Raw genomic sequence first — 57,671 nt, 5'->3', positions numbered from 1 at the left:
AAGAAGGTTCTGGTGAATAAGGATAGCGCGGTCAGTTTCGCCCTTGTTGCGGAAATGGGCACCGATGGAAAGGTGGAGCCCCACCGTATCCTTGTTGACGGCCAGGGACTGTACGAAGTTTTCTACCGCCTGGTCAGAATAGTTGGTAAACAGGAACTGGAGTCGCTCGCGAACCGAGGACTCATCGGATATGTCCCGTACCGTCCGGTCCTCAGAGCGAAAATAGCGACCCACAAACCAGCCGGCAGCAACGGCAGCTGTCAGCAGCAGCCATTGAAACACCATATCCATCAAATAGTCCGGTCTTCAGGGGTTCTGTTCTGCTCCAGGGCCTTTTCGGCCTTGTCGAGGCGCTTACGCAGCTGCCGGCGGGACACGGAAACACGCACCGTCGCCATCAGGGTCAGGACAACCCCCAGCAGTATGCCAAAGACGAAACCAAGGATCAGCCAGACCGCGACTCCACGGGGCTGGGTCTCGAAAAACAGGAAATTAAGCGATACAGCCATCTGATTGTTCATGGAAAATACTAGCACCAGAATGGCTACCAGTATGACAACCAGAAGGAGGATGATCTTCTGAAACCCTGCCATAGCACCCCTGCTCCAGGAATCGGGAATTCAATTTTCAATATTGCCCATTCTACCCGAAACTGTGTCCGGCCACCTGAGCGGAATCAATCACGAAGCAGTCAGTAGCCCTTCTTCATGCTGTCATTGACCTGTTCTCGCAACTCCTTGCCCGGCTTGAAGTGCGGCACATACTTGGCCGGCAGCTGCACGGCCTCCCCGGTCTTGGGGTTCCGCCCGGTACGGGCTGCCCGATAATGGAGAGAAAAACTGCCAAACCCCCGAATCTCGATTCTCTGGCCGTCAGCAAGTGACTGCGACATGTGTTCAATAACGGTTTTAACTGCCAGTTCCACGTCTTTCACAGACAGCTGAGTCTGCTTCGAAGCAATCAGTTCGACCAGTTCAGACTTTGTCATGAGGCCCATCCCTTTTCATTTTTATTACGAAGCCCTGGTCATCATTACGGGTTCGGCAGGCACAACCCTGTTGCCCGAACCATACAGATGCCGAAATTCGGCTTCACAAACCTCGTTCACGCCGGTTGATCAGGTTCCAGCTACCCCGGGCGGCGACTGATCCAGACAACGAGGACACTGCTAGTTTAGCCAAACCTGAAAAAAAGACAAAAAAAACGGGCCCTTAGGGCCCGTTTTTTTGCCTTCAAGAGGAATGAATCACTCTTTGTTAGCGTTCTGCTGCTGCATCTGCTCCTTGATGAGATCACCGATGGTGGTCGCACCAGAAGTTTCAGCGGTCTTGCTACGTACGCTTTCCAGCGCCTGCTTGTCGTCTTCAACGTCCTTGGACTTGACGGACAGGTTGATCACGCGGTTCTTGCGATCGATGCTGATGATCTTGGCTTCGACTTCTTCGCCTTCTTTCAGCGCGTTACGGGCGTCTTCCACCTTGTCACGGCTGATTTCAGAGGCCTTCAGAACGGCTTCAACTTCGTCGTTCAGGGCGATGGTCGCAGCCTTCGCGTCTACCGCAGAAACGGTACCCTTGACGATGGAGCCCTTGTCGTTCAGCTGCACAAATTCGGCGAACGGATCGCTTTCGAGCTGCTTGATACCCAGGGAGATACGCTCTCGCTCGGGATCAACAGACAGGATAACGGTCTCAACCTCGTCACCTTTCTTGTACTCGCGAACGGCTTCTTCGCCAGTTTCGTTCCAGCTGATGTCGGACAGGTGAACCAGGCCGTCGATGCCGCCGTCCAGGCCGATAAAGATACCGAAGTCAGTGATGGACTTGATCTTGCCGGATACCTTGTCGCCCTTGTTGAAGTTCGCGGAGAACTCTTCCCAGGGGTTAGGTACGCACTGCTTGATACCCAGGGAAATACGACGACGCTCTTCGTCGATATCCAGGATCATGACACCAACTTCGTCACCCACCTGAACAACCTTGGAGGGATGGATGTTCTTGTTGGTCCAGTCCATTTCGGACACGTGCACCAGACCTTCAACGCCCTCTTCCAGCTCGGCAAAGCAGCCGTAGTCGGTCAGGTTGGTTACACGGGCGGTGACCTTGACACCTTCCGGGTAACGGTCCTTGATGTTCACCCAGGGATCTTCGCCCAGCTGCTTCAGACCCAGGGAAACACGGTTGCGCTCACGGTCGAACTTGAGAACCTTGACGGTGATCTCGTCACCCACGTTCACGATTTCGCTCGGATGCTTGATGCGCTTCCAGGCCATATCTGTGATGTGCAGCAGGCCGTCTACGCCACCCAGGTCAACGAACGCGCCGTAGTCGGTCAGGTTCTTGACGATACCCTGCAGGGTCATACCCTCAGTCAGGGTTTCGAGCAGCGCTTCGCGCTCGGCACTGTTCTCAGCTTCCAGAACGGCGCGGCGGGATACCACCACATTGTTACGCTTCTGGTCCAGCTTGATAACCTTGAATTCCAGTTCCTTGTTCTCCAGGTGCGCGGTGTCGCGAACCGGACGAACATCTACCAGGGAGCCTGGCAGGAAGGCACGGATGCCAGACAGGTCGACGGTGAAACCACCCTTGACCTTGCCGTTGATCATGCCCTTGACAACTTCTTCGGCCTCGAAGGACTTTTCCAGAACCTTCCAGGCTTCGGCACGCTTGGCCTTTTCGCGGGACAGACGGGTTTCACCGAAACCGTCTTCAACCGCGTCGAGAGCTACATCGACAACGTCGCCGACTGCAATTTCCAACTCGCCTTTTTCGTTCAGGAACTGGGAGGCGGGGATAACGCCCTCGGACTTCAGTCCGGCGTTAACGGTGACCCAGTCGTTGTCGATATCCACCACGGTTCCCTGGACGATGGAACCCGGTTGCATGTCAATTTCTTTCAGGCTTTCTTCGAAAAGATCAGCAAAGCTCTCGCTCATTATGTGTCCTATGTGATCAACGCAAGTTTCATCCGTGCGGCCAGCAGCACGGTCTGTTAGCAATAATCCGGTCATGGCAAGGGGCTGGCTTTCACGCCATTGCCGGATCCTTTAACAACCACTATTTCCAGCGCAGAACTGCTCAAAAATACACCAGAAATAGCAAAAAGGTGCAATCAGGCCTGACCCAAAAGGGCCATAACCTTCGATAGCACTTCCTCTATACTTAAACCCGTAGAATCAATGACTTGCGCATCATCTGCAGGCTTAAGCGGGGCCGCCGAGCGATTCATATCACGCTCGTCGCGGGCCCGGATCTCGTCTAAAAGGTTCTGAATGTTAACATCCATGCCCGCCTCCTTCAACTGGAGGTAGCGTCTGCGGGCCCTTTCCTCAGCGCTTGCCGTGAGGAAAACCTTGACCGGCGCATCGGGGAAAACCACGGTGCCCATGTCCCTGCCATCCGCCACCAGGCCTGGCGCCTGGCGGAAATCCCGCTGGCGCTGCAGCAGTGCATCCCGCACCGCCTGGATCACTGCCACGCGGGAGGCGCCGTCACCTGTCTGTTCGGTGCGGATTTCCCGGGTAACATCATCGCCATCCAGGAACACCCTCACCGGCTCACCCTCCGGCGTCGGCTGGAACGAAACATCCAGGCCCGCGGCAACACCCACCAGCCCAACTTCGTCGGCCAGGTCCACGCCTTGCCGCCGGGCCGCCAGCGCAGTCAGGCGATAGAGCGCACCACTATCCAGCAGGTGCCAGCCGAGCCGGCGCGCCAACATCTGGGTCACGGTTCCTTTGCCAGAGCCACCAGGGCCGTCCACAGCGACCACCGGTACCGGGTTACCCGCCACCGAAGGCATCAGTTGACCTCCTCCGACTGGATGTGAATGCCCGTGCGGGTGGCCAGCTCCACAAAGCCCGGGAATGAGGTCGCCACGTTGGCACAGTCATTCACCACAATCTCGCCACTGGCACACAGGGATGCGACGGCAAAGGACATGGCAACCCGGTGATCACCGTGGCTGTCCACTTCGCCTCCGGCGATGGTCTGACCACCATCAATAATGATGCCATCCGGCGTTACCGTCGTTTCCACGCCCACACCCTCCAGGCCATCGGCCATGACCTGGATACGGTCACTTTCCTTGACCCGCAGTTCTTCGGCGCCCCGGAGCACAGTACGCCCCTCGGCACAGGCAGCCGCAATGAACAACACCGGGAACTCATCGATGGCCAGGGGAACCTGCTCCTCCGGGATGTCGATTCCCTGAAGATGGGCGCTCCGGACACGCAGGTCCGCCACGGGTTCGCCACCGATCTCCCTTTCGTTGGAAACTTCGATATCCGCACCCATCATTTTCAGGATAGTGATAATCCCGGTACGGGTGGGGTTCATACCCACATGGCGCAAGGTCAGGTCAGAGCCCGGGGCAATGCTGGCCGCCACCAGGAAAAAGGCGGCTGACGAAATGTCGGCAGGCACATCGATATGACCGCCGGTCAGCTTGCCGCCACCGATAATGCTGGCCGTAGCTCCATCCCGGTGCACGTGATAGCCGAAACCCTCGAGCATCCGCTCGGTATGGTCCCGGGTCGGCGCCGGCTCATGGACGGAGGTCATGCCTTCGGCATAGAGCCCGGCCAGCAGCAGACAGGATTTGACCTGGGCACTGGCGACGGGCATGTCGTAATGAATACCGGACAGCTTGCGCCCGCCACGGATCTTCAACGGTGGACGACCACCTTCAGCAGTGTCGATCACCGCGCCCATTGCCCGCAGCGGATCTGCCACCCGGTTCATGGGCCGCCGGGAGAGACTGTCATCACCAGTCATCTCGGAATCAAAGGGTTGCGCTGCCAGCAGGCCGGAGAACAGGCGCATGGCGGTACCGGAGTTGCCCAGGTAAATCGGACCGCGGGGGGCCTGCAAGCCCTGCATGCCAACCCCGTGAATACGAACATGGCCGTCGTCCGGGCCTTCGATGGTGACGCCCATATCCCGGAACGCCTGCAGGGTGGCGAGGCTATCCTCCCCCTCCAGGAAGCCGTCGACCTCGGTGACGCCCTCGGCCAGCGCGCCGAGCATAATCGATCGATGGGAGATGGATTTGTCGCCGGGTACCCGGATGTCGCCACTCACACTTCCGCCCGGCTGCAGCCGGAATCTCACGGGTTTCTGACTCATGTCTGTCACGTACGCCTGTCCTGATAACATCTTGGAAAAATGATTGCGTGCCGCACGGGCGCGGGTGAATACCCGCAATAACGCGGCGCCGTCCTGGTCTTCAATGGCCTGGCGCAAGCCGGCCAGGTCCTCGGTAAAATGATCAATCACCCGCAGTACCGCTTCCCGGTTCGACAGGAAAATGTCGTGCCACATGACCGGGTCACTGGCCGCAATCCGGGTGAAATCACGGAAGCCTCCCGCTGCGTAGCGGAAGATCTCCATATTCTGGTCTTCTCCGGCCAGGGTATCCACCAGGGAGAAGGCAATGAGATGGGGGAGATGACTGGTAGCCGCCAGCACTTCGTCATGCCGGTCCACGTCCATGGTCAGCACCGTGGCACCGCACGCGGCCCAGAGCGCAGTTAACCGCTCCAGGGCATGGACATCAACACCCTCCGGCGGCGTCAGGATAACCTTGTGACCCTCGAACAGATCCCCCCGGGCCGCCCTCACCCCGCTTTTCTCGGAGCCGGCGATCGGGTGACCGGGAATGACCCGGTGTCCCCAGGCGCCGAACACTTCACTCACGGCCTGTACAAAGCTGCCCTTGGTGCTCCCCACATCGGTCAGCACCGTCCCCGGCGCCAGCACAGGTTTCACCTCCTGCAGCACGGCCACCGTGGCCCTTACCGGTACCGCGATCACTACCAGGTCGGCACCGGCTACGATTTCGCTGGCAGTACCGTAACCATCAATGACACCAAGCTCCACTCCCAGGGCGAGCTCAGCCTCGCTGCGGTCCGCCGCCAGAACCTCTCCTACCCGGCCAGATCGCCTGGCGGCGAGGGCCAGGGATCCGCCGATCAGGCCAAGGCCGATCACCGCGACCCGGCGAAACAGCGGACGAGCGGTGTCCGGGGTCGCGGCCAACTCAGGATCCACGGCGCTCGAGCACCCGCTTCAGGGCCTCCAGGCAACGCTGGTTTTCGTCCGGCAGCCCAACGGACACCCTCAGATGGCGTGGCATGCCATAACCGGCCACAGGGCGAACGATCACACCCTGTTCCAGCAACCCCTGAAAAACGTCCTGGGCATTATCACCCACGTCGACCGCAACGAAATTACCAGCCGAAGGAATCCAGTCCAGCCCAAGATCCGCAAAGCCTGCTGTCAGTTGCTCGAGCCCCTTGCGATTAACATCCCGGGACCGGGCCAGGTATTCGAGGTCAGTCAACACTGCAGTGGCCGCTGCCTGGGCCACCGTATCCACGTTGAACGGTTGCCGTACACGGTTAAGGATGTCTGCGACGGAAGGGGATGACACCGCGTAGCCCACTCGCAGGGCCGCCAGGCCCCACGCCTTGGAGAAGGTCCGCGTGACAATCAGGTTGGGGTAATCCTGCAACAGGCCGATGCCGTCGACGTCGTCGTCGGTGCCGGCCAGGTACTCGCAATAGGCTTCATCCAGCACCACCAGGACCCGCTCGGGCACCCGGTCCAGGAAAGACCGGATGGCTTTTTCGCCCTCCACGGTGCCGGTAGGATTGTTGGGGTTGGCCACAAAGACCAGGCGTGTTTGATCGGTGATCGCCTCAGCCATGGCTGGCAGGTCATGCCCCCAGTTCTTCGCCGGCACTTCAACGCCCTTTGCGCCGATAGCCAGGGTAACCAGCGGATAGACAGCAAAGGCATGCTGGGCATAGACGATTTCATCACCCGGTCCGGCGAAACAGCGGGCAATCACTTCCAGCACGTCGTTGGATCCATTGCCGAGGGTGAGCTGGCTGGCGGCCACCTGAAGGTACCCGGACAGGGCCTGCTTCAGGGTAAAGGCATTGCCGTCCGGGTAACGGCACATCTCTTCCAGGGCTTCACGGGCGGCCTCCATGGCTATGGGGCTCGGGCCCAGCGGGTTCTCGTTACTGGCCAGCTTGACGATCTCATCCGGCTCCAGGCCGTATTCCCGCGCCAGCTCCTCAATAGGCTTGCCGGGCTGGTACGGGGTCAGGCTGCGTACCCCTTCAACCGCCAGTGACTGATAGTCGATAGACATGGTCCTAAATCCTCCGGGTTAATCGCTGCCAGTACAGACACGAAGGTGGTCTGGCACGTCAGAGCACAGCGGCCGGGTAGGACCCAAGGCGCTTGAGCTCAACGGCGTCTTCTTCGAGGTCTTCCAGCAGCTTGCTGGTAGTGGCGTCCTCCATATGGCCCTCGAAATCAATATAGAAGACATAGGCCCAGGTGCCGCTGGGGGAAGGCCGGGTTTCGATGCGTGTAAGGCTGATGCCCGCACGGTGGAACGGCTCCAGCAGCTGGTACAGTGCACCCGGACGGTTACGCATGGAGACCAGGATGGACGTCTTGTCCTGTCCACTGGACCCTACAGATTCACGGCCGACAATCAGGAACCGGGTGGTATTATCCGGCCGGTCCTCGATCTTGCCTGCCATGATTTCGAGGCCATAGAGTTCGGCCGCCATGTCACCGGCTATAGCCGCCGTGCCAGGCTCGCTGGCTGCCCGGCGGGCCGCTTCGGCGTTGCTGCTGACGGTGACACGCTCGACGCCATACTGGTGGGCATCGAGCCATTGCCGGCACTGGGCGAAGGACTGCTGGTGGGAGTAGATTCGGGTCAGTGGCTTGTCATCACTGTCCGGAGAGCGCATCAGGTGATGATGGATGCGCAATTGCACCTCACCGCAGATTTTCAGCGGTGACGAGATAAACATATCCAGGGTGTGATTGATCATACCCTCGGTGGAGTTTTCCACCGGCACCACGCCGTACTGGGCAGCACCGGACTCCACCTCCCGGAACACCGCATCAATGGCGGGCATGGGTACGGAGATGACCGAGTGACCGAAGTGCTTGAGCGCTGCAGCCTGGGTGAAGGTACCGGCCGGCCCCAGGAAGGCGATGCGCATGGGCTGCTCCAGCGCCAGGCAGGCCGACATGATTTCCCGGAACAGGCGGGCCATTTCTTCGTCCGCCAGCGGGCCGGGATTGGCCTCCTTGATACGGCGCAGCACCTGGGCCTCACGCTCCGGGCGGTAGAAGAACACGTCATCACCTGGATTGGCCGCCATTTTCACGTGGGCCACTTCCTGGGCACAGCTGGCACGGGCACTGATCAGGTCCATGATTTGCTGGTCCAGGCTGTCGATCTGGTCGCGCAACTCCCCCAGACGGGTCTGCTCGTCACTCATGGTCAGCCATGCTCCTTCGCAAATCCGGCCATATAGTCGATCAGGGCATCCACGCCGGCCTCGGGCATGGCGTTGTAAATGCTGGCCCGCATACCACCCACACTCCGGTGTCCTTTCAGATTCAGCAGGCCACGCTCGTCCGCACCCTTCAGGAACGCACTGTTGAGGGCGTCGTCCGCCAAGGTAAACGGTACATTCATCCAGGAACGGAAGCGGGGATCAATGGGGTTGGCGTAGAAGTCATTGTCATCAATGAAACCATACAGCTTGGTGGCCTTGCGGCGATTAATCTCTGCAATCGCCTCGACGCCACCCTGCTCCTGTAGCCACTTGAACACCAGCCCGGCCAGGTACCATGAATAGGTCGCCGGCGTGTTGTACATGGAACCGTTATCGGCAATGACCTGGTAATTCATCATGGTGGGGGTTTCCGCACGTGCCTTGCCCAGCAGGTCCTTGCGGATAATGAGCACCACAAGGCCGGACGGGCCGATATTCTTCTGGGCACCGGCATAGATCAGGCCAAACTTAGACACATCCAGCGGTCGGGACAGCATGGTGGAGGACATATCTGCCACCAGGGGAACATGACCGCTCTCGGGAATAAAGTCGTACTCAAGGCCACCGATGGTCTCGTTGGGCGTGTAATGCAGGTAGGCCGCATCGGACCGGGTGTTCCAGGTTTCCTGCAGGGGCACCGTGGTAAAACCACTATCCTCACTGGAAGCCGCCACGTTAATGTCTCCGTAACGGCTCGCCTCGGCAATGGCTTTCTTCGACCAGATACCGGTGTTTACATAGTCGGCACGGCCATTGTCCCCCAGCAGGTTCAGGGGAATGGTGGCGAACTGACTGGAAGCGCCACCCTGCATGAAGAGTACGGCGTAATCATCTGAAATTCCAGCAAGTTCCCTAAGATCCTGCTCGGCAGTTTCAGCGATTTCCACGAATTCGTCACTGCGGTGACTCATTTCCATCACGGACATCCCTGTGCCACGCCAGTCCAGCATTTCTTCACGGGCCTGGCGGAGTACGGGCTCCGGCAGTGTCGCCGGGCCGGCGCAAAAGTTGTACGCCCTACTCATCGGCTGACTCTCCACTGTTGTCGTCGCTGCCACTGTCCACTGCGGAATCCTCTCCGGCTTCCGCCTCTTCGTCTTCGTCTTCGTCGTCACTCTCGGCGATCCGCTCCACACCCACCAGGCGCTCGTCTTCCTGGCTGAGACGGATCAGCCGCACACCCTGGGTATTACGACTGAGTACAGACACCTCATCAGTCCGGGTACGCACCAGGGTGCCCTTGTCGGAGATGAGCATCATTTCATCACCGTCAAACAACTGCAGCGCGGTGACCAGGTTGCCGTTACGTTCCGAGCACTGCATGGCAATAACGCCCTGGCTGCCACGACTGTAGGTGGGGAACTCATCAATGGCGGTGCGCTTGCCGTAGCCATGCTCACTGGCGGTCAGAATGACTCCGCCCTCCTGCGGGATGATCAGCGACACTACGTGGTGGCCATCAGGCATCCGGATACCACGAACACCGCGGGCCGTCCGGCTCATCGGACGCACCTGGTCTTCCTGGAAGCGTACGGCCTTGCCAGCGGTGGAGAACAGCATGACTTCCGCATCGCCCTGGGTGATAGCGGCCCCGATAAGGGTGTCTCCTTCATCCAGGTTCAGGGCGATCAGGCCGTTGGACCTGGGTCGAGAGAAGTTCGGCAGTGGCGTCTTCTTGACCACGCCGTTGGAAGTGGCCATCAATACATAGTGGTCTTCCGGGTAATCCCGCACCGGCAGGAAGGTGGTGATACGCTCACCGTCGTCCAGCGGCAGGATGTTGACCATGGGCCGGCCGCGGGAGCCACGACTGCCCCGGGGAATCTCGAACACCCGCAACCAGTAAACCTTGCCACGGTTGGAGAAGCACAGAATGGTGTCGTGGGAGTTGGCCACCAGCAGTTTTTCAATGAAGTCCTCGTCCTTCATCGACGTCGCCGCCTTGCCACGGCCGCCCCGCCGCTGGGCCTGGTAGTCTTCCACCGCCTGGGTCTTGGCATAGCCACTGTGGGAGATGGTCACCACCAGGTCTTCTTCGTCAATCAGGTCTGCGACGGTCAGGTCACGGCGGGAGCTGACAATCTCGGTACGACGCTCATCACCGTACTCATCGACAATGGCTGCCAACTCGTCACGGATCACCTGCAGCAGGCGCTCCGGATTGCCCAGGATATCCAGCAGGTCAGCGATCTTCTCGACGATGTCCTTGTACTCATTCTGGAGTTTTTCGGTTTCCAGGCCGGTCAGACGATGCAGACGCAGGTCCAGGATCGCCTGGGCCTGTTCCGGGGACAGGTGATACAGGCCGTCCCGCAGGCCATAGATTTCCGGCAGGTCGTCTGGGCGACAGGCATCTTCACCGGCCCGCTCGAGCATGGCCAGCACATCACCCGGTGACCAGCCCTTGTCCATGAGCTTTTCCTTCGCTTCCGCTGCGGACGGGGAAGCCTTGATCAGCTCAATAATCTCGTCAATGTTGGCCAGGGCGACGGTAAGACCTTCGAGGATATGACCCCGCTCCCGGGCCTTGCGCAGCTCGTAGATGGTACGACGAGTGACCACTTCCCGGCGGTGACGCACGAAGGCATCCAGCATTTCCTTCAGGTTCAGCGTCTTGGGCTCGCCGTTGAGCAACGCCACCATGTTGATGCCAAATACGGTTTCCAGCTGCGTCTGGGCAAACAGGTTGTTGACGATCACATCCGGGTTCTCGCCCCGGCGCAACTCGATCACTACCCGTATACCTTCCTTGTTGGATTCGTCCCGAAGCTCGGTGATGCCTTCCAGGCGCTTTTCCTTCACCAGCTCGGCAATCTTCTCGATCAGGCGGGCCTTGTTCAGCTGATACGGCAGCTCAGTGATGATGATGGCATCGCGGCCGGTTTTCTTGTCGTGCTCGATCTCGTGGCGGGCACGAATGTAGATACGTCCGCGACCGGTACGGTAGGCCTCAACGATACCGGCCCGACCGTTGATGATGCCCTGGGTCGGAAAGTCCGGCCCGGGAATGATATCCATCAGCTCATCGATGGTGGTGTCCGGGTTGTCGATCAGGGCCAGGCAGCCGTTGACCACTTCGGTCAGGTTGTGGGGCGGGATGTTGGTCGCCATACCCACGGCGATACCGGAAGAGCCGTTGACCAGCAGGTTGGGTACACGGGTAGGCAGGACTTCCGGTATCCGTTCGGTGCCGTCGTAGTTATCAACGAAATCCACCGTTTCCTTGTCAAGATCCGCCAGCAAGGCATGGGCGATCTTTTCCATGCGGATTTCGGTATAACGCATGGCAGCAGCATTATCGCCGTCGATGGAACCAAAGTTGCCCTGCCCGTCCACCAGGGGATAACGCAATGAAAACGGCTGCGCCATCCTTACGATGGTGTCATAGACCGCAGAATCGCCATGGGGATGGTACTTACCGATAACGTCACCCACCACACGGGCGGACTTCTTGTACGGCTTGTTCCAGTCGTTGCCCAGTTCGGACATGGCGAAGAGAACGCGCCGGTGTACCGGCTTGAGGCCATCGCGGACATCGGGAAGCGCCCGGCCGATGATGACGCTCATGGCATAGTCCAGGTAGGACTGCTTGAGCTCGTCTTCGATATTGACCGGCAGGATCTCTTTGGCTAACTCACCCATCGAGAATGGTTCCTTTGAATTTGCTGGAAGTCGTTTTGGTGGTTATAAACAAGCTATCGATGTTACCACATTCGGGTAACCGGCTCAGTCAAAAACCACCGTCTTGTTTTCATAGGTGATGACCCGGTCTTCGACGTGGGCACGCAGTCCCCGGGCCAGCACATTCTTTTCCACATCCTTGCCCAGCCGGACCATATCCTCGATAGCATCGCTGTGACTGATGCGGATCACGTCCTGCTCAATGATCGGCCCCTCATCCAGGTCCTGGGTGACATAGTGGCAGGTGGCGCCGATCAGCTTGACCCCTCGGCTGTAGGCCTGGTGGTAGGGACGAGCACCCGCAAAGGACGGCAGGAACGAGTGGTGGATATTGATCACCTGGCCGGGATACTTTTCACACAGCGCGGCAGGCAGGATCTGCATGTACCGGGCCAGCACGATCACGTCCGCCTCATAGGCCTGGAACAGGCCATCAATCTCGGCGAAGGCCTCAGCCTTGTTCTCCTTGCTGACGGGGATACAGTGGTAGGGAATCTCGTGCCACTCCACCATGCGACGCAGGTCTTCATGGTTGGAGATAACTGCCGCGATATCCACGTTCAGCTCGCCACTGTGCCAGCGATGCAGCAGGTCGGCTACGCAGTGCGATTCCTTGCTGCACATGAGCACGACTTTCTTGGGTCGCGCAGAATCGGCGACGTGCCAGCTCATGTCGAATTCCCGGGCAATGGGCTCAAACGCAGCGCGGAACTGATCCAGCCCAAAGGGAATGGAGCTGGCCTTGATCTCGTGGCGCATGAAGAACCACCCGGCCTGGTTGTCCGAGTGGTGGCTGGCCTCGGTTATCCAGCCATTGTAGGTGGACAAGAAGTTACTGACTTTTGCAACAATGCCCACCCTGTCCGGGCAGGAAATCACCAGACGGTATGTGTGTTCCATGAACCTGTCCTGTAATGCGACTGGAAGATGCGCAGACGGGCTTTGCTTTCCGCTCAGCGCAAAAGAAAATGACCGGCTATCATAGCCTAATCCGTGGCCGGAACGAAGGTGATGGCCCCGTTTCCCCACAAATCCCTTAACGACACAAGGAGACCACCATGCCTACTGCCTCCTGGCACCTGCGCATTGTCGCACTGCTATGGCTTAGCCTCGTAGCAGGCGCGGCCAGCGCCCAGGCCATTCTTGAAGGCGAGCGCCACCATCCGGTGCCCGGAGCGTACGGCATGGTGGCCACCAGCCACCCCCATGCCACCGAGGTTGCGCTGGAGGTGCTGCGCAATGGCGGTAATGCGGTGGACGCCGCCGTGACGGCGGGCTTTGCCCTCGCCGTAACCCAGCCCCGGTCCGGCAATATAGGCGGCGGTGGCTTTATGCTCTATGCCCCGGGGGACGGCGGTCCGGTGCAGGCCATTGATTACCGCGAGACGGCACCGGCAGCTGCCACCGAAACCATGTATCAGAACGAGGATGGCGAGGTGGTGCCGGAGCGCAGTCGCTTCAGCCACCTGGCCTCCGGTGTGCCGGGTACGGTCGCCGGACTTGCGCTGGCGCTGGAACAATACGGCACCATTAGCCTGGCAGAGGCGCTGGCTCCGGCAGTCCGCCTGGCCCGGGACGGATTCGAAGTCCCCCACCGCTTCACCGAGGGCCTGGAGCAGGCCAGGGACCGACTGATCCGATGGCCAGCCACCCGGGAGGCCTTCTACGGCGACGATGGCAAGCCACCGGCGCCGGGGGAGCGTTTCCGCCAGCCCGACCTGGCCGCCACCCTGCAGCGTATCGCGGACCACGGCATCGGGGATTTCTACGAGGGTGAAACCGCCCGCCTGATCGTGGCCGAGATGCAGCGTGGCGGAGGCCTGATTACCCTGGAAGACCTGGCCGGCTACCAACCGGTCATTCGCGAGCCGGTCCGGGGCACCTATCGGGGGCACGAGATCTTTTCCATGTCTCCCCCCAGCTCCGGGGGCGCGCATATCGTGCAGATCCTCAACATCCTTGAGGACTATCCCGTGGGAAATTATGGCCACAACTCCGCCCGGACAATCCATCTGATGGCAGAGGCTATGAAGCGGGCCTACGCCGATCGCTCCGAGTACCTGGGGGATACGGACTATGTTGAGGTGCCGCTGGACGGCATCACCAGCAAGGACTACGCCGATTCACTGCGACAGGAAATCGACCCGGACCAGGCCACCCCCTCGAAGGATATCGGACCGGGGAACCCTGCACCCTACGAAAGCAACGAAACCACCCACTTCTCCATCGTGGACCGCTGGGGCAACGCTGTTTCAAACACTTACACCATAAACTTCAGCTATGGCTCAGGTATCACCGTGGCCGGCGCCGGCTTCCTGCTGAACAATGAGATGGACGACTTCAGTGCCAAGCCGGGCGTGGCCAACGCCTACGGACTGATCGGGGGCGAGGCCAACAAAATCGAGCCAGGCAAGCGCATGCTCAGCTCCATGTCTCCGACCATTGTCCGGCGGGACGGCGAGAACTTCCTGGTCACGGGAAGCCCGGGCGGCTCGCGGATTATCACTACCACCCTGCAGGTGCTCATGAACGTGATCGACCACGGCATGAATATCCAGTCTGCGGTGGAGGCGCCCCGGATCCACCACCAGTGGCTGCCGGATGAGATTCGCATTGAACAGGGGATCAGCCCGGACACCATCGACCTGCTTGAGTCCATGGGCCACACGGTAGAAACCCGGTCCGCCATGGGAGCTATCCAGAGCGTACTGATCGACGCTGACGGGCGCCGCTGGGGGGCTGCAGACCCCCGCCGCAGCACCTCGTCTGCCCGGGGTTACTGAGACAACTGCTCCAGTGCCGCCCGCACACCGGCCGGGATGGGCACCGGCCGGTCTGTGTCCCGGTTGACAAAGACGTGTACGAAGCGCCCGACGGCACAGGCCTGTTCTTCGCCTTCACGGAAAATGCCGATATTGTAGGTCACCGAGCTGTTACCCAGCTTCTCCACCCGCAGCCCGGCCTCAACCTTTTCCGGGTAGGCCACCGGGCTGAAGTAGTCACAGGACGAACTCACCACGTAGGCAATTTCCTGCCCCTGGTGGATATCCAGCCCGCCCTGCTCGATCAGGTAACGGTTCACGCAGGTATCAAACCAGGCGTAATAGGTCACGTTATTGACGTGGCCATAGAGGTCATTGTCCGCCCAGCGGGTGGTGATGGAATCAAAGGCCATGAAACGGCCCCGGTACCTGGCATCTTCAGTGGTCATGAAACGGCTTCCGAAAGGGTCACTGGTCCTGATGTAACACCACTCCCCCTGGCACGAGGGCGCAGCGGGGTGAATATACAATCAGCTGTATTGGCGCCATTTTAGCGGCATAGCAATGCCAATGAAAAACCATCATCCATGAAGCCACGCTCACACCCACTTCGCAGGCACCCTGACCGGAATCAATAGCACTGACAGCACTTTGTGCTAGCTTTAAAGAAAATTGCAAAGGCATTTACTCCGGAGAGTGCATATATGCTGAGCCATATGATTCTGAGCGTGGATTACTCCGACGGCTGGGAACAGGCCATCCTTCAGCTTCCCCCTCTACTGAAACGCCTGGGTATCAACAAGTTAACCCTGACTTATGTTATCGAACCCCATACCCGTAAACACATCGAAGACAGCGAAGGGGCCGTGGAAGGCAAGCTCAGGGACCTGGCGAAAAGATATGCGGGTGACTGGGGCGTGGAAACCGATGTCGCGGTGCGCCATGGCTTCATTGCGTCCTGCATCGCGGAACTGACGCGGTACTTGCAGGCAGACGGTGTTATCTGTTGCAGCACCCATCATTCTGCAGGCCGTGAACTGTTCATGGGCAATATCACCATGAACCTTGCCCGGATGGTCCGGCAACCTCTACTCGTCCTGCCAGTAGAGGGACAACCCTCGTCTGATCAGTCACCGATATTCCTGGCAACCGATGGCTCCGGAAATGCCGGGCGGGCCCTGGACCTGTTCCGGCAACTGGTTAACGACGGTCAGCAAGGCCGGGTGGTCTGGGTACGCCCCGAGGATGCGCCAGAGGAAGCGGACCAGGTCGATCAGCTGGTACACGACATTGCCAACAGCAAATCCTCCGTGCACGCCCGTATCCTCAATGGCCAGCCAGCACGGGAACTACTGGAGCTGATCAGAGACAGCCGTCCGGCCCTGACACTGATCGGCAAGCGGGGCACTACCCCGGTGGAACAGCTTCCCCTGGGGCATACATCCGAGTCCGTGGTCCGGGAGAGTCTCAGCCCTGTATTGCTGGTTCCATGAGCCCTATGCAGGCCGTTCGCCGGCCGGGGCGCCCGGATGATGGCTGCCGCGCAACGCCTATACCTGGTAGATACCGTCCGTACGGGCCGCCATAATGAAATCGTTACGGTGCAGGCCCTGGATCTTGTGGGTCCACCAGCGCACCGTAACCTTGCCAAACTCCAGCAGAATCGCCGGGTGGTGACCTTCGGCTTCGGCCAGCTCCGCCACCCGGTTGGTAAAGGCCTGACCCTGAACGAAGTTGCGGAAGGAGTACACACGCTGCAACTGTGCCACTTCCCCGTGATGCACTAACTCCCAGTCCGGCAACTGCATCAATAACGCCTCCTGCTCTTTTGCAGAAACCTGCGGGGCGTCAGCCCGGCAAGCTTCACAGTGCTGCTCAGCCAATCTGCCCATAAACCCTCCCTGAACTTCATTGGTATTGGTATCGGTCACTGATCGTTATACACACCCACAAGGCCGGTCAGCAAGAATCCACGATCAGTACATGCATGCTGCTTGAAAATCTACCTCGCCCATAATACTGTATATTTAAACAGTATCCGAATGAAAAGATGAGTGACCTGCTGAATTCCCTGTTCGACGACGCCCGCCTCTGGCGCGGGCACCGCCAGCTTGCAACAGAGCAAACCCCGGAGCATACCGGCTTTGCCGCCCTGGACCGAGAGCTCGGGGGCCTTGGCTGGCCCCGGGGCGCTCTCAGTGAATGCCTGCTGGACGGCCCTGGCATTGGTGAACTTCACCTGGTTTTACCCCTGCTGCAACGAGTGACGGCAAGGCGGCAATGCGTCTTCTGGGTAAACCCGCCGTTTACACCCTATGCCCCCGCCCTCGCCCGGGAGGAGGTCGACCTGGACCAGGTCGTGCTGGTAAAGACAGAACACCAGCAAGACCTGTTATGGACCCTGGAGAATTGCCTGCGCTCACCGGCCACAGGACTGGTTCTGGCCTGGCCAGAAACCCTGGCTGCCCGGGACATCCGACGCCTGCAACTGGCCGCCGAGGCCGGGCAAAGCACCTGCATACTGTTCCGCAACCGGCGGGAGGCCTGCCAGAGTTCACCGGCAGCACTCCGGCTGGAACTGGTTCCAGACGACCGCCTGGGCCTTCAGGTGAACATCCTCAAACGTCGCGGAGGCTGGCCCGGTCAGGGTTGCACAATCGCCATGGGCACCCGGATCAATCAGGAAATGACCGAAGCCCGTACTGTCATCCATGGCCCCTGGACCGGATAGACCATGCCCTGGCTTTACCTGCACTTTCACCACCTGCTGCTGAACCATGTTGCCCGTGCCATGGAGGCTGATGCCCCCCTGGCAGTTATTTGCCAGGGTTCACGGCGAGTATTGCAGGCCGGCCCCCGGGCCATAGAGCTTGGTGTCAGGCCCGGCACCGCCTTCAAGACCGCCCTAAACCTGGCGCCGGAGCTGGTCATGTTCCATGCCGACGACGACCGCCAGGCCCGCATCCTGGAACAACAGGCCCACTGGCTGTACCACCATATGGACCGGATCACCCTGTATCCGCCGGATGGCCTGCTGGCAGACGCAGGCAGTGTGAAGCGTCTGTATGGTGGCCTGCTGCCTCTCAGGAAAGCCTTGCAAGAGGCCCTGGCAGAGCGCCAGCTGGACGCCACCCTGTCCACCGGACCGACCCCGCTGGCAGCCCGCTTGCTGGCCCGGGCCGGCGTGGACTGTTTTACCGATAGCCATGAAGAGATGACCGCGCACCTGGCTACCCTGCCCCTGACCCACACAGAATTTGAAGGGCGCACCCTGCAACGACTCAATCGCCTGGGACTAACCAGGCTGGGCCAGTTGCAACAACTACCGCCGGCTGAACTCGCCCGTCGGCTGGCGCCGGAAACCCTGGCTCATATCCAGCGCATCCTCGGCCAGCGCCCTGACCCTCAAACCAGCTGGCAACCACCCCGCGACTTCCGGCAAAGGGCGGACTTCGGCCTGCCTGTGGAGAAAGCCCAGGGTTTGCTGTTTGCCCTGCAGCGTACCCTGGCAGAGCTGGAAAATGATCTGCAATGGCGCCAGCAGGGCGCGGACACCCTGTTACTCACACTGTATCACTACCGTCAGGAGCCCAGCCGCCTGCGTATACGGAGCACCGGCCCGGAACACCGGGCCGAGGCCTTTCTCAACCTGTTGCGGATTCGCCTGGAGCAATACCCCCTGCAGGCGCCGGTGGAAGCCCTGGAACTGCGGGTAACCCGCTTCCTGGACCGACATACAGCGTCATCCGCGGACCTGCTTGGTGAAACCCCGGACACAGGGGAAGCCTGGCACACCCTGGTCAGCCGGCTGCAGGCCCGGCTTGGCGAGCAGGCCCTGACACACCTGGCACCGGCAGCAGACCACCGGCCGGAAAGGGCCTGGAGCGCCCGCAGCCTGGCTCGCCGGGGCCGGGACCCCATACCGGAGCACCTTCCCCTGCGCCCCCTCTGGCTGCTACCCCATCCTGCCCCTTTGCAGGCGGCCCCGGAAGAGTGGCTGGGCGGGCCGGAGCGCATCAGTGGTGGCTGGTGGGACGGCGAGCGGGTTCTGAGGGACTACTACATCGCCCGGCTGCCGGAAGGTCAGCTGGCCTGGATCTACCGTGACAACCAGCAAGGCTGGTTTGTCCATGGCTGGTTTGGATAACGCGAAAGACCATGAGTTACGCCGAACTGTACTGTTTCAGCAACTTCACCTTCCTGACCGGTGCCTCCCACCCCCATGAACTGGCGGAACAGGCACTGGCAAACGGCTACCGTGCCCTGGCCATTACCGATGCCTGTTCCGTGGCCGGCATACCACGGGCCTGGCAGGCCCTCAAACACAGTGACGTTGCCCTGATCACCGGCAGCTACTTCGAACTGGAGCCTGACACCCCCGATCATCCCCCAACCCGGCTGATCCTCCTGGCCTGTACCCGCCAGGGATACGGACAGCTTTGCCAGCTGATCACCCTTGGTCGTCGCCGGGCTTCCAAGGGGCAGTACCAGTTGTTTACCGATGACCTGGACAGCCATCTCCTGACTGACTGCCTGTGCCTGTGGCTGGCCCCTACCGCACAGGAGGCCTCGTTTACCTGTGCCCTGAAAGCCGGTCAGGGGCTCCACAACCGGTTTCCCGACAGGTTCTGGCTGGCCGCCAGCCGCGCCCTGGCGTGCGGCGAAGAGCAACAACTACACCGCATTCGTGCCCTGTCCAGAGAGCTGGAGCGCCCGGTGGTCGCCACCGGCGAAGTGCATATGCATGACCGCCAGCGCCAACCCCTGCAAGACGTACTCACCGCCATTCGCCACAACACCAGCCTGGAACAGGCCGGCCACCGGCTGTTCCAGAATGGCGAGCGTTACCTGAGGCCCTTGCCGGTCCTTCACCGGCTTTTCCCTGAGGAGTGGATCAACGAAACCCTGGTAATTGCCGAGCAATGTACCTTTCGCCCCGGTGAACTGCGGTACGAATACCCCGGCGACCTGGTGCCACCAGAGCAAACTCCCGCCAGCTGGCTGGAAATCCTGACCCGGCAGGGCGAACAGCGCCGCTTTCCGGAAGGCACCCCGGCACACATACAGGCCCTGATTCGCAAGGAACTGGCCCTGATCCGTGAGATGGAATACGAGCACTATTTTCTCACCATCCACGACATCGTCAGCTTTGCCCGCCGCCAGGGCATCCTCTGCCAGGGCCGGGGCTCCGCCGCCAACTCGGCGGTGTGTTATTGCCTGGGCATTACCGAGGTAGACCCCCGCCAGATCGAGCTGCTGTTCGAACGGTTCATTTCCAAAGACCGGGACGAGCCACCGGACATCGACGTGGATTTTGAACACGAGCGCCGGGAAGAGGTTATCCAGTACATCTACCAGCGCTACGGCCGGGAACGGGCCGCACTGGCGGCCGCGGTCATCCGCTACCAACCCCGCAGCGCCATCCGGGACGTGGGCAAGGCCCTGGGCTTCGACCCGGCCCAGGTGGAACAATTGCTCAATGGCATCGACTGGCGGGACCGGGAAACCGACTGGCGAAGCCAGATCCTCGACAAGGGCCTGACCCGCCACAAGCGGGTTGCCAACCAGTTCTTTACCCTGGTGAATACCCTGTTGGGCTTTCCCCGCCACCTGTCGCAGCATGTGGGTGGTTTCGTCATCAGCTCCGGCCCCCTGTCGCAACTGGTACCCACTGAAAACGCCGCCATGGCCGGCCGCACCGTCATCCAGTGGGACAAGGATGACCTGGAAAGCCTGGGACTGATGAAAGTGGACGTGCTGGCCCTGGGCATGCTGACGGCCATCCGCAAATCCCTGACCCTGATCAGTGAAGCGAAGGGCGAGCCCTTTACCCTCCAGCACGTGCCCCGGGAAGACAAGGCCACCTATGACATGCTCACCACCGGCGACAGCATCGGTGTCTTCCAGGTGGAATCCCGGGCCCAGATCAACATGCTGCCCCGGCTGAGGCCGGAGAAGTTCTACGACCTGGTGATCGAAGTCGCCATTGTCCGCCCCGGCCCCATCCAGGGCGATATGGTCCATCCCTACCTGAAACGTAAACACGGTCTGGAGGCGGTCACCTACCCCAACGAGGAAGTCCGGGGGGTGCTGGAACGCACCCTGGGCGTGCCCATTTTCCAGGAACAGGTGATCAAGCTGGCCATGGTGGCCGCCGGTTTTACCGCCGGCGAAGCCGACCAGCTACGACGTGCCATGGCCGCGTGGAAGTCCCATGGTGACCTGACAGTATTCCGGGAAAAGCTGATCAGGGGCATGCGGGAACGGGGCCACAGCGAGGACTTTGCCGAACGCCTGTACCACCAGATCTGTGGCTTTGGCGGCTATGGTTTTCCCGAGTCCCACGCCGCCAGCTTTGCGTTGCTGGTCTATGTCTCGGCCTGGATCAAGCGTCACCATCCGGCGGCTTTCTATTGCGGCCTGCTGAACAGCCAACCCATGGGGTTTTACTCGCCTTCCCAGCTGATCCAGGATGCGCGCCGGCATGACGTTGTGGTTTTACCGGTGGATGTTAACCACAGCCACTGGGATTACACCCTGGAAGGTCCCGATGGTCACCTCCGTATTGGCTTGCGACAAGTGCGCGGGCTGAACCGCCAAAGCGCCGAGGCCCTGTGTCAGCAAAGACCCCCCGGCGGCTATACCAGCGTGCAGCAACTCCGCCAGTACACGGCCCTGCCCCAACGAGACCTGGAACTGCTGGCCGGGTCCAACGCCCTTGCCGCAATCAGCGGCCACCGGCACCAGAGTTACTGGGAGCTGCTGGGCCATGAAGAGGCGGCGCCTCTCTGGGTTTCAGAAGACGGGGACGATCAGGCGTATTTACCCGGCGGCGACAGGGTTGACCTGCCTGCTCCGTCAGAAGGTCAGAATGTTCTGGCAGACTACGCCAGCCAGGGGCTCTCCCTGCAGCGCCACCCGTTGGCCTTGCTGAGAGAACAGGGCCATCTGCGTAACTGCCTGAACGCACAGCAACTGAAAACCGCCGAACCCAACCGCCCGGTCCAGGTGGCCGGCCTGGTCACCGGCCGTCAACGTCCCGGCTCTGCCTCTGGCGTAACGTTCGTTACCCTCGAGGACGAATTCGGAAATATCAATGTGGTGGTCTGGCTCAACACGGCACGGCAGCAACGTAAGCCATTGCTGACTTCCCGGTTACTGCATGTAAAAGGCATTGTGGAACGGGAGGGGGACATTGTTCATATCATGGCCGGGAAGCTTACGGACCTCAGCCACCTGATTCAGACATTGCCGGTGCCTTCGCGGGACTTTCAGTAGCTCCTACGGCTTCTTGAGTTACTGCTAGTGTTGGCTGTTGGCTGTTGGCTGTTGGCTGTTGGCTGTTGGCTGTTGGCTGTTGGCCCCAGCTTGCAGGTTTTGGTGGAGGGGCACCAGGGTGGGGGATGCTTTCTCTGCCGCAATTCACGGCCCATCCCTGGGCCGGCCTTGCTCCGCGCCATCCCTGGCGCTGCGACGAAAGCATCCCCCACCCTACTGCCCTACAAATTCCACTCGTGTCCGAAAGTTATAAAAATGGATAGCTGAGTCAAGTGGCTTCCCGCTGGATTCGGACTCCAACCCGTTTACTACCTCAGGGCGTTACTGTTTCACTCATCATTTATTATTTTCAGGCACGAACATACTCCCTTCGGACTGGGGGTATGGGTGGCCCTTTCGTAGCAGCGCCATGGATGGCGCGGTGCAAGGCGGTCCAAGGACGGACCGTGAATTGCAGCGGAGAAAGGGCCACCCATGCCCGCAGGCCAGGCACCCAAATTTGCCGACCAAGAAAACCACGAGGCCAAAACAAGAAAACCCCGAAAGACTCGGAGTCTTTCGGGGTTTTCAGACTACCAGCTACTACAATCAGCCAAGCAGCTTGATCATGACACCGGCAGCTACCGCAGAGCCGATAACGCCGGCCACGTTCGGACCCATGGCGTGCATCAGCAGGAAGTTCTGCGGATTGGCTTCAAGGCCAACCTTGTTGGATACCCGCGCTGCCATCGGCACCGCAGAGACACCGGCAGAACCGATCAGCGGGTTGATCTTCTCCTTTACCATGGCGTTCATCAGCTTCGCCATGAGGACACCACAAGCGGTACCCACACCGAAGGCCACGATACCCAGCGCCAGGATACCCAGGGTCTGGGCATCCAGGAACTTGTCCGCCATCAGCTTGGAGCCAACGGACAGACCCAGGAAGATCGTGGTGATGTTGATTAGAGCATTCTGGGCAGTATCGCTCAGACGCTCAACAACACCACATTCCTTCATCAGGTTACCGAAGCAGAACATACCCAGCAGCGGCGCCGCATCCGGCAGGAACAGAACGACCGCAATGAGTACGACCAGCGGAAAGACGATCTTCTCTTTCTTGCTCACCGGACGCAGCTGGGTCATCTTCATGGCCCGTTCTTCCTTGGAGGTCAACAGCTTCATGATCGGCGGCTGGATCATCGGCACCATCGCCATGTAGGCGTAGGCCGACACCGCAATCGCCCCCAGCAGATGGGGAGCCAGCACACTGGATACGTAGATGGACGTCGGGCCATCCGCACCACCGATGATACCGATAGCAGCGGCTTCCAGGATGGTGAAATCCAGGATGCCCAGCCAGTCAAGCAATGCAGCGCCGAGGACGGTACCGAAGATACCGAACTGCGCAGCAGCACCCAGCAGCATGGTTTTCGGGTTGGCCAGCAGCGGACCAAAGTCCGTCATGGCACCAACACCCATGAAGATGACCAGCGGCCCAATGGTGCTGCCGATAACAACCGAATAGAAGTTATAGAGCATGCCATTGCCATACCCGAAATCCTGGGCAAGGGAGTTGGCCATGGCCATCTCGGAATAGCTGGCCTCTTTTACGGCTACCTTGAACGCTTCCTTGAGCTCGGGCGTGATTGCCTGCCCGGCCTGGTAAGCCACATCCAGAGGCGCTGCCAGCGCTGCCAGGATCTCCGTGCCGCCATCCTTGAGTGCGAAGTGGATGGCATTTTCCGCCGCAGTCAGGGCAAGCCCCGCCTCCGGGATGTTCGCCAGGATGCCGCCGAAGCCAATCGGCACCAGCAGCAACGGCTCAAAGCCCTTACGAATTGCAAGGAACAGCAGCAGCAGGCCGACGAGGATCATGATCGTCTGGCCGGGCGTTATGTTGAACAGGCCACTGCCTGTCCAGAGGGTTAGTAATTTATCCATGGAATGCTGGCCCTTATGCGATTGTCAGCATTTCATCATCAGGGGATACGGCATCACCGACCTTGACGAAGACTTCACCGACGGTGCCGGATTTGTTGGCGCGAACCTCGGTTTCCATTTTCATGGCCTCGAGGATAATCACCACATCACCTTCTTCCACCTGATCCCCTGGGGATACGTGAACCTTGAAGATGTTGCCACCCAGCGGTGCCAGCAGGGGCTCGCCCTCACCAGCAGCCGGGGCCGGGGCAGAAGCCGCCGGTGCGGATGAGCCGCCCGCGCCGCCCTGTGCTTCGATCTGGCTGATTTCACCACCTTCACTCACGGCAACCACGTAGTCCTTGCCGTTAACGCTCACCGTGTAGGTCTCGGGACCTTCAGCTTTCTTCGCTGCGGCCGGGGCCACGTCGTCGGCGCTGGGTACCGGCTCGAACGCATCCGGGTTGTTACGGTTTTCCAGGTACTTCAGACCGATCTGCGGGAACAGAGCGTAGGTCAGGACGTCATCCACTTCCTGGTCAGCCAGCTTGATGTTCTTCTCATCAGCCAGCTTTTTCAGTTCGTCGGTGAGCTTGTCCATTTCCGGCTCGATCAGGTCCGCCGGACGACAGGTGACCGGCTCCTTACCGTCCAGGACTCGCTCCTGAAGCTCTTTATTAAAGTCTGAAGGGGCAGCGCCGTACTCACCCTTGAGGATGGCGGCGGTTTCCTTGGAGATCGACTTGTAGCGCTCACCAGTCAGCACATTCAGTACCGCCTGGGTACCAACGATCTGGGAAGTCGGGGTGACCAGCGGGATAAAGCCCAGGTCTTCGCGTACCTTGGGGATTTCCGCCAGAACCTCATCGAACTTGTCGGTAGCATTCTGCTCACGGAGCTGGTTTTCCATGTTGGTGAGCATGCCACCGGGCACCTGGGCAATCAGGATACGGGAATCCGTGCCACGCAGGCTGCCTTCGAACTTCGCGTACTTCTTGCGCACCTGGCGGAAGTAGCTGGCGATTTCCTCGAGCAGCTCCAGGTCCAGGCCAGTGTCGCGGTCTGTGCCTTCGAGGATGGCAACGACTGCCTCGGTGGGCGAGTGGCCATAGGTCATGGACATGGAAGAGATGGCGGTATCCACGTTGTCGATACCGGCCTCAGCGGCCTTGATAGCCGTGGCCGTGGACATACCGGTGGTCGCATGGCACTGCATGTGGATGGGTACATCCAGTTCTTTCTTCAGGCGGCTGACCAGCTCATAGGCCACGTACGGCTTCAGGATGCCCGCCATGTCCTTGATGGCGATGGAATCTGCGCCCATATCAGCCACTTCCTTGGCCAGCTCTACCCACATGTCGACGGTGTGTACCGGACTGGTGGTGTAGGCAATGGTGCCCTGAGCATGCTTGCCGGTCTTGCGAACCGCCTTGATGGCACGATCCATATTACGGGGATCGTTCATGGCGTCGAAGATCCGGAACACGTCAACGCCGTTCTCGGCGGCGCGCTCACAGAACCGGTCTACCACGTCATCCGCATAGTGGCGGTAGCCCAGCAGGTTCTGGCCACGCAGCAGCATCTGCTGCTGGGTGTTAGGCATGGCTTTTTTAAGCTCGCGGATCCGTTCCCACGGATCTTCGCCCAGGTAGCGAATGCAGGAATCGAATGTGGCTCCACCCCAGGATTCCAATGACCAGAAGCCGACCTTGTCGAGCTTCTCGGCAATCGGCAGCATGTCGTCAAGACGCATGCGGGTGGCCAGCAGGGATTGATGTGCATCCCGCAGGATAACATCCGTAATCCCCAGTGGTTTCTTGGTGTCAGTCATCGTGTCAGCCTTCTGTTAAAAGGTTCTAGTGTTCTGCTCCGGTCACTTCTTGTGGCGTGACCGGTATTGTGCAATCGCTTTCTTTATTGCTTCCGCCGTGTCGGGATCAACCGCAGCGGGTGCAGACGCTTTGGCACGTGGCGTCCTGGCCGGTGTAGCCGGCTCGGGCGGCGCGAATCGGCCAATGATTTTGGACATGAACAGTGTCGCGAATACCAGGATAACCAGGAATACGAACACAAAACCCATGCCTGCGATCATCAGGTCGATCGCCTGTGACATCAGCTCACTCATAACATGTGCTACCTGTGTTGAATGAAATGACTTTCCTCTGACAGCGGTGTTCAGTCGTGAGCAAAGGCCGGGACTAAGACCATTGTCGGAGGCAAAATCCTGCGTAATTTACCGTTTTATCCTTAGGGGAGCAACTAAACTGCACCCCGCAAACCCGCATTTTTGCAGTATTCGCGGAAAAACAATGGGCAAAACCCCGTATAGGTTTTCCGGCTTGCCGCTTCCCTCAAAGTCCTGCCCTGACCGTCCTCACCCGGAATCGGCGCCCCTTGATCCGACCCTGCTCAAGCCGCCTGAGTGCCTTGTCGGCCACGGTCGAATCCACCGCAACAAAACTCTGGAATTCCTGGATGGTAATCTTGCCAACCACACCACCGGGGAGGCCTGCTTCGCCGGTCAGCGCCCCCAGGATATCCCCGGGGCGGACCTTCTCCTTTCGACCTCCGGCAATACACAGGGTCACACGGGCGGGCTGCCATGGCGCCGGCGCGGCAGTCAGTAATTCGCCGGCATCCAGTGGCTCGATCTCAGACCCGCGAGCCTGCTCCAGTCGCGTGACCTTGTGGGCCCGTGCCGGGCTGAAAAAAGTGACCGCCAGGCCCTCATTACCAGCTCGCCCCGTGCGACCGATGCGATGGGTATGGGTTTCCGGAGAGCGGGCGGGCTCCATATTTACAACCAGGGGCAAGTCATCGATATCCAGCCCCCGGGCCGCCACGTCGGTTGCCACCAGGATGGGGCAGCTCTGGCTGGCGAACAGGATCAGAACCTGATCCCTGTCTTTCTGGTCCATATCCCCGTGCAGGGACGCGGCGGTGAAGCCCTGTTGGCCGAGGAACGAAACCACGTCATCACATTGCTGCCTGGTCGCACAGAACACCAGGCATGCAGACGGCTGCCGTGTTGACAGCAAACCCGCAAGTGCTTTCTGTTCCTCGCCGTCTGCAACCTCATAGAAGATCTCCTGGATCGAGGGTGCCGACGCTTCCGGATGCTCTTCCACAGTGACTGAAACCGGGTTCTGCTGGTAACGTTCACTCAGTCGGCGTACATGCTTGGGCCAGGTTGCAGAAAACAGTAGCGTCTGCCTGCGCTCCGGACACCGGGCGACAATAGCGTTGACTGCCTCCTCAAACCCCATGTCCAGCATCCGGTCGGCCTCATCCAGCACCAGCGTGCGCAGTCCGTCCAACGTCAGGGTGCCCTTGTCCAGGTGATCCTTAACCCTGCCCGGGGTGCCAACAATGATATGGGCGCCATGACTCAATGAGCCGATCTGTGGGCCGATTGGCGTTCCGCCGCACAGGGTAAGCACCTTGACGTTATGCTGGCTGCGAGCCAGTTCGCGGATTGCCCTCGCCACCTGGTCAGCAAGCTCCCGTGTGGGACACAGCACCAGGCCCTGGACCGAAAACCGGCGGACTTCCAGTCGCTCGACCAGGCCGATACCGAAGGCGGCGGTTTTACCGGACCCGGTACGCGCCATGGCAATCACATCCTTGCCGGCAAGTACTGCCGGCAAGGCCTGCTGTTGCACCGGTGTTGGCTCAGTGAAACCCAGGATCGAGAGATTATCGAGCATGGCCTGAGACAGGCCTGAGATCTGAAACGACATGATGGAGAAATCCGGAAAGACGGGAGGTTACGGCGGAGGCCATGAGCCCCGTATAATACCGCAATTACACATCGGAATCAGGAACATCAGCAGGACCCACCATGGCTTCACTACAGGATCAACTCCTCAAGGCCGGTCTGGCCGACGAGAAAAAGCTCAAACAACTGCAGAAGGAAAAGAAAAAGCAGCGCAAACAACAACCCAAGGGCGCCGCTCAGACTGACGAAGGCAAGTTGCGGGCCCAGCAGGCCCGGCAGGAAAAGGCCGAGAGAGATCGTCAGCTGAACCAGCAGCGCAACGAGGAAGCCCGTCGCAAGGCTATCGCTGCCCAGATTCGCCAGCTGGTGGAAAGCAACCGCCTTGACCGCAGTCGCTGCGAGGTGGACTACCAGTTTGTTCACGGCAAGAAGATCAAGAAAATCCTGGTGGACGACACCATGACCGACCAGCTGGCCCGGGGCCGCCTGGCAGTGGTTTTCGTGAACGAAAGCTATGAAGTTGTACCCGAGGCAGTCGCGCGCAAGATTATGGAGCGAGACGAAGAAGCTGTCCTGGTGCTACACGACCGCAACAGTCAGGTCGACAAGGATGAGGATGACCCCTATGCGGGGTATGAGATTCCGGATGACCTGATGTGGTAAAAGACCCGCGTGGCCCGGTGAATGGAAACTGACAGGCCCGGCACCGCCCCTATAAAGAGGGCGCCAGTTCGGCGCCCTCTTCTTCCACGGTTACCTTCAGATATCACAGCTCGGCAACGCTGAGCGATCTCGACTTGCGTCGTTGATGGTGTAGTCACAGCCGTACTGAGGATCAGCAACGACGGCCGGGTCAAGGACCTCGTCCCCGCCGGGCTTGGGACCACCATTCACCCAGGTCAGCCAGTCAATCAACGCCGTACTGATTTCGCTACCTGTGAAGTCACAGTGGCTCGGCGCCCTGATTGCCCGCTGGACCAGCAGGTCTTCAGATCCATTCTCAATGGCACCCTCACGATAGAGCTGCTGGTGCCTGAATGGCACATAGAAGTCACCCAGGGTATGGAGGGTCAGAACTGGCACATCGAAATCACCCTCAACCAGCGGTAGCCAGCGAACGCCATCATCCCTGAGCGGGTTCACCCCTTCGTCAGCGGCATCACGCCTGATAGCTTCATTGAAGCTTGCCTCTTCCGCGGTCATGGTGTCTTCGTCAGTCCAGCGATACTCCCGATTCATATTATCGAAATAGCTCTTGGCGAGTATGCCGTTGATATCACCACCGCGGCCGCCGGTTCCTAGGACAGCACCCTGAAGTCCCGGATTGGGAAATCCGTAATCATAGAATACTGGCCGCTCTCCGCCGGTCAGGTCCATCGCGATTTGCTTTGCCCGCTCACCATTCTGGTTTGCCGGCTCCCAGGTGATATTGCCATTGCCGTCAGTTTCAAACAGGGCCACCAGCATGCTGGGCAATGTCTGCTGATACTCTCCGTCCGGCGTATCGCCGAACCCTGACAACTCCTGCACTACACGGGTGTAATCACCGAGCCACTGGAACTGGTTTTGCTCAGCCTGGCAGAAAGGCAACGCGCCCTGATAATCGACCTTATAGGCCGTACGTTCCATGTTCTCACGATCAACCGCAGCGGCAGCTGTGTGCCCCCCGAGGGAGTAGCCGGAGATGAGAACCTGCTGAGGACTGTCGTAAGCTTCACCAAAGTCAGCCTCGATATAGTCCATGACTTCCAACGCGAGCTTATTGGTGTCCTCTATCCCCGCACGTACATCATAGTAGTTGGCCGAATAGGAAGAGGCCGCCCAGGCGTACCCCGCGCCCAGCACAGTGGCCCGCCAGGCAGCGTCCGGTACTGAAACGGCAAGTTCAGCGCCTTCCCCGCGATAGCCATGGGTATACATGATCAGGCCACCGTTCCAGTTGTCTGGCATTTCGGCAGCATAGACTGCAGGGCCTTGAACACCTTCGTAGATGCCATAGTAGGCTGAAGCTGATCCTGACGCCTCAAACGAGATATCAGATGCGGGCGTAAAAGTACGGGTATCGTGTACCCGCGATACTTCTGGTTCGCTACCCTCGTCGTCACTCCCACTGCTGCTATCACCGCAGCCTGTCAGCATCAGTGCGCTCAGAGTGGCGGCTGTAATGGCGATACCGAGTTTGTTTTTTTTCAAGATAACCTCCGGGGTTCGTTGTTTTTATAGCGGCCAGCATACGATTCCGCATAGTGAAATATAGTTCTATGCAGGCCCCTGTTATTAAAGGGGAGGAAACTTCGTTCTGCTAATACCTGATAAACACATATTGATGTATTTATGACACTCAAGTTACACAAGGGAGTTTTTGTTTACGACAAGGGTAAGGGGTAACCAAACACAGAAAGGAGGGAAACGAAAAACGCCGCAGCCGGAGGGGGTGCTCCAGACTGCGGCGTTTCGCTTTAAATGGCGCGGCTGGGAGGATTAGGCGGGCCTGCGGCCCTTCCCCTTCGGGGCCGTCGTCGCTTCGCTCCGACGTTCCTCCGTGCGCAGTGCGCACTCCGGTCGAACCTCTATCGGTTCAAATCCTCCCAGTGCACTACGAAAAACGCCGCAGCCGGAGGGGGTGCTCCAGACTGCGGCGTTTAGCTTTAAATGGCGCGGCTGGGAGGATTCGAACCTCCGACCGCCTGGTTCGTAGCCAGGTACTCTATCCAGCTGAGCTACAGCCGCGCAAAACTTTTGGCGAACCTTTACAGGTTCTGATCCCGTCGTACTCCGGAGTTTGTGGTTTGCTCCGGGTTCACGACGTGACTGTGTAATAAGTGGCGCGGCTGGGAGGATTCGAACCTCCGACCGCCTGGTTCGTAGCCAGGTACTCTATCCAGCTGAGCTACAGCCGCGCAATTACGAAATTTCCGGTCATCCCTGTGACCGCCTGGTTCGTCGCCAGGTGCTTTATCCAGCCGGCCGGCGCTCCGGTGAGCTACAGCCGCGCATCAGACTTTTCTGGTGGTCGATTGCTACGCCGACCGGTTGCCTTTATCCCTTCATTCTCTATAGAAGAAATGGCGGAGAGGGAGGGATTCGAACCCTCGGTACGATTGCTCGTACGGTTCCTTAGCAGGGAACTGGTTTCAGCCACTCACCCACCTCTCCGTGACAACGGCGCGTATACTACCATAATTTTTCTGTTTTCATAGGGTTGACAAGGATTTTTTCTGACTCGTTTGATCCGCCGCCGTTACACCAACAAAAAACCGCCACACCCGGGGGTCGCAGCGGTCTTCTGATCAGCCTAGCCCCTGCAAACAGGGCGCCAGCCTTAGCTCAGTGATTACCCGGCTCAGGACCATCTTCCGGCTCACCCTTCTCACTTTGGATGCGCTGGTAGATTTCCTCACGGTGAACCGCCACTTCCTTCGGGGCGTTTACACCAATACGTACCTGGTTACCTTTTACACCCAGGACGGTCACGGTGACTTCGTCACCGACCATCAGGGTTTCGCCAACACGGCGGGTCAAGATCAACATGTCCTTTACTCCCTATTCCAGAGCTACCTGTTCCGACTTGAACAATTAGTTATAACTTTATACCGGGAATACCAAACCGGAAAGTCGAATAATCCCCTACAGGCACTATGTGACGACCCCGAGTCGATTTGGTTCCCGTTTTGTGGCGAGACCCTGGCGGACCGACCTGTTTATCCGCCGTTTCAGGCCTCTGTCTCGGCCTTATGCAAGTCAAACGCACTGTGAAGCGCCCTGACTGCCAGCTCAAGATACTTTTCATCGATCACCACCGATACCTTGATTTCAGAGGTGGAGATCATACGAATATTGATGCCTTCGTTGGAGAGCGCCTCAAACATACGAGTCGCCACCCCGGCATGGGAGCGCATACCAACACCGACAATACTCACCTTGGCGATCGCGTCGTCACCATTCACTTCACGGGCGCCCAGCTCGTTCGCCAATTGATCCAGGATCGCCCGGGTGCGACGGAGATCATTGCGATGCACAGTGAAGGTGAAGTCTGTCTGGTTATCCGCGCCGACGTTCTGGACAATCATGTCCACTTCGATGTTCGCTTCGCTTACCGGTTTCAATATACGCAGCGCTACACCCGGTGTATCAGGCACACCGGCAATGGTCAGCTTGGCTTCGTCTCGGTTAAAGGCAATTCCGGAAACAACCGGTTGTTCCATGGCGTTATCATCCTCAAAGGTAATCAGGGTGCCCTCGCCTTCCTCAAAGGAGGATAGCACCCGCAACGGAACATTGTACTTGCCGGCGAATTCGACGGCCCGTATCTGCAGAACCTTGGAGCCAAGGCTCGCCATTTCAAGCATTTCTTCAAAGGTAATACGATCAAGGCGGCGCGCTGAGTCCACGACCCGCGGGTCGGTGGTGTATACCCCATCTACGTCTGTATAGATCTGGCACTCATCCGCTTTCAAGGCAGCCGCCAGGGCCACAGCGGTAGTATCGGAACCGCCACGCCCCAGGGTGGTGATATTGCCGTTCTCGTCCACACCCTGGAATCCGGCGACCACAACCACCCGACCTTTGTCCAGGTCACCCCGCATGTTGTGCTCGTCGATTTCCTGGATTCGCGCCTTGGTATGAGAACTGTCGGTGCGGATACGGACCTGGGCTCCGGTATAGGAGCGCGCATCACAGCCCCGCTTCTGAAGCGCCATCGACAGCAACGCAATGGTTACCTGTTCGCCGGTGGACACAAGAACGTCCATCTCCCGGGGCGTAGGTGATTCCATAATATCGTTCGCAAGGGCGATCAGGCGGTTGGTCTCACCACTCATGGCGGAAACCACAACGACGACATCATGCCCCTGTTCGCGGAACCGGCACACCTTCTCCGCGACGGCTTCTATCCGGTCGGTGGAGCCGACGGACGTACCTCCGAATTTCTGAACCAGCAGTGCCATGATCTTCCCAAATTTCCTGGCGGGGCACCTGTCGTACCCCGGGGGGATAACCAGTAACCTGCCAGCCCAATCCGGTGGCAGGTCTTCCCAAAACAGACACCGGGCACCACAAGGGGTGCCCGGCCGAAAAATCGCGAAATTATACCTCTACTTCACCGGCAGATGACAGTAGCCTAAATGCACTTACTGTGTCGGGTTCACCCGGCCTTTTCTGCAACCCAGCCAGCAACACCCTGCAGCGCTTCGGGCAAGGCCGCCACATCGCTGCCTCCTCCCTGGGCCATGTCTGGACGCCCGCCGCCCTTGCCACCGACCTGGGCGGCAAGGTGTTTCATCAGGTCCCCGGCCTTGACCCGGCCAGTTGCCGACTTGGTCACCCCCGCAACGAGGGTAATCTTTCCATCTTCCACACTGGCCAGTACTACCACACCCTCACCCAGCTTGTTCTTGAGCTGGTCGGCGGTGTCCATCAGTGACTTGCGGTCGGCTCCGTCCAGTTGGGCTGCCACCACCTTGAGCCCCGCCACATCAACAGCTGAGCCGGCCAGGTCAGCTCCGGCAGAGCTGGCCAGCTTGCCCTTGAGCTGCTCCACTTCCTTTTCCAGCTGGCGGCTGCGGTCCAGGACACCCTGCACCTTCTCGACCACAGAGTCCCTTGTGCCACGCACCATTTTTGCCACCCGGTCGAGGGTACTTTCCGTCTCGGTCACCCAGCGCAGGGCACCGAACCCGGTGACGGCCTCAATACGGCGCACCCCGGCGGAGATACCGCTTTCGGAGGTAATCCGGAACAAGCCAATATCACCGGTACGGGCTACGTGGGTGCCCCCGCACAGCTCGACGGAATAGTCATCCGCCCCCATGCTGAGTACCCGCACCGTGTCGCCGTACTTTTCTCCGAACAGGGCAATGGCGCCCTTTTCCTTTGCGCTATCCATATCCATCAGGTCCGTCTGGACCGGGTGGTTGGACAGGATCTGTTCGTTGACCTGGCGCTCGATCTCGCGGAGCTGCTCCGACGTCACCGGCTCGAAATGGGAGAAGTCGAACCGCAACTTGTCCGGGTCCACCAGTGAACCTTTCTGGCTCACATGCTCACCCAGAACATTACGCAGTGCGGCATGCATCAGGTGGGTAGCGGAATGGTTCTTCATGGTGTTTTCCCGGCGCTGGTGGTCGATGCGGGCATCCACCTCCAGGCCTGCGAAGAACTCTCCTTCCACAACGGTGCCGATATGCAGGTGGTTGTCACCATCCTTGCGGGTATCGTTTACCTGGAAGCGACCGCCACTCCAGGTCAGCAGCCCGGTATCACCCACCTGGCCACCGGATTCGGCATAGAACGGCGTGCGCTCAAGCACGACCACAGCCTCATCACCGGCTTCGGCTGCCTTCTCCTCGCCATCCACCAGTATGGTCCGGATGCTGGAGTGACCATCGATGCACTCATAGCCGGTGAACTCTGTGCTACCTTCGATGTGAATTCCGGCAGCGTTGTAATCGATGCCGAATTTGCTGGCCGCCCGGGCACGCTCCCGCTGCTGCTCCATGGCTTTTTCGTATCCCTCATAATCCAGGGTCAGGCCACGCTCGCGGGCGATGTCGTTGGTCAGGTCCACCGGGAAACCGTAGGTGTCATAGAGGGTAAAGATGGTTTCGCCAGGAATTTCGGTGCCCTTCAGGTCCGCTATATCCTGCTCCAGCAGCCGCAGTCCCTTGTCCAGGGTCTTGGCGAACTGCTCCTCTTCTTGCAGCAGCACCTTTTCAATCTGCTTCTGGCTGCTGCGCAACTGCGGATAGGCCTCGCCCATCAGTGATACCAGCGCATCCACCAGTTTGTAGAAGAAGGGTTGGGTCGCACCCAGCTTGTTACCGTGGCGGGCCGCGCGGCGAATTATGCGCCGCAGAACGAATCCACGACCCTCGTTGGAAGGCATGACCCCATCGGCGATCAGGAAGGCACAGGAGCGAATATGGTCAGCCACTACCCTCAGGGAGGCCTCCGTAGTCGCGGCTCCGCCGAGCACTTCCGAGGCGGCCTTCAGCAGGTCCTGGAACAGGTCAATCTCGTAGTTGCTGTGCACGCCCTGCAATACGGCAGTAATTCGCTCAAGCCCCATGCCGGTATCCACGGAGGGCTTGGGCAACGGCAGCATGTCGCAGTTGGCCTGGCGGTTGTACTGCATGAAAACCACGTTCCAGATTTCAATGTAGCGGTCGCCGTCTTCTTCAGGACTACCGGGGGGGCCGCCGGCGACGTCAGGACCGTGGTCATAGAAGATTTCAGTACAGGGACCACAGGGACCGGTGTCACCCATCTGCCAGAAGTTGTCAGAGGCGTAGCGGGCACCTTTGTTATCGCCAATGCGGACAATGCGGTCCGCGGGCACGCCGATTTCCTTGTTCCAGATATCGTAGGCTTCGTCGTCGTCTGCGTACACGGTGACCCAGAGCTTTTCAGTCGGCAACTTGAGCCACTGGTCACCGGTCAGGAAGGTCCAGGCGAAATTGATGGCTTCACGCTTGAAATAATCGCCAAAGCTGAAGTTGCCCAGCATCTCGAAGAAGGTGTGGTGACGGGCGGTGTAACCGACATTTTCGAGGTCATTATGCTTACCGCCAGCGCGCACGCATTTCTGGGAAGATGTGGCACGGACATAGTCCCGCTGTTCGCGGCCAAGGAATACATCCTTGAACTGGTTCATACCCGCATTGGTGAACAACAGGGTGGGATCATCATGGGGTACCAGCGAACTGCTCGGTACGATGGTGTGCCCCTGCTGCTCGAAATACTTGAGAAACGCCTGACGCAACTCTGCGGTTTTCATAGACCTTTGATACCTTTCCAGAAACCCGCCGAAGAAGGCGGCGGGTCCACGATTGAAGTCGGATACTTACATGCGTGTGCAAATCGGCTACTCTAGCACACGCTGAAAATCAGGAAAAACGTACAACCCGCCCAGGAGACCCCATGCCGCGACGCTTTCACGACGCCGAGGAACTCTTTCCGCCCGCCACTGCGCTGAAGCGTGCCCTTGCCATTATCTACGACGGCCTGATCAGTATTGCGGTGCTATTGGTCGCCACATGGCTCTATACCATGCTCGCCGGCTGGCTGACTGGTTGGGACAAGTACGAACAAATGGCTGAAGCAGGCGAACTGTCCGGCGATCCCGGGCTGACCTTTGTCCTGTTCCTGGTGCTCTACCTGTTCTTTGCCTACTTCTGGACCCGTATTGGTCAAACCCTCGGCATGCAGGTGTGGCGCATCCGCATCGAGAACCTGGACGGCACATCCGTCAGCTGGACCCAGGCCCTGCTCCGTTATGGCACCGCCGCTGTGGCCATCTTTATCGCCCTGGTGGCCGGTTATTACCTTGGCCCGGTTACCCTTTTCCTGACAGTACCGTTAATTGTCGCGCTCTTCTCTCCCATCAACGGCCTTTCCGTGACAGACCGGGTTTCCGGCAGCGTGGTTGTCCACGTGCCCAAGGAGGTCCGCAAGCAGGCCTGAGCCTGCTGCGCCTCCCCTTACCCTGCGCGGCGCATCAGCCAGGCACCAATAAGCCCGTTGATCACGATGGGGACCAGGATGGCCAGCACCGGGTTGAAGCCGAACACCACGCTCATGGGCCCCAGCAGGTCCTGCATGTACTTGAACAGCAGCCCTACAATAAGACCAGTGAAGACCCGGAACCCCATTGTCACGGACCTGAGCGGACCGAAGATGAACGAGATCGCCACGATCACCATCACCGCGGTACCCACTGGCATCAGCACTTTCTTCCAGAACGCCAGCCAGTATTGCGCGGAAGTCAGCCCCTGCTGATCCAGGTAGCGGGCGTAGGTATACAGACCGGTCAGCGGCAAGTTCTCTGGCTTCACCACCAAAACACTCAGTACGTCGGGCGTCAGTCCACTCTCCCACCGCTCTTCCGTACTGACCTCTCGTTCGGTACCTTCCCGTGATATCCGTGTCCGCCTGATATCCTGCAACAGCCAGTGATCACCCTGGAACGTCGCGGTGCGAGCAAAGCTCGCGGACGCGAGCCAGCGGTCGTCATCCATTCTGAACAGGGCCACGCCCTGGAGGTTGCCGTCAGGCGTGACCGCATTAAGGTGTATAAAGGTGTCCCCTTCTCGGTGCCAGACCCCCTCGGCATTCGCAATATTGCCGTCGCCACCCCGGGCAACGGCCTTCTGGCTCTGGGCCAGCCGCTCGGCGGGCGGAGCCACGTACTCACCAATAACCAGCCCGATCAGTACCACCACCAGGGCCGGTTTCATCGAGGACCAGACGATACGGCGAATGGACACACCGGCTGCCCGGATAACGGTGAGTTCCGACGAACTGGCCATGGCCCCAAGACCCACCAGGCACCCCATAAAGGCCCCCAGCGGAAGGTAATCGTAGATTCGGCGGGGCAGGGTCAACAGCATAAACAAGGCTGCCTCCAGCGCCTGGTAATCCGCCCGCACGTCTTCCAGCTCCGCGATGTAACCAAACACCACATCCAGCGACAACACTACCATCATGACCAGGAAGATGGCGCCGCCGACATTGCCCATGATGTAGCGATCAAGTATCCGCACGGACACCCCCCTCGCGCTCGAGCCGACGTTTGCGTCCCCAGGCGGGACCAAATTGCAGCCACAGGCCAAGACCAAGGAACAACAGGTGCACCCAGGCCATACCGATCCACTCCGGCACACGACCAGAGGCCAGTGCGTCCCGGGCGACAATCAGCAGACCGAGGTACAGGATGTAAATCATCATGGCCGGCAGCAGATGGAAAAAGCGACCCTGGCGCGGATTCACCCGACTGAGCCGGACCGCCAGCAGGGTCACGACCGGCACAATCAGCGGTAACGAGAAGCGCCAGTGCAGCAGTGCCCGCAGCTCAGGGTCGTCCGAGCGCATCAGCGCCAGGGTCGACATACCCTCCTCGTCCTCACTGCCCAGGACCGCCGATTCAGCGACCTTCAGGCCATAGGCCTCAAACTCGGTAACGTCGTAGTCCAGCTCACCGGGCAATCCCTGGAAGCGGGCCCCCTGCTCAAGCACCAGGAAACGGCTGCCTGTGTCGTCGTCAATAAACTGCGAGCCTTCTTCCGCCACCACCAGGCTCAGGGACTGGTCAGCCTCGGAATACTCGGCCATGAAAACCCCCTGCAGCCTTAGCTTGTCGTCACTGAGGGACTCGGTGTAGGTAACGCGCCCCCCCGACTCCAGGCTCTGGAAGCGCCCCGGGGCCAGCATTTCGAATTCCGTCGCCTGGCTCTGCTCGTCAAAGATGCGCTCGACGTTCTTCATGCCCCAGGGCGTAATCCACAGGCTCATGGCACCGACCAGAAGCATCACCACAAAGCCGGCGATCAGCGTATGCCCGAGCACCTGGCGGTCGCTGACCCCGCAAGCAAACAGAACGGTCATTTCGCTTTCGAGGTACATACGGCCGTAGGCCAGCAGGATGCCAATAAAAAAGCCCAGCGGCAGGATCAGTTCCAGGAAGCCGGGAAAGCGGTAGGCCATGATGGCAAACAGCACATCACCGGACAATTCACCGGCGGCAGCTTCTGCCAGGTACTTGATAAAGCGCCCGCTCATGAACACCAGCAACAACACGCCGGAAACGGCGGCCATGGTGGTCAGGGTCTGGCGGGTCAGATAACGAAAGATGATACTCAAGAACGGCCTCTCAGGGCTTGCAGGGCTAGTGTCCCGTCTGATGCGCGCTATTCTATGGAACCTCGCTTCCAAATGACAGGGTACGGCACAGATTCCGGCGGCCCCGCGCAGCCGCGCGAATTGCAGCTACCCGCTTGATAAATCGGCACCAGACCCCGATGCTATAAGCATTGATTCAATCCCGGTGCCTCCGGCACCTGCCAATGACACTCAGGAGTTGCCATGAATTTCACGCTCAGCAGCAAAGCCCTCAGCAGTTCCAGAACCGATTGCCTGGTCGTGGCCGTCCCCGAAAAAGGCGACTGGCCGGCCAGCACCACCCAGGCAGACGAGGCCCTGGGAGGGCAACTGAAGGCCCTGCAAAAGAACGGCGACCTGACTGGCAAGGCCGGCTCCACCCTGATGCTTCCGGTGAACGACGCCCCCTGGAGCCGGGTGCTGGTGGTTGGCACCGGCGCTGACAAGGACCGCAAGCCTGCGGATTACCGCAAGGCGCTGATTGCCATGGCCACGGTGTTGAAAGATGGCGCCGCCAGGAATGCTGTCATCGCCCTTGCTGATACACCACTCAATGGTGACGACGCAGTGACCTCCGAAGCCAGCAAGCTCCGCCTGATCGGGCGCACCCTGGAAGAACAGCTCTACGCCTTCACCGGCTTCAAGAGTGAGCAGCCGGCCAAGCGCAAGCTGGCAAAGGTCACCGTTGTCGCCTCCGGCGCCGGCAAAGCCCTCAAGGATGCCTTCAACCTCGGCCTGGCCACCGGCCGCGGCATGAACTTCACCCGCGACCTGGGCAACACCCCGCCCAACGTCTGTCACCCCACCTGGCTGGCCGAAAGGGCGCAGCAGCTTGCCAAGGAACACGACGTTATCAAGACCGAGGTGCTGGACGAAAAGCAGATGAAGAAGCTGGGCATGAACAGCCTGCTGTCTGTTTCCGCCGGCAGCGCCCAGCCCGCCCGCCTGATCGTCATGGAATACAAGGGCGGCAAGTCAAAGGACAAGCCCTACGTGCTCGTGGGCAAGGGCATCACCTTCGATACTGGCGGCATCAGCCTCAAGCCGGGCGAAGGGATGGACGAGATGAAGTACGATATGGGTGGCGCCGCAGCCGTCTTCGGCACCATGCAGGCCATCGCTGAATCAAAGCCGAAAATCAACGTGGTGGCCGTTGTCGCCGCCGCCGAGAACATGCCCAGCGGCACCGCCACCCGCCCGGGTGACATCGTTACCTCCATGTCCGGCCAGACCATTGAGATCCTGAACACCGACGCCGAAGGCCGCCTGGTGCTGTGCGATGCCCTCACCTATGTAAAGAAGTACAACCCGGAAGTGGTGGTGGACATGGCCACCCTGACTGGCGCCTGCATCATCGCCCTGGGCCACCATGCCACCGGGTTGCTGTCCAACAACGACGAACTGGCTGACGACCTCCTGGCCGCTGGCGAACGGGCAGGTGACCGGGCCTGGCGCCTGCCCCTGTGGGACGAATACCAGAGCCAGCTGGACAGCAACTTCGCCGATATGCAGAACATCGGCGGCCGTCCGGCAGGCACCATCACAGCGGCCTGTTTCCTGTCACGGTTTGCGAAGGAATACCGCTGGGCACACCTGGACATCGCCGGCACCGCCTGGAACTCCGGCAAGGCCAAAGGTGCTACCGGGCGGCCCGTTCCCCTGCTGATGGATTACCTGATGTCCCATGCCGGAAAGTAACGGCGCAGCCCCCCGCCCCGAAGCGGGTCAGGCCAGGTCCTACTGGTTCCATATCCTGGCCGGGGCCACACCAGCGGACCGCAATCTCCACGCGGTCCGCCTGGTGGACAAGGCCTGGCAGCAGGGTGACAGGGTGTGCGTCGTTTGCGACCAGCACAATCAGGCCGAGGAACTGGACGACCTGTTGTGGACGTTCATGCCGGACGCGTTTATTCCCCACAGCATCGTTCCGGACGCCACCACCCGGTGTTCGGACCCGGTGGGTATCTTGCTCTGTGAGCCGGCGGCGGATGACTGGGACACGGTGGTGATTCTGTCATCGAAGCTGCCTGCGGACGCTGACCGTTTCAAACGCCTGGCCCTGGTGGCCCACAACGACCCCGAGGTTCTGAATAGTGCCCGGTCCCACTTCCGGCAACTGAGAACCCTGGGGATTGAGCCGAAGGTACATGATCAGCGGAAGAGCCGGCGATAACGCAGCGGCTTACCCTGTTCCAGGTGCCCGGGCGGGCGGACCCTCGAAAACTTCGGCCTTGCACTCAGCCCTTGAACCAGGCGTCTAAGTTCGCTGCATCCCCCACGACAATGTATAATCAGACGCTCTCATTTTCCCTTGCGAATCAACCAAACGGTCACCAGCAGATCCATGGAAAAAACCTACCAGCCAGAAAACATCGAGCGCCAGTGGTACGAAAACTGGGAAGCCAAGGGGTATTTTCGCCCCAGTGGCGAAGGACAGTCCTACAGCATTGCCATCCCGCCACCCAACGTGACCGGCAGCCTGCACATGGGCCACGCCTTCCAGCACACCATCATGGATACCCTCACCCGCTTCAAGCGCATGCAGGGCCGCAATACCCTCTGGACCGTGGGTACCGACCACGCCGGCATTGCCACACAGATGGTGGTGGAGCGCAAACTGGCCAATGACGAAGGCAAGACCCGCCACGATCTGGGCCGGGAAGAGTTTATCAAGCGCATCTGGGAGTGGAAGGAACAGTCCGGCGGCACCATCACCGGCCAGATGCGCCGACTGGGCAACTCCGTGGACTGGAGCAACGAACGCTTCACCATGGACGACGGCTTCTACAAGGCCGTGCAGGAAGTGTTCATCCGCCTGTTCGATGATGGCCTGGTGTACCGGGGCAAGCGGCTGGTCAACTGGGATCCGAAGCTGCACACCGCCATCTCCGACCTGGAGGTGGAAAACAAGGAAGAGAAGGGTTACTTCTGGCACCTGCGTTACCCGCTGGCTGACGGCGAGCAGACCAAAGAAGGCAAGGACTACCTGGTGGTGGCCACCACCCGACCGGAAACCTTGCTGGGGGACACCGCCGTAGCGGTCCACCCGGACGATGAGCGCTACCAGCACCTGGTGGGCAAGCACGTGATGCTGCCGCTGGCAAATCGCCGCATTCCGATTGTCGCTGATCACCATGCAGACCCGGAGAAAGGTTCCGGTTGCGTAAAGATCACCCCGGCCCATGACTTCAACGACTATGCCGTGGGCAAGCGCAACGACCTGCCCATGATCAACGTCATGACCGAGGACGCGAACATCCGGGCCGTGGCGGAGGTATTCAATGCCGATGGCACCGAGAACACCGACCTCGACGGCACCATGCCGGAGGCCTATGCGGGCCTGACCCGGGAAGACGCCCGTAAGCAGGTTGTGGCTGACATGGACACTGCCGGACTGTTGCACCAGGTGGAAGACCATGTGCTGAGCGTACCCCGGGGTGACCGTTCCGGCCTGATCATCGAGCCGATGCTGACAGATCAATGGTTCGTGGACGCCAAGACCCTGGCCAAACCTGCCATAGAAGCGGTGGAAGACGGCCGCATCCAGTTCGTACCCAAGCAGTACGAGAACATGTATTTCGCCTGGATGCGGGATATCCAGGAGTGGTGCATCTCCCGTCAGCTGTGGTGGGGGCACCGGATTCCAGCCTGGTACGATGCCGAGGGCAACATCTATGTAGGCCGGGACGAGGCCGATGTGCGCCAGAAGTACAGCCTGGCAGCGGACCTGGAGCTGAGCCAGGACGAGGACGTGCTGGACACCTGGTTCAGCTCCGCCCTGTGGACCTTCGGCACCCTGGGCTGGCCGGAGATTACCGAGCGCCTGAAGCACTTCCACCCGACCGATGTCCTGGTCACCGGCTTCGACATCATCTTCTTCTGGGTAGCCCGCATGATCATGATGACCATGCACTTCATGAAAGATGAAGACGGCACCCCCCAGGTTCCCTTCAAAACCGTCTATGTCACTGGCCTGATCCGGGATGAGCACGGCGACAAGATGTCCAAGTCCAAGGGCAACGTGATCGACCCCCTGGACATGATCGACGGCATCGGGCTGGACACCCTGCTGGAAAAGCGCACTGGCAACCTGATGCAGCCGAAGCTCGCCGAGAAGATCGCCAAGCGCACCAGGAAGGAATTCCCCGAGGGCATCACCGCCCACGGTACCGATGCCTTGCGCTTCACCCTGGCAGCGATGGCCACTACCGGCCGTGACATCAACTGGGACATGAAGCGTCTGGAAGGCTACCGCAACTTCTGCAACAAGCTGTGGAACGCGGCGCGCTATGTTCTGATGAATACCGAGGGTGAGGACTGCGGTGTCAACGATGAAAAAGTGGACCTGTCGCTCGCGGACCGCTGGATCATCAGTGAGCTGCAGCATTGCGAAAGCGAAGTAATTCGCCACCTGGACCAGTACCGCTTCGACCTGGCCGCCTATGCCCTGTACGAGTTCATCTGGAACGAGTACTGCGACTGGTACCTGGAACTGTCCAAGCCAGTGCTGAACGACGACAATGCCAGCGTGGAGGCCAAGCGTGGCACTCGCCGCACACTGGTGCGGGTACTGGAAGCCGTTTTGCGCCTGGCGCACCCGATGATGCCGTACATCACCGAGGAAATCTGGCAGCGTATTGCGCCCCTGGCCGGCAAGGGTGGCGACAGCATCATGCTGCAGCCCTTCCCGGAGCCGGATACCAGCAAGCAGGACGCCGACGTTGCCACGGATATCGAGTGGGTGAAGGGTGTTATCGTTGCCGTACGTAACATTCGCGGCGAAATGAATATTTCGCCCGCCAAACAGATTCCGGTACTGCTGCGCGGCAACGAGGGCGAAGACCAGCGCCGTATGGACCAGAACCGTCAGTTCCTGATGTCCCTGGCCAAGCTGGAGAAGTTGGAATGGTTCGAGGGCGACAAGGCCCCCATGTCTGCCACCCAGCTGGTGGGCGAAATGGAAGTACTGGTACCCATGGCTGGGCTGATCGACAAGGAAGCCGAACTCAAGCGCCTGGACAAGGAGCTGGAACGCCTGGAGAAGGAAATCGGCCGCCTGGAAGGCAAGCTGGGCAACGACAAGTTCACCGCCAAGGCCCCCGCCGAGGTGGTGGAAAAGGAGAAGGAAAAACTCCGGGATGCCCAGGGCAGCCAGAAGCGTCTGAGCGAACAGCGCGCCGAAATCGAGGCCATGTAAGTGAACTCGCAGCGGTCTCCCAGACCGTCAGCGTCCGAGCCCGAGGGCGGCGGCATTGCCATCCTCGGCGCCGGGGCACTGGGAAGGCTTTGGGCTGCCTGCCTGCCGCCAGCCGCTTCGGGCTTTGTGCCCAGGAACCCCTCTGCGCTGTCCTCGTTCAGACTCCACTACCATTTCCAGGACAGCGAAGACCGTGAGCACGCCGTTACCCGCCCCTGGCTGACCACGTTGTCTGATGTATCACTCTTGCTGGTTACCACCAAGGCAGGAGATACCCTCGAGGCCCTCGGGCAGGTTATCGGGCGTGTTCCTGAATCCTGCCCGGTGGTGCTGTTCCAGAATGGCCTTGGCAGCCAACAGGCTGTCGCGGCGCGATGGCCGGCACGACCGATACTGGCCGCCAGCACCACCGAAGCCGCCAATCGCCCGGTGTCCGACCAGGTGGTGCACGCCGCCCGCGGGTATACCTGGATCGGCGCGCTGACAGAGCCCGCCACAAACCTCGTTACCGGCATCATTCGCCAGCTGTCACCGTCAGGGCTCGATGTAAGGGGTGAAGAGCGCATCCTTGAGCGTTTGTGGGGCAAGCTCGCCATCAACGCCGGCATCAATCCCTTTACCGCGCTGCTGGACTGCCCCAATGGTAAAATCCTGGAGTCCCCGCTGTTCCTGGACTCTATCAATGCCTTGTGCGAGGAACTGGCAAACCTGATCACCGCCGAGGGGCTGCCCCCCCACTCGCCCCGGGAACTTCGGGACGACATCGAACGGGTCGCCCGGAACACCGCCGCCAATACCTCCTCCATGCGGGGCGATGTGCAGAATGGCCGCGTCACAGAAATCGACTACATCAACGGCTACGTTGCCAGCCGGTCCCGGGAACTGGGGCTGGACGCACCAGTGAACCAGATGCTCACTGACCGAGTAAAAGAGCTGGTACCGCATTCTGGTGTCCCGGACACCAGCAACTGACCAAGCCGGAGAAACTCTCATGGGCAACCGACTTTCAAAGATCTACACGCGCACCGGGGACGATGGCTCCACCGGCCTGGCCGACGGCAACCGTATTGCCAAGAACGCACGGCGGGTGGAAGCCATGGGTACCGCCGATGAGCTTAACTGCCATATTGGTGTGTTGATTGAGCAACTCGCAGACGAGGCAGAAATCGCCGCTGCCATGGGACGAATCCAGCATCACCTGTTTGACCTGGGGGGCGAATTTGCCATTCCCGGTAGCAACGTGATCAATGAACAGCACATTCAATGGCTGGAGGAAACGCTGGACCAGTTCAACGCCGACCTGCCGCCGCTGAAGAACTTTATACTGCCGGGTGGTACACCAGCGGCTGCTCAATGCCACATGGCCCGGGCTGTTTGCCGCCGGGCAGAGCGAGTGGTTGTGGCACTGGGTCAAGAAGACTCCATCAACCCGGACTCCCGCCACTACCTCAACCGTTTGTCAGACCTGCTGTTCGTGGTGGCCCGGGTGTTGGCCCGTCGCAATGGCGGCGAAGAAGTGCTGTGGGAGCAGCACCGCTCGGCGGTGTGAGCCTCAGCCCGCCAGTAACTGCCGAAAGTACCGCCAGTCAAAGGCCGGGCCCGGGTCGGTCTTGCGGCCCGGGGCGATATTGCTGTGCCCGGTAATCCGGTTGTCGGTGATAGCCGGCCAGGCAGACTGGATTTGACGCGTTACCAAAGCCAGCTGCTGATACTGAGCCTCCGTATAGGGAACCTCGTCGGCCCCTTCCAGCTCGACACCAATGGCGTAATCATTGCACTCTTCCCTGCCACAGAAGACCGAGCGCCCGGCGTGCCAGGCCCGGTCCTGGAAGCGGACAAACTGCAGTAACTCCCCGGCCCGGCGAATTAACAGGTGGGACGAAACGGTCATACCGCCGATCTCCCGGAAGTACGGGTGCGCCGAGACATCCAGGCGGTTGCAGAAGAAATCCTCGATCCACGGCCCACCAAACTGCTCCGGGGGCAGGCTGATGTTATGCACCACCAGCAGAGAGATATCGTTCTCATCCGGCCGCGGGCCGAAATTCGGTGACGGGCACCAGCGTGCGGAGGGCAGGCGACCTGACTGTCGCAAGGGAGAATCAGGGTAAGGGGTTTCGGGTTCAGACACGGCGTTCCTGCAGCGATCGGGGATGTGCCCGAATTGAACCATAAAGGTGGAGCCAGAGCCAGTTGACGGCCCCCTGCCCTGCCGACAACCAGGCCGGGGTCAGTCCCGGCGGTTGTGGCGCAGGTTGTCGATGATGGATTCCAGTGCCCGGTCGAAGATCAGGCCGTCATCCAGCAGCACAACACGCCCTTCAGACAACGCGAGGGCAAGCTCTTCCTGCTGATATTCCGCCACCTTCGCACCGTTGCGGTTTACGAAGATGTATTTGCCAGTGGCACGGATAATGGCTGCCAGTTTACTCCGCAGGCGGCCGTTGTCCCGGGGCATTTCAACCCAGCAGCCAACCCTCAGGCCAGCGGCCTTCTCCAGCCACTGTACGCCGATCTCAGGTGTCTGCTGAGGCGCTGCCTCATTCGTCTGGGTCGCGGCCGGTGACTCCGGTTCGCTGGCAGGTGGAGCGGCCTCGGCCGATGGCGCCGTCGGTTCAGGTTCAGGCTCGGGAGCACCATCAGACCGGGTAGGCTCAACCGCTGGCGTGGATGCCTCAGGCGCAACTGGCGCCTCTGCAACTTCAGTCACAGGCTCGTCAGCCGGTGGGGCCATGTCTTCAACGAGAGCTGTCAGCTCGTCCGCCAGCCCTGCTGGCAGCGCATCTGTCACGGTCGCCTCGGAACGACGGGTGACCAGTCCCTGCAGCACGTCCACGTGGGCCAGCTCCAGGTCGCGGATCGCCGCGTCGATGGCAAACGGGTCCCACGATATCTCGTGCAGGCCACTACGCAAGGCATCGGTAATGGACGGAATTGCCTTGAGCAACTCGTCCCGGGTGGACTCATCGACCGGCTCAGGGTCCAGGCTCCAGGCCAGCCGACCGGTCAGCGCCGTTGCCGACTGCCAGGCCTCAGAATCCTCACCTTCCCGCAGGAATACCCATTCAAGGTATTTACGCCAGGGTTCATTGAACAGGCCCAGTGTATTCTCTGGCAGGTCCCGGCCCTGCAGAAGCTCCTCCAGCGTGGCCCGTACCCGCTCCCTGGCGAGTTCCTGGCGGGCGCGGCCTTCTTCCGCGTCCCGCAAGCGTTGCTCTACCAGCTCCCGCCGGCGGCGATCCAGATCCATGAAGTGCTGGAAGTCCTTGAGCACTTCCTCGAACAGACCCACGTTATCGGTATACTCGTTCAGCAACCGCTGAACCACGGCCTCAACCTTATCCCGCAGCGGATCACGCTGATTGTCTGCCCGGGGTGTCCAGCCAATGCCGGCCATGGCCAGCTCATTCAGAAGCTTACGGGCCGGATGGCCGCCACGATTGAAAAAGCTGCGATCCAGCAATGCCACCTTGAGCACCGGAATCTGCAGCCGGCCGATCAACATTTTCATAACAGGTGGCAGCTGACGGTCATCGAGTATGAACTCGAAAAGCATGGCGACCAGGTTGATCACATCACCATCCACCTGGTTCACCGGCAGGCGCTGCTCCGGTCCCTGACTCAGTACCCGGCTGAGCAGTACGGACAGCGGCAGCACCTGGCCGTTTTCACTGGTCATGGCGGAACTCTGTAAGCCACCAAGTCGTTGCATAAGGTCGCCCGTGGCCAGTTCTGATGCAACACCGGGGGGTTGCCCCTGGCTGCCCACAAAGCCATTACCCGGGGCATTGCCCCGATGAAGCAACTCAGCCAGCTCGGAAAAGGTCACGCCGGAATCACCGCCGGAGTGGCCATGCCCCGATGCAGAGCCGGCGGACGGTGCTGATCCGGTAGCGGGGGGCACCGGTCTGCTGACGGATGGCCGACCGGTCCGGCCGACGGCGGGGGCATTTTTGAGATCGGGCAAGACACCCTCTGCCACCAGGAGACGGTTCGCCTCCTGGTACAATACCGCCAGCCGATCAACCAGTAACCGGTCAAACAGCTTGATCACAACAAGGCGCGCCCGGATATCGATGTCAAGGTCTTCACTGGCGCGGCCCAGGCCAGTACAGACCACTTCGGGGCTCAGGGGCATCTGGCGCTCGGCAAGCTCGTGGTGGCCGGAAACATGGGCAATACGGGCACCGAGCAACCTGACCGGCTCCGCGTAGCCGCTCGAAAGCTTGGCAATCAGGCCGTCTATCGCCACCCGTTTCTCCAGTTCGCTGTCGTCCACCAGCGACAGGGTGCCCTGGTCAACCTCTTCCAGGCCCCGACTGCGAGGCATCGGATCGAACTGTCCAATCTCGTTGAAGGCCCGTGTCACCCAGGCCAACATAGTGCTCGCCATGACCTTGCGCCGCAGACGCAATTCCCGCATTGCATCGAAATAGGCAACCTGGTCCTGGTTAGAGCCCGCCCGGTCAGCCATACCGAACAGAACGTCATCGGCACTGTCAAAGAACTCTGACAGGATCCTGGACAGGGATCGTACAGAGGCGTCCCGCAGACGAATGAGGGCGGCGGGCAACTGCACCTCCGTACGCGATCCCTGCGCACCTCTGAGATTCACTACCTTTCGTTCCTGCGCCATGACATCAGGCCCCATTTAACATTTATTAACAGTCATTGGCTATCATAGGCCTTCCCTCTGTCAATATGTGTCAGCTTTTGTCACCAATTGTGAACCGCGGAACCCGGTCACATTTCCAGCACTTTCACGGGTCATTTACGCATCTGGGGTAATCTACCTGGTCGCTTTTCGGCACAGTCTGACGTAAAACGTCACCCCAGGATCGATACTGAGCCCATTCCGGCATTTTCCGTAACCGCCCCGTGAAGCTACAATCACCGGCCTGACCCATACTGACCGGAAGATCCATCCATGGCCCCGCTATCCGCTGAAATGAACGAACTGTTACGCCAATCCCGAATCGAGTCTGTCGCCATCAGTCTGCGGGAAGACATCGGCAATGGTGATATCACCGCTTCGCTGATTCCCGCAGACCGACATGGCGAGGCCCTTGTTATTACCCGCGTGCCTGCCACCATCGCCGGACAGGCCTGGGTAGACGAAGTATTCCGCCAGGTGGATCCCCGTGTGCAGCTACGGTGGGAGGTCAAAGATGGCGAGCAGGTTGAGGCAAACACGGTGCTGTTCACCTGTGAAGGACCGGCCAGGAGCCTGCTGACCGCTGAGCGGGCAGCCCTTAACTGGCTTCAGACCTTGTCTGGCGTCGCTTCACGCTGCCGGGAGTTTGCCGACCGGGTGTCCCATACCGGGGTAAAGCTCCTGGATACCCGTAAGACCCTGCCCGGATTGCGCCTGGCAGAAAAGTACGCGGTCACCTGCGGCGGCTGCTTTAACCACCGTATTGGCCTGTGGGACGCCTTCCTGATCAAGGAGAACCACATTGCTGCCTGCGGCTCCATTGCGGCAGCCGTCAGCCAGGCCCGGCAGGTTGCACCGGGACGGCCTGTGGAAGTGGAAACCGAAAACATGAACGAACTGCAACAGGCACTGGACGCCGGAGCCGATATCATCATGCTGGATGAGTTCAGTCTGGATGACATGGTAAGGGCCGTCCGCACGGTAGACGGCGCCTGTCGGCTAGAGGCCTCCGGCGGCGTTAACGAGGACACGCTGGTCACCATTGCGGAAACCGGTGTCGATTATATCTCGATCGGTACTTTAACCAAGGACGTGCAGGCGACTGACCTTTCCATGCGACTGCAGGTAGATAACAGCCCCGCCCCGGGCTGACCCCGACACGCAGGGACGCACCGGGCCGGCGCAGCAACGCCCGTTAAAGGCAGGGATTTGTGGAACAACGACAACGCAACGAAACCCGCGAGCGATGGCTGGCCATCTTCGCGGACAGCATGGCCAGCCTGGTGATCCTGGCACTGGCCCTCAGCCCGCTGCTCTTGCTGACGGCGCCAGAGGTACCCCTTGGCCACGAATCCATGATCAGCTTTTTCGGATCTGCAGGACCAGCCATGCTGGTACTGGCCGGCACGTTTGTCTATGTACGCGACCTGCTGCGGGAACGCCGGCGCATCGAGTCCCGGCTGGAAGACGTGGTAGAAGAACGCACCCGTGAACTGCAGGCCATAAACCAGGAACTCCGGGACGAGATCTTCGTGCGCCAGCAGGCCGAGCGCTCGTTCCGCCGCTCATCCCGCCATTTTCGCGCCCTTTTCGATACCGCTGCCTCGCCGATTATCCTCATCGACGCCTCATTTTGCATCCGCCAGTGGAATACATCGGCCGAGGCCCTGTTCGGCTACAGCCGCGACGAAGCTGTCGGACGCAACCTGATCGAGACCTTCATACCAGAGGTCTACCAGGATGAAATGAGCTGGAAAATCCTGAAGACGCTCGGCGCGGGGCAACTGCAGGAAACCCTGGAAACCGGCATCCAGGGTTACGACGGCACCGACCACATTGTGCTATGGAACCTGAACCTGCTGCAGGATGAGGAGGACGAACAGAGCCAGTTGATCCTGATCGGTCAGAATATCTCTGAGATCCGGCGAACCCAGGACCAGCTTCACTACCTTGCCCACTTCGATGTACTGACCGACACCGCCAACAGGCGCCTGTTTGAAGACCGCTGCCGCCGCGCCCTGGCCAGTGCCAGCCGCCATGGGCACCACTGCGCCCTGATTGCCCTGGACGTTGATCACTTCAAACGTATCAACGATACCCTGGGACACGACGCCGGTGACACCCTGTTGAAAGCCCTGTCGCAACGACTGAAAGGCAGCGTGCGGGAAGAAGATACCATCGCCCGGCTGGGCGGTGATGAATTTGCAGTGTTGCTACACCACGTTAGCGGGGCCGAAGGCTGCGAAAAAGTGGCCAGGGGGGTCCTGGACGCAATCACCGAACCGGTTTCAGTACCGGGACACGAGCTGGTTATCACCTCCAGTATCGGCATAGCGCTGGCGCCGGAGGATGGCGACCACTACGAGCAGCTCCTCAAGAACGCTGACATGGCGATGTACCGGGCCAAGAGGGCCGGCCGCAACAATATCCAGTTCTTCAGCAAAGACATGAACCAGGAAATGCAACGGCTGATGACCCTGGAGCAGGAACTGCGTGCCGGCATTCGCGCCGGTGAACTGCAACTGCATTACCAGCCTGTGCTTGATGCCCGTTCCGGCCAGGTCGTCGCACTGGAAGCGCTGCTGCGCTGGAACCATCCGTCCCGGGGGCTGCTCTCGCCTGCAGACTTCCTCGAGGTTGCCGAACAGAGCGGCCAGCTCAGCGCCATTCGGCACTGGATCTTTAGCAACGCCTGCCTCCAGGCCCGGGCTATCCAGGCCATGAGCGGGACACCGGTGCGGATCAGCATTAATCTCTCCTCGCGCCAGTACCAACAACCCGGGCTTGCGGAGGACCTCAGCCAGGTCATTACGGAAACGGGGCTGGAGCCATCATTGCTGATGGTGGAAATCGATGAACGTATCCTGGCAGAGCAGCTGGGGGAAACGAAGGCGGTACTTGAGCGCCTGAAGGACACTGGCATCGGGCTGACGCTGGACCGGTTCGGCAGCGGGCTGTCTTCCCTGACCCTGTTGAGCGAGTTGCCGCTGGACCAGGTCAAAATTGATCCGTCCCTGTTGCAGCGGGCGCCGGCAGACCAGAATACCGCCGCAATTACCCACACCCTGATCAGCCTGGCCCGTCAGCTGAACCTGAAAGTGGCGGCCGCGGGCATTGAAACCGAAAAGCAGGACCGGTTTCTGCGGCAGTCCGGGTGCCACCTGCTGCAGGGAAACCGGTTCTGCCCCCCGGTCTGCCCGGATGAGCTGGCAGAGCTGTTTGCCGAGTTACGGGAAGGCCGCGAACTACTGCCGGCACTGCCGCAACACGGTGCGATCAGGAACCGCTGATCAACCGGTCAATCGCCTCCAGCTCACGCACCAGGCCTTCGCCTGGCTCCGGCCGGGCGCGGAAGTATTCCTCTGCCATGGGTGCAATGCCGGACACATCGGGCAGGCCATGTCCCTGCTCAACGATGATCTTCATCCTGACCAGGAATACGAACTGCAGCCACTCGGTAAAGGCCAGGGTATCAATACAGAAGGGCTGGGTGCTGGCCAGGGCGTCGTCAGAGGGCGGTTCGCTGGCCCAGACCTGGATACGCCGCATCTCCGCTTCGATCCCAAGCAAGCGGTCCGCTACCTCACTGAAAACATCGGATGGTGCGGTCATCAGGGTCACACTCCTCTACGACCAGGGAAACATCAGGACGGCACGGAGTCTACCATCCCATGACCGACTTCACGAAAGGGATAGTCAGGCGTCGCTGGGCCTGCAATGAATTCTCATCCAGCTGGTCCAGGATCGACAACAGCGCCCCCAGCCCCCGGGAAGAGCGCCGCAGGATAAAGACAGCCACGTCATCACTGAGCACCAGCCCACGCTGCTCTGCCCTCAGCTGAAGGATGGTAATCCGGTCATCGTCCCGGTAGGTGCCCAGCTGGACCAGCAGACCTTCCTGGAATCGCGATCTGAGATCCGCCAGCACAAAGGCCTGCCTTGAAGGCGTATTGTCCAGCGCCAGCATTACCTGGTGCCCGAGGTCCCGGGTCCGGTTGTAGAGGTGGAATAATGCCTCTTCCCATTCCGGCCGTCCCAACACCCGGTGTACATCGTCAAGTGCAACCAGGTCCATGACCTCGACCCCGGCCAACGCCCCTGGGCCCAGTGCTTCCACTTCGGTCAGGCTGAAACAGGCAGCACTCTGTCCCCTTTGCTCATATTCATGGCAGGCGGCCTGTAACAAGTGACTCTTGCCGGTATCCTCGTCACCGCAGAGAACAACCAGCGGGTGAGCCGGGTCACCACAAGCGGTGCGCACCATCCCGGCAGCCACCGCATTACGTGAGCCATGAAAGTTGGCCCAACGGGCATCGTCCCGCAGGCGCACCCCAAGGGTAAGCTGGACGCCACTCATTATGCGCCTCCCCGCAGTGCACGAAGCCCCCAGACCGTCATATAGTGCCCACCACTGATCAGGGCCATGACGGTAACCGCCCACAGGGCAAGCGTATTGGTCCAGGATGGCAGTAAAACGCCCGCCAGCTGAAGCATCACCGCAAGGGCAGCCAGTATCTGGACCAGGGTATTGAACTTGCCAAAGGCGCTGGGTTCAACATCGAACCGGCTTACAAAACGGTGGAATAACAGCCCCCCGGCAACGATGACCAGGTCACGCCCCAGGACCAGCAGGAACAGCCAGAAGGGAAAAACGCCGGTGACACTCAACACCAGGTAGGTTGTCACCAACAGGAGTTTGTCTGCCAGCGGGTCGAGAATGGCGCCGAGGCGGCTTTTCCAGCCGAAAAAACGGGCCAGGAAGCCATCGAGGCCGTCGGTGGCCGCAGCTATCGCAAAAAGCAGCAAGGCGTCCCGGTAGCGGCCACTGGCAAGTGCCCAGGCGAAAGGAATCACCAAAAGTACCCGTAAAAAGGACAATCCATTGGGTATCCATCGCCAGTGCTGCACAAACACATTCCTTCTGTCAGGGCCAGTCAGCGGCTTTCTGCACCGGACGGAGGCACAACCACCTGTTGCTGCCACCGATAGTACAGAGTCTGTCGAACGTTCCGGAATTCTTCTGTCGCGCCGTTCTCACCGCTGTTCTCAGGGCCGTCCTCAGCCCGGAAGCGCTGCTCCAGGGCAATGTTCTGGCGAAGCTGGGATAGTTCTCCGTTGTATTCAACCTCAAACACAATGTGGTCGGAGGCAACTTCAACGGCGCCCACGGATTTCACCGGGTTAAGCTGTTTCAGGGCACGCTTGGCGGCAGCGTAGACGCCGGGCGAATCCACCCCGTCCACTCGCAGCCTCACCCTGGGCCCGGTCTCGATGGCTCCACCACTGACACCGTATCGGGCGGCCAGGTCCGAGGCCCAGTGGTCGATTACCTCTGCAATAAGCGTTTCGGGGTTGTCAGCCGTTACCGATCGGGACTGTTCAATACCGGCACCTTCGTAACGCCAGCTGGCCTCCCAGTTGCCATTCCGGTGACTGATCCGGACCACCGCCAGCAAGTCATGCTCGAGTCCGGATGAGGCACGGGACAACTGCCCCATAAATTGCCCCCACACCTCGGATAACAGCAGACGATTGCTGGCCCGGTCGGCCGGTGGCATGGCCAGCGGAATTCCGCGCTGGTCCGCTTCGTGCATCAGTAGCGCAGACAAGCCCTGTTCCGAGGTTTCCCCGGTCTCCACCAGCAAACCACGATCACCACCATCCTGTACCGCAACCCAGGCAAGGGTAAGTGGTCTGTTCATGCCCCATACCCGGAGGCCGGCTTCGGCCAGCAGCTGGTTTACAGCGCTGGGGGAGAACTGCACGGTGAGTTTATCCGGCCCGTCCGCACCAGCTTCCAGCTGACGCCCATCCACGAGAGAAGACGCATCATCCAGCGCTGAGGCAAGTCCGTCATGCTCCAGGACCTGGCGGTCACCGGACACCTTCACCAGCACCCGGGAAAGGCTCTCGCGGTATCCGTCCGCCAGTTGCCCGTCACTCTCCCCGGCCACCGGGACCGTTGCCCGATACAGGTCATCGACCACCACAGCGTGGGTACACGTCAGTGGAAGCAAGGAAAGAAGGAGCGCGATTAAGGCAAGCGGAGCGGTGTTTCCGGTATGTACAGCCATGATTCATCCAGTATTTCTGCAAGCGGACCTAGGATACACGATGGCCTTCCCGGTGAGTAGCAACCGGGCCTCCCGGAAACAGGACAACAAACACATTTGGAGCCCCCACCAGCAACTGGTAAAATCCCGCGCTTCATACCAACCCTACCCACCAACATGGCTGGCCCCGACATGAGTGACAAAAAGCCCTCCCTCACCTATCGCGACGCAGGTGTCGACATCGACGCAGGCAATGAACTGGTGAACCGCATCAAAGATACCGCCAGGCGCACCCGCCGGCCCGAGGTACTTGGTGGTCTGGGCGGCTTCGGCGCCATGGTGTCACTGCCGACTGGCTACCGTGAACCGGTGCTGGTCTCCGGTACTGACGGGGTGGGCACCAAGCTTCGGCTGGCCATGCAGCTGCAGCGCCACGACACCATCGGCATCGACCTGGTGGCCATGTGCGTTAACGACCTGGTGGTGGGCGGTGCCGAGCCACTGTTCTTCCTCGATTACTACGCCACCGGCAAGCTCAACGTAGATGTGGCGGCCAACGTGGTAGAAGGAATTGGTGAGGGTTGCGAGCTGGCCGGATGCGCCCTGGTGGGAGGCGAAACGGCGGAAATGCCAGGCATGTACGAGGGTGATGACTACGACCTGGCAGGCTTTTGCGTTGGCGTAGTGGAACGGGACGAGGTGATCGACGGCAGCCGTGTGCAGTCCGGGGACGCGCTGATTGCGCTGGCCTCCTCCGGCCCCCACTCCAATGGTTACTCCCTGATTCGCAAGATACTGGAAGTGTCCGGTGCCGACCTTGACGAGCAGGTTGGCGATACGGCCCTGGCAGACGGCCTGATGGCGCCCACCCGGATTTATGTGAAGAATTTGTTGCAACTCATTAAAACCGTCGATGTACGGGCCATGTCGCACATTACTGGCGGCGGCCTCCCGGAGAACATCCCCAGGGTACTGCCGGATGGTACGCGAGCTGCCATCGATACCGCCAGCTGGGAGCTGCCCGCGATCTTCCAGTGGTTGAAAGACCAGGGCGGCGTAGCCGATGAAGAAATGTATCGCACCTTCAATTGTGGTGTAGGCATGATCGTCTGCGTACCAGACGACCAGAAAGGGCTTACCCTGGACACGCTCAGCGCCATGGGTGAAGTAGCCTGGCAGATCGGTGTCATCGAGGGGCAGGACGATTCCGGTGCCGCGGCCGACGTGCGCTACGCACCGGGACTGGTCCAGGGATGAGTGGTATGCAGGCAGACCCGGTCGACAAACCCCGCATTCTGGTGCTGGCCTCCGGCAGCGGCACCAACCTGCAGGCCCTGATTGATGCAACCCGGGAACGGGATTTTCCCGGGGAAATCATCGCCGTCGGCAGCAACCGCCCCCAGGCCTTTGCCCTGGAGCGCGCGGCCCAGGCGGGAATCGAAACCTTTACCGTGGACCATACCCGCTTTGATGCGCGGGATGTGTTCGATGCTGAGCTGAGGCTGGAGATGGAGCGCCGGCAGCCGGACCTGGTGGTACTGGCTGGCTTCATGCGCATTCTCACCCCCGAACTGGTTCGGGCATTCCAGGGGCGCATGCTGAACGTGCACCCTTCCCTGCTGCCGAAGTACCGGGGGCTGAACACCCATCAGCGGGTCATCGACGCCGGCGACAAAGCCCACGGCGTCTCTGTTCACTTCGTGACCGAGGACCTCGACGGCGGCCCGGTCATTGCCCAGGCCGAAGTCGCCGTCAGGCCGGACGATACCCCCGAAAGCCTGGCTGAGCGCGTTCAGCAACAGGAGCATGTGCTCTATCCGATCGTGGTGCGCTGGTTCTGTGAGGGACGACTACAGCTGTCCGGTAATGACCGTATCCTGTTCGATGGCCAGCCCATGCCCGCCGTCATGACCCTGCCAGCAAGCTGACCCACGACCTGACCGGGGTGCCCGAAAAAGCTCTGCCAATGAACACGATTAAAAAAATCGTCATCCGGGGAGCCATCCTGAACGGTTACACTCGGGGTGTAACTGTAGTAACGGGAGACAGTCAGTGATCCTTGTTCGCGTACCAGGCACCCTCCAGCTCGCCACCCTGCCTCGGGCACTCGCCATCGTGGCCACCTTGCTTTTGCCCGGCATGGCTTCCTGGGCCGGGGAGCCTGCAACGGTAGCCGACCTGAAACCAATCGCGGCCAGCTATAGCGCAGCCATGGACAAGGGCCTCTCTCTCAACGGGTCTGCCCGGCGCACGCTGGAACAGCAGCCCGATGGTACCTGGAAATACGAATTCAACGTCGACTCCTTTATCGCCAACATCCGCGAGTCGGTGCACTTTCAGTGGGAAGCAGGCCGGGTCGTACCACTGGAATACCGCTACCGCCTGGACGGGCTGATAGTGCGGGATCGCAGCCGTGCCCTGAACTTTAACTGGCCTGCAGAAAGCATGAGCGGCAGCTACGACGGTGATGGCTTCACCGTGCCCCTGGCCAGCAAGGCGCTGGATCCTCTCGGCTTCCAGCTGCAGTTGCGCCAGGACCTGAAAGCCGGCAAGAGGGAAATGGCGTACACAGTGGCTGATGAAGACGACTTCGAGGAAGACCGTTTCGCCGTCATCGGTGAGGAGTCCCAGTCCACGCCATTTGGCGACCTGGAAACCGTCAAGGTCGAAAAGGTCCGGGAAGCAGACAGCAAGCGGGAAACCCTGATGTGGTTCGCCCCGGAGCTGGACTACCTGCTGGTGCGACTGATCCAGGTGGAACCGGATGGCAGTCGCTACGAGGTCCGGCTCGAAGACGCGGACCTGACCGACTGAGCCGGCAGCTGTATCAGCCCTGCTCTGCCCAGATGGCCTGCACCTCGCTGGCAATCCGCCGCAGGCCCTCTGCCACCCGTTCATCGTCCTGGGAGTAGGTTACCCGTATACACTCGTGCCGGTGCCGCCAGCCGTCCTCTGCCAGTCCCGGGAAGAAGTAATGACCCGATACGACCAGTACGCCCCTGGCTTTCAGGCGCTGGTACAACTCAAGGCTGCTCACTGGCAGATCCGGGAACCAGAGCCACAGGAACATGGCGCCCTCCGGTTTGTGTACATACCAGCGGCAGCCATCGCCCATGGCGTCAGTGAATACCTTTACCGCCTTTTCCATTTTGCGCTGGTAGAAGGGGCAAACCACCTCACGGCTCAGTGACAGGATTTCACCGCTGCGCACCAGCGGCTCCGCCAGCATGGCGCCAAAACTTCCGGTGGCCAGGTTCATGATGGCATTGATACCGGACAAGGCACGGATAATCTCCGGTGCGGCAATGACGATGCCGGTGCGGGCCGCCGGCATGCCCAGCTTGGAAAGGCTCAGGCACAGCACGATCTGTTCATTCCAGTGCGGCTGTGCAT

General features: G+C 60.1%; 47 protein-coding genes and 3 tRNA genes (2 of these 50 cut by a window edge). 17 read left to right on the top strand and 33 right to left on the bottom strand.

Annotated features, from left to right (window positions below; all coding sequences use genetic code 11):
• The 11 genes from lapB to purU all read right to left on the bottom strand — a co-directional run.
• On the bottom strand, positions 1 to 291 hold the 5' end (the start) of the coding sequence (lapB, locus tag MLC59_RS04165) for a lipopolysaccharide assembly protein LapB (protein WP_248231126.1). The gene continues 879 nt to the left of window position 1, outside the view; only the first 291 of its 1,170 coding nucleotides appear in the window; its start codon is at positions 289 to 291; its stop codon lies beyond the left edge, outside the window.
• On the bottom strand, positions 291 to 593 hold the full coding sequence (locus MLC59_RS04160; RefSeq protein WP_248231124.1) for a LapA family protein: 303 nt from the start codon (positions 591 to 593) through the stop codon (positions 291 to 293). The genes lapB and MLC59_RS04160 overlap by 1 nt, the downstream gene beginning before the upstream one ends.
• Positions 594 to 691: 98 nt before the next feature.
• Positions 692 to 988: an integration host factor subunit beta gene (locus MLC59_RS04155; protein WP_248231122.1), complete on the bottom strand. Its 297-nt coding sequence runs from the start codon at positions 986 to 988 to the stop codon at positions 692 to 694.
• A 258-nt stretch (positions 989 to 1,246) separates the two neighbouring features.
• Positions 1,247 to 2,938, bottom strand: coding sequence for a 30S ribosomal protein S1 (gene rpsA / locus MLC59_RS04150; RefSeq protein WP_248231121.1), 1,692 nt, complete (start codon positions 2,936 to 2,938; stop codon positions 1,247 to 1,249).
• 176 nt (positions 2,939 to 3,114) lie between these two features.
• The gene (gene cmk / locus MLC59_RS04145) at positions 3,115 to 3,795 is read right to left on the bottom strand and encodes a (d)CMP kinase (protein WP_427901698.1); all 681 of its coding nucleotides are present in this window, start codon (positions 3,793 to 3,795) and stop codon (positions 3,115 to 3,117) included.
• Positions 3,796 to 3,803: 8 nt separating this feature from the next.
• Complete coding sequence (locus tag MLC59_RS04140; RefSeq protein WP_248231116.1) at positions 3,804 to 6,053, bottom strand: bifunctional prephenate dehydrogenase/3-phosphoshikimate 1-carboxyvinyltransferase; 2,250 nt, start codon at positions 6,051 to 6,053, stop codon at positions 3,804 to 3,806.
• Positions 6,043 to 7,164 carry a histidinol-phosphate transaminase gene (hisC, locus tag MLC59_RS04135; RefSeq protein ID WP_248231114.1) on the bottom strand — a complete coding sequence of 374 codons (1,122 nt, stop codon included), beginning with the start codon at positions 7,162 to 7,164 and terminating at the stop codon, positions 6,043 to 6,045. The genes MLC59_RS04140 and hisC overlap by 11 nt, the downstream gene beginning before the upstream one ends.
• A 58-nt stretch (positions 7,165 to 7,222) precedes the next feature.
• Entirely contained in the window at positions 7,223 to 8,320 is a 1,098-nt protein-coding gene (gene pheA, locus MLC59_RS04130; RefSeq protein ID WP_248231113.1) for a prephenate dehydratase, read from the bottom strand.
• 2 nt (positions 8,321 to 8,322) lie between these two features.
• Positions 8,323 to 9,405 carry a 3-phosphoserine/phosphohydroxythreonine transaminase gene (gene serC / locus MLC59_RS04125; protein WP_248231112.1) on the bottom strand — a complete coding sequence of 361 codons (1,083 nt, stop codon included), beginning with the start codon at positions 9,403 to 9,405 and terminating at the stop codon, positions 8,323 to 8,325.
• Positions 9,398 to 12,022, bottom strand: a complete 2,625-nt coding sequence (gene gyrA, locus MLC59_RS04120) for a DNA gyrase subunit A (RefSeq protein WP_248231111.1) — start codon at positions 12,020 to 12,022, stop codon at positions 9,398 to 9,400. Before gyrA ends, serC begins: the two co-directional genes overlap by 8 nt.
• Before the next feature lie 84 nt (positions 12,023 to 12,106).
• Positions 12,107 to 12,961 (bottom strand): formyltetrahydrofolate deformylase, encoded by an 855-nt coding sequence (gene purU, locus MLC59_RS04115; RefSeq protein WP_248231108.1) that lies wholly within the window; start codon positions 12,959 to 12,961, stop codon positions 12,107 to 12,109.
• Positions 12,962 to 13,119: 158 nt separating this feature from the next.
• On the opposite strand from purU, the gene ggt reads away from it, so the two are divergent.
• Positions 13,120 to 14,844, top strand: a complete 1,725-nt coding sequence (gene ggt / locus MLC59_RS04110) for a gamma-glutamyltransferase (protein ID WP_248231106.1) — start codon at positions 13,120 to 13,122, stop codon at positions 14,842 to 14,844.
• Here the strand turns inward: ggt and MLC59_RS04105 are convergent.
• Complete coding sequence (locus MLC59_RS04105) at positions 14,838 to 15,272, bottom strand: acyl-CoA thioesterase (RefSeq protein ID WP_248231104.1); 435 nt, start codon at positions 15,270 to 15,272, stop codon at positions 14,838 to 14,840. The two genes, ggt and MLC59_RS04105, sit on opposite strands and share 7 nt — an antisense overlap.
• Before the next feature lie 255 nt (positions 15,273 to 15,527).
• Between MLC59_RS04105 and MLC59_RS04100 the strand changes: the two genes are divergently transcribed.
• Entirely contained in the window at positions 15,528 to 16,316 is a 789-nt protein-coding gene (locus MLC59_RS04100; RefSeq protein ID WP_248231103.1) for a universal stress protein, read from the top strand.
• 57 nt (positions 16,317 to 16,373) lie between these two features.
• Here the strand turns inward: MLC59_RS04100 and MLC59_RS04095 are convergent, their stop codons facing one another.
• Positions 16,374 to 16,715 (bottom strand): 4a-hydroxytetrahydrobiopterin dehydratase, encoded by a 342-nt coding sequence (locus MLC59_RS04095; protein ID WP_248231101.1) that lies wholly within the window; start codon positions 16,713 to 16,715, stop codon positions 16,374 to 16,376.
• A 158-nt stretch (positions 16,716 to 16,873) separates the two neighbouring features.
• Here MLC59_RS04095 and imuA point away from each other — a divergent pair, with 158 nt between their 5' ends.
• From imuA to MLC59_RS04080, 3 genes are read left to right on the top strand one after another with little or no spacing between them, the layout of a single operon-like run.
• Entirely contained in the window at positions 16,874 to 17,554 is a 681-nt protein-coding gene (imuA, locus tag MLC59_RS04090; protein ID WP_248231099.1) for a translesion DNA synthesis-associated protein ImuA, read from the top strand.
• A gap of 3 nt (positions 17,555 to 17,557) precedes the next feature.
• On the top strand, positions 17,558 to 18,970 hold the full coding sequence (locus MLC59_RS04085; protein ID WP_248231096.1) for a Y-family DNA polymerase: 1,413 nt from the start codon (positions 17,558 to 17,560) through the stop codon (positions 18,968 to 18,970).
• Positions 18,971 to 18,981: 11 nt separating this feature from the next.
• Positions 18,982 to 22,101 carry an error-prone DNA polymerase gene (locus MLC59_RS04080; protein ID WP_248231095.1) on the top strand — a complete coding sequence of 1,040 codons (3,120 nt, stop codon included), beginning with the start codon at positions 18,982 to 18,984 and terminating at the stop codon, positions 22,099 to 22,101.
• A 588-nt stretch (positions 22,102 to 22,689) separates the two neighbouring features.
• Here the strand turns inward: MLC59_RS04080 and MLC59_RS04075 are convergent.
• From MLC59_RS04075 to dbpA, 4 genes are all read right to left on the bottom strand, one after another.
• The gene (locus MLC59_RS04075) at positions 22,690 to 24,024 is read right to left on the bottom strand and encodes a sodium ion-translocating decarboxylase subunit beta (RefSeq protein ID WP_248231093.1); all 1,335 of its coding nucleotides are present in this window, start codon (positions 24,022 to 24,024) and stop codon (positions 22,690 to 22,692) included.
• Between the two features lie 13 nt (positions 24,025 to 24,037).
• A complete protein-coding gene (oadA, locus tag MLC59_RS04070) occupies positions 24,038 to 25,834 on the bottom strand; it encodes a sodium-extruding oxaloacetate decarboxylase subunit alpha (protein WP_248231092.1) in 1,797 nt (598 codons plus the stop codon).
• Between the two features lie 42 nt (positions 25,835 to 25,876).
• Positions 25,877 to 26,128 (bottom strand): OadG family protein, encoded by a 252-nt coding sequence (locus MLC59_RS04065; RefSeq protein ID WP_248231090.1) that lies wholly within the window; start codon positions 26,126 to 26,128, stop codon positions 25,877 to 25,879.
• A gap of 226 nt (positions 26,129 to 26,354) precedes the next feature.
• Positions 26,355 to 27,746 (bottom strand): ATP-dependent RNA helicase DbpA, encoded by a 1,392-nt coding sequence (gene dbpA, locus MLC59_RS04060; protein WP_427901697.1) that lies wholly within the window; start codon positions 27,744 to 27,746, stop codon positions 26,355 to 26,357.
• A gap of 98 nt (positions 27,747 to 27,844) precedes the next feature.
• Between dbpA and MLC59_RS04055 the strand changes: the two genes are divergently transcribed.
• Positions 27,845 to 28,384, top strand: coding sequence for a DUF2058 domain-containing protein (locus MLC59_RS04055; protein ID WP_248231084.1), 540 nt, complete (start codon positions 27,845 to 27,847; stop codon positions 28,382 to 28,384).
• A gap of 96 nt (positions 28,385 to 28,480) precedes the next feature.
• On the opposite strand, the gene MLC59_RS04050 is transcribed toward MLC59_RS04055, so the two are convergent.
• From MLC59_RS04050 to alaS, 7 genes are all read right to left on the bottom strand, one after another.
• Positions 28,481 to 29,914: an alpha/beta hydrolase gene (locus tag MLC59_RS04050; RefSeq protein WP_248231082.1), complete on the bottom strand. Its 1,434-nt coding sequence runs from the start codon at positions 29,912 to 29,914 to the stop codon at positions 28,481 to 28,483.
• Positions 29,915 to 30,374: 460 nt separating this feature from the next.
• Positions 30,375 to 30,451: transfer RNA gene (locus MLC59_RS04045), tRNA-Arg, on the bottom strand.
• Between the two features lie 93 nt (positions 30,452 to 30,544).
• A tRNA-Arg gene (locus MLC59_RS04040) sits at positions 30,545 to 30,621 on the bottom strand.
• Positions 30,622 to 30,787: 166 nt separating this feature from the next.
• Positions 30,788 to 30,877 (bottom strand) — tRNA-Ser (locus tag MLC59_RS04035).
• A 171-nt stretch (positions 30,878 to 31,048) separates the two neighbouring features.
• Entirely contained in the window at positions 31,049 to 31,252 is a 204-nt protein-coding gene (gene csrA / locus MLC59_RS04030; RefSeq protein WP_248231081.1) for a carbon storage regulator CsrA, read from the bottom strand.
• A gap of 182 nt (positions 31,253 to 31,434) precedes the next feature.
• Positions 31,435 to 32,667: an aspartate kinase gene (locus tag MLC59_RS04025; protein WP_248231079.1), complete on the bottom strand. Its 1,233-nt coding sequence runs from the start codon at positions 32,665 to 32,667 to the stop codon at positions 31,435 to 31,437.
• 197 nt (positions 32,668 to 32,864) lie between these two features.
• Positions 32,865 to 35,495, bottom strand: a complete 2,631-nt coding sequence (gene alaS, locus MLC59_RS04020; RefSeq protein ID WP_248231078.1) for an alanine--tRNA ligase — start codon at positions 35,493 to 35,495, stop codon at positions 32,865 to 32,867.
• Between the two features lie 143 nt (positions 35,496 to 35,638).
• Here alaS and MLC59_RS04015 point away from each other — a divergent pair, with 143 nt between their 5' ends.
• The gene (locus MLC59_RS04015; RefSeq protein WP_248231076.1) at positions 35,639 to 36,181 is read left to right on the top strand and encodes an RDD family protein; all 543 of its coding nucleotides are present in this window, start codon (positions 35,639 to 35,641) and stop codon (positions 36,179 to 36,181) included.
• Between the two features lie 17 nt (positions 36,182 to 36,198).
• On the opposite strand, the gene lptG is transcribed toward MLC59_RS04015, so the two are convergent.
• Both lptG and lptF read right to left on the bottom strand, forming a co-directional pair.
• Entirely contained in the window at positions 36,199 to 37,236 is a 1,038-nt protein-coding gene (lptG, locus tag MLC59_RS04010) for an LPS export ABC transporter permease LptG (protein ID WP_282450845.1), read from the bottom strand.
• Positions 37,237 to 37,246: 10 nt separating this feature from the next.
• Positions 37,247 to 38,356, bottom strand: coding sequence for an LPS export ABC transporter permease LptF (lptF, locus tag MLC59_RS04005; protein WP_248231071.1), 1,110 nt, complete (start codon positions 38,354 to 38,356; stop codon positions 37,247 to 37,249).
• A 222-nt stretch (positions 38,357 to 38,578) separates the two neighbouring features.
• On the opposite strand from lptF, the gene MLC59_RS04000 reads away from it, so the two are divergent.
• From MLC59_RS04000 to MLC59_RS03980, 5 genes are all read left to right on the top strand, one after another.
• Entirely contained in the window at positions 38,579 to 40,072 is a 1,494-nt protein-coding gene (locus tag MLC59_RS04000) for a leucyl aminopeptidase (protein ID WP_248231069.1), read from the top strand.
• Entirely contained in the window at positions 40,059 to 40,547 is a 489-nt protein-coding gene (locus MLC59_RS03995; RefSeq protein ID WP_248231068.1) for a DNA polymerase III subunit chi, read from the top strand. The genes MLC59_RS04000 and MLC59_RS03995 overlap by 14 nt, the downstream gene beginning before the upstream one ends.
• A gap of 171 nt (positions 40,548 to 40,718) precedes the next feature.
• Positions 40,719 to 43,571: a valine--tRNA ligase gene (locus MLC59_RS03990; RefSeq protein ID WP_248231066.1), complete on the top strand. Its 2,853-nt coding sequence runs from the start codon at positions 40,719 to 40,721 to the stop codon at positions 43,569 to 43,571.
• Positions 43,572 to 44,543 carry a ketopantoate reductase family protein gene (locus MLC59_RS03985; protein ID WP_248231062.1) on the top strand — a complete coding sequence of 324 codons (972 nt, stop codon included), beginning with the start codon at positions 43,572 to 43,574 and terminating at the stop codon, positions 44,541 to 44,543. It begins immediately after the preceding gene.
• Between the two features lie 19 nt (positions 44,544 to 44,562).
• Positions 44,563 to 45,120 carry a cob(I)yrinic acid a,c-diamide adenosyltransferase gene (locus MLC59_RS03980; protein ID WP_248231058.1) on the top strand — a complete coding sequence of 186 codons (558 nt, stop codon included), beginning with the start codon at positions 44,563 to 44,565 and terminating at the stop codon, positions 45,118 to 45,120.
• Between the two features lie 3 nt (positions 45,121 to 45,123).
• Here MLC59_RS03980 and ampD read toward each other — a convergent pair whose 3' ends face one another.
• Together ampD and MLC59_RS03970 are read right to left on the bottom strand one after the other, a co-directional pair.
• Complete coding sequence (gene ampD, locus MLC59_RS03975; protein ID WP_427901694.1) at positions 45,124 to 45,702, bottom strand: 1,6-anhydro-N-acetylmuramyl-L-alanine amidase AmpD; 579 nt, start codon at positions 45,700 to 45,702, stop codon at positions 45,124 to 45,126.
• Between the two features lie 99 nt (positions 45,703 to 45,801).
• Entirely contained in the window at positions 45,802 to 48,150 is a 2,349-nt protein-coding gene (locus MLC59_RS03970; protein WP_345799747.1) for a DUF1631 domain-containing protein, read from the bottom strand.
• Positions 48,151 to 48,498: 348 nt separating this feature from the next.
• On the opposite strand from MLC59_RS03970, the gene nadC reads away from it, so the two are divergent.
• Entirely contained in the window at positions 48,499 to 49,377 is an 879-nt protein-coding gene (gene nadC, locus MLC59_RS03965) for a carboxylating nicotinate-nucleotide diphosphorylase (protein ID WP_248231051.1), read from the top strand.
• A 59-nt stretch (positions 49,378 to 49,436) separates the two neighbouring features.
• Positions 49,437 to 51,515 (top strand): putative bifunctional diguanylate cyclase/phosphodiesterase, encoded by a 2,079-nt coding sequence (locus MLC59_RS03960; protein ID WP_248231050.1) that lies wholly within the window; start codon positions 49,437 to 49,439, stop codon positions 51,513 to 51,515.
• Here the strand turns inward: MLC59_RS03960 and MLC59_RS03955 are convergent.
• Genes MLC59_RS03955 through MLC59_RS03940 form a run of 4 tightly spaced genes read right to left on the bottom strand, consistent with a single transcriptional unit; the run spans position 51,502 to position 54,299 of the window.
• Entirely contained in the window at positions 51,502 to 51,837 is a 336-nt protein-coding gene (locus tag MLC59_RS03955; RefSeq protein WP_248231049.1) for a YqcC family protein, read from the bottom strand. The genes MLC59_RS03960 and MLC59_RS03955 overlap by 14 nt on opposite strands.
• Before the next feature lie 49 nt (positions 51,838 to 51,886).
• Positions 51,887 to 52,582, bottom strand: coding sequence for a DnaA regulatory inactivator Hda (gene hda / locus MLC59_RS03950; protein WP_248231048.1), 696 nt, complete (start codon positions 52,580 to 52,582; stop codon positions 51,887 to 51,889).
• Positions 52,582 to 53,133 carry a CDP-alcohol phosphatidyltransferase family protein gene (locus tag MLC59_RS03945; RefSeq protein ID WP_345799746.1) on the bottom strand — a complete coding sequence of 184 codons (552 nt, stop codon included), beginning with the start codon at positions 53,131 to 53,133 and terminating at the stop codon, positions 52,582 to 52,584. Before MLC59_RS03945 ends, hda begins: the two co-directional genes overlap by 1 nt.
• A gap of 26 nt (positions 53,134 to 53,159) precedes the next feature.
• Positions 53,160 to 54,299 (bottom strand): DUF2066 domain-containing protein, encoded by a 1,140-nt coding sequence (locus MLC59_RS03940; protein WP_248231044.1) that lies wholly within the window; start codon positions 54,297 to 54,299, stop codon positions 53,160 to 53,162.
• 171 nt (positions 54,300 to 54,470) lie between these two features.
• Between MLC59_RS03940 and purM the strand changes: the two genes are divergently transcribed.
• From purM to MLC59_RS03925, 3 genes are all read left to right on the top strand, one after another.
• Positions 54,471 to 55,535 (top strand): phosphoribosylformylglycinamidine cyclo-ligase, encoded by a 1,065-nt coding sequence (gene purM, locus MLC59_RS03935; RefSeq protein ID WP_248231036.1) that lies wholly within the window; start codon positions 54,471 to 54,473, stop codon positions 55,533 to 55,535.
• 5 nt (positions 55,536 to 55,540) lie between these two features.
• Entirely contained in the window at positions 55,541 to 56,206 is a 666-nt protein-coding gene (gene purN, locus MLC59_RS03930; RefSeq protein WP_248231034.1) for a phosphoribosylglycinamide formyltransferase, read from the top strand.
• A gap of 124 nt (positions 56,207 to 56,330) precedes the next feature.
• Positions 56,331 to 57,092 carry a DUF3108 domain-containing protein gene (locus MLC59_RS03925; protein ID WP_248231032.1) on the top strand — a complete coding sequence of 254 codons (762 nt, stop codon included), beginning with the start codon at positions 56,331 to 56,333 and terminating at the stop codon, positions 57,090 to 57,092.
• A 13-nt stretch (positions 57,093 to 57,105) separates the two neighbouring features.
• Here the strand turns inward: MLC59_RS03925 and MLC59_RS03920 are convergent, their stop codons facing one another.
• Positions 57,106 to 57,671, bottom strand: partial view of a valine--pyruvate transaminase gene (locus tag MLC59_RS03920; RefSeq protein WP_248231030.1) — the end only. It continues 700 nt past the right edge of the window; 566 of the gene's 1,266 nt are visible here — the last part of the coding sequence; its start codon lies off the right edge, out of view; it ends in the stop codon at positions 57,106 to 57,108.

The sequence above is a fragment of the Marinobacter bryozoorum genome, assembly GCF_023156245.1.
Taxonomy (GTDB): Bacteria; Pseudomonadota; Gammaproteobacteria; order Pseudomonadales; family Oleiphilaceae; genus Marinobacter; species Marinobacter bryozoorum.
This window is presented reverse-complemented; position numbering and strand designations above follow the sequence as displayed.

What these genes read in the sequence shown, in the direction of transcription:
- imuA (WP_248231099.1), top strand. Translation starts at nt 16,874, where the DNA reads ATGAGTGACCTGCTGAATTCCCTGTTCGACGACGCCCGCCTCTGGCGC.
- hisC (WP_248231114.1), bottom strand. Translation starts at nt 7,164, where the DNA reads ATGTCTATCGACTATCAGTCACTGGCGGTTGAAGGGGTACGCAGCCTG.
- MLC59_RS04080 (WP_248231095.1), top strand. Translation starts at nt 18,982, where the DNA reads ATGAGTTACGCCGAACTGTACTGTTTCAGCAACTTCACCTTCCTGACC.
- MLC59_RS04155 (WP_248231122.1), bottom strand. Translation starts at nt 988, where the DNA reads ATGACAAAGTCTGAACTGGTCGAACTGATTGCTTCGAAGCAGACTCAG.
- MLC59_RS04000 (WP_248231069.1), top strand. Translation starts at nt 38,579, where the DNA reads ATGAATTTCACGCTCAGCAGCAAAGCCCTCAGCAGTTCCAGAACCGAT.
- MLC59_RS04015 (WP_248231076.1), top strand. Translation starts at nt 35,639, where the DNA reads ATGCCGCGACGCTTTCACGACGCCGAGGAACTCTTTCCGCCCGCCACT.
- MLC59_RS04100 (WP_248231103.1), top strand. Translation starts at nt 15,528, where the DNA reads ATGCTGAGCCATATGATTCTGAGCGTGGATTACTCCGACGGCTGGGAA.
- MLC59_RS03940 (WP_248231044.1), bottom strand. Translation starts at nt 54,299, where the DNA reads ATGGCTGTACATACCGGAAACACCGCTCCGCTTGCCTTAATCGCGCTC.
- MLC59_RS04055 (WP_248231084.1), top strand. Translation starts at nt 27,845, where the DNA reads ATGGCTTCACTACAGGATCAACTCCTCAAGGCCGGTCTGGCCGACGAG.
- MLC59_RS04025 (WP_248231079.1), bottom strand. Translation starts at nt 32,667, where the DNA reads ATGGCACTGCTGGTTCAGAAATTCGGAGGTACGTCCGTCGGCTCCACC.
- MLC59_RS03955 (WP_248231049.1), bottom strand. Translation starts at nt 51,837, where the DNA reads ATGACCGCACCATCCGATGTTTTCAGTGAGGTAGCGGACCGCTTGCTT.
- purM (WP_248231036.1), top strand. Translation starts at nt 54,471, where the DNA reads ATGAGTGACAAAAAGCCCTCCCTCACCTATCGCGACGCAGGTGTCGAC.
- MLC59_RS04065 (WP_248231090.1), bottom strand. Translation starts at nt 26,128, where the DNA reads ATGAGTGAGCTGATGTCACAGGCGATCGACCTGATGATCGCAGGCATG.
- MLC59_RS04095 (WP_248231101.1), bottom strand. Translation starts at nt 16,715, where the DNA reads ATGGGCAGATTGGCTGAGCAGCACTGTGAAGCTTGCCGGGCTGACGCC.
- serC (WP_248231112.1), bottom strand. Translation starts at nt 9,405, where the DNA reads ATGAGTAGGGCGTACAACTTTTGCGCCGGCCCGGCGACACTGCCGGAG.
- alaS (WP_248231078.1), bottom strand. Translation starts at nt 35,495, where the DNA reads ATGAAAACCGCAGAGTTGCGTCAGGCGTTTCTCAAGTATTTCGAGCAG.
- MLC59_RS03990 (WP_248231066.1), top strand. Translation starts at nt 40,719, where the DNA reads ATGGAAAAAACCTACCAGCCAGAAAACATCGAGCGCCAGTGGTACGAA.
- MLC59_RS03995 (WP_248231068.1), top strand. Translation starts at nt 40,059, where the DNA reads ATGCCGGAAAGTAACGGCGCAGCCCCCCGCCCCGAAGCGGGTCAGGCC.
- pheA (WP_248231113.1), bottom strand. Translation starts at nt 8,320, where the DNA reads ATGAGTGACGAGCAGACCCGTCTGGGGGAGTTGCGCGACCAGATCGAC.
- hda (WP_248231048.1), bottom strand. Translation starts at nt 52,582, where the DNA reads ATGAGTGGCGTCCAGCTTACCCTTGGGGTGCGCCTGCGGGACGATGCC.
- ggt (WP_248231106.1), top strand. Translation starts at nt 13,120, where the DNA reads ATGCCTACTGCCTCCTGGCACCTGCGCATTGTCGCACTGCTATGGCTT.
- MLC59_RS04085 (WP_248231096.1), top strand. Translation starts at nt 17,558, where the DNA reads ATGCCCTGGCTTTACCTGCACTTTCACCACCTGCTGCTGAACCATGTT.
- oadA (WP_248231092.1), bottom strand. Translation starts at nt 25,834, where the DNA reads ATGACTGACACCAAGAAACCACTGGGGATTACGGATGTTATCCTGCGG.
- MLC59_RS04075 (WP_248231093.1), bottom strand. Translation starts at nt 24,024, where the DNA reads ATGGATAAATTACTAACCCTCTGGACAGGCAGTGGCCTGTTCAACATA.
- MLC59_RS04160 (WP_248231124.1), bottom strand. Translation starts at nt 593, where the DNA reads ATGGCAGGGTTTCAGAAGATCATCCTCCTTCTGGTTGTCATACTGGTA.
- lptG (WP_282450845.1), bottom strand. Translation starts at nt 37,236, where the DNA reads ATGGGCAATGTCGGCGGCGCCATCTTCCTGGTCATGATGGTAGTGTTG.
- rpsA (WP_248231121.1), bottom strand. Translation starts at nt 2,938, where the DNA reads ATGAGCGAGAGCTTTGCTGATCTTTTCGAAGAAAGCCTGAAAGAAATT.
- MLC59_RS04105 (WP_248231104.1), bottom strand. Translation starts at nt 15,272, where the DNA reads ATGACCACTGAAGATGCCAGGTACCGGGGCCGTTTCATGGCCTTTGAT.
- purN (WP_248231034.1), top strand. Translation starts at nt 55,541, where the DNA reads ATGCAGGCAGACCCGGTCGACAAACCCCGCATTCTGGTGCTGGCCTCC.
- csrA (WP_248231081.1), bottom strand. Translation starts at nt 31,252, where the DNA reads ATGTTGATCTTGACCCGCCGTGTTGGCGAAACCCTGATGGTCGGTGAC.
- nadC (WP_248231051.1), top strand. Translation starts at nt 48,499, where the DNA reads ATGGCCCCGCTATCCGCTGAAATGAACGAACTGTTACGCCAATCCCGA.
- purU (WP_248231108.1), bottom strand. Translation starts at nt 12,961, where the DNA reads ATGGAACACACATACCGTCTGGTGATTTCCTGCCCGGACAGGGTGGGC.
- gyrA (WP_248231111.1), bottom strand. Translation starts at nt 12,022, where the DNA reads ATGGGTGAGTTAGCCAAAGAGATCCTGCCGGTCAATATCGAAGACGAG.
- MLC59_RS03980 (WP_248231058.1), top strand. Translation starts at nt 44,563, where the DNA reads ATGGGCAACCGACTTTCAAAGATCTACACGCGCACCGGGGACGATGGC.